The sequence below is a fragment of the Acetobacter sp. P1H12_c genome (assembly GCF_018811975.1).
Lineage (GTDB): Bacteria > Pseudomonadota > Alphaproteobacteria > Acetobacterales > Acetobacteraceae > Acetobacter > Acetobacter persici.
In genome coordinates this window covers 57,672-114,644 of record NZ_JACRVR010000004.1, presented here as the reverse complement: position 1 = coordinate 114,644, position 56,973 = coordinate 57,672, and the positions used below count along the sequence as shown (strand labels likewise).

The window sequence follows — 56,973 nt, the reverse complement described above, 5'->3', positions numbered from 1 at the left end:
TGCGCTCAAAAACAACCGCAAGACGGTGACCATTGTTCACAAAGCCAACATCCTCAAACTGCTGACTGGCCTGTTCCTTGAAGAAGGGCGCAAGGTTGCTGAGGAATATAAAGGCCGCGTTGCCTTTAATGAGCGGATTGTCGATGCCTGCGCCATGCAGCTTGTCATCAATCCCTGGCAGTTTGACGTGATTGTCACCACCAACCTGTTTGGTGATATCCTGTCTGACCTTACGGCTGGCCTTGTTGGCGGTCTGGGCATGGCTCCGGGCGCAAACATTGGTGAAAAAGCCGCTGTGTTTGAAGCCGTGCACGGCTCCGCACCGGATATCGCGGGACAGGGCATCGCCAACCCGCTGGCCCTGCTGCTGGCTGCCGTCATGATGCTCCAGCATGTGGGTCGTCAGGATCTGGCAGACCGGATTGACCTTGCGATCAAAAAGGTCATCACGGATGGCGGCCTCCGCACCAAGGATCTGGGCGGCAACGCAACGACGAAAGATCTCACCGCCGCTCTCAAACAGCAGCTGGTCTGAGTTCTTTCAGAAAACGGGAGTGCGGTTTGCGCCGCCTCCCGCTTTTTTGAGACATTTCTGCGTTTTCTCTCGTCGTTTCTTTACACAGGCCCCGCTGCGGCGCGTATCATAACGCTATGATACCAAGCTTTTCCGGCCAGTGGCCCCTGCTCCGGCTTTCTCCGTCCTGCATCATCTCGGTCACAGACCATGCGCCGCGTTACACGGCGGACGCAGAGGCTGAGATCACCCGCATCTGGGCAGCCGCCTGCCTGAAAACCCCGGCTCTTTTCAACGGCTGCGTTTTTTCCGCAGACCGCGTGACCCGTACAGAAATTTCCGGCCACTGGACTGAATACCGCGCTGTTCTAGCCCAGATGAAAAATCCGGCCTTATTCCCGCACCTGCGCCTGCAACCGCTTGCCGTAATCGGCCTGCTGGAAACACCGGAAGGCTTTGTGCTGGGCCGCCGCCATCCCTCCTCCTTATATCAGGGCAATTTCTGGCAGAGCCCGCCTGCTGGCAGTATTGAACGCCGGGGCGACAGCACAGACGTGCATCTGCGTGAGCAACTTCTGGCAGAAGCTGAGGAAGAGCTGGGCCTGCCCACCGAGAGCCTGAGCGCTGGGCCACCCTGCCTCATTGCCCGCCATCCCGGCACGCGCATTCTGGATATTGGCATCCCCATGCGCACGCCTCTGTCTTTCAGCGCGGTCGAGGCGCGGTGGAAACAGTCAGCCAATCAGGAATATGACCAGCTGACGCTCGTACCGCACCAGACTGTCAGAAAATGGCTTGACCGACCCGACCTGCTACCGACCTCCCGCGCGCTGCTGGCGGCAACCTGCTCATGACTTCCCACCAGACCTCTTCACGCTCTCAAAGCTCAGACAGCCCTGACAGCCTTGAAAGCCCTGAGCATATTGCTGGCCCCAGCCCTGCTCTGGTCCGGGTCATTGCCGCGGCCTGCGGGCTGATTGTTGCAAATCTTTATTACGCACAGCCTCTGGCCGGGCCGATCAGCGCCGCTCTTGCCATGCCGGAAAGCCAGTCGGGCCTGATTGTCACTATCACCCAGATTGGCTACTGCCTCGGCCTGCTGCTGATTGTCCCTCTGGCTGACCTGCTGGAAAACCGCAGCCTGATTGTGTGGATGACGCGGTTTGTCATGCTGGCTCTTCTGGCGCTGCCTTTTTCACACCACCCGCTCCCCTTCCTGTTTGCCATTGGTCTGGTGGGCGTTCTGTCCGTCGCGGTGCAGATTCTGGTGCCTCTCGCGGCCAGTCTCGCCCCGCAGGCCATAAGAGGCCGCGTGGTTGGCAATGTCATGAGCGGGCTGATGCTCGGCATCATGCTGGCCCGGCCGGTTTCCAGTTTCGTGACGGAATTTTCCTCATGGCACACTATTTTCCTGATCTCAGCCGGGATCATGCTGGTACTGTCCATTCTGCTCCAGCGTGTGTTGCCTGAGCGCAAACCGGCCACACAAAGCCATTACGGCACGTTGCTCAGTTCCATGCTTGCGCTGCTGCTCACCACAAAAGCCCTGCAACGGCGCGCCTTTTATCATGCCTGTCTGTTTGGGTCCTTCAGCCTTTTCTGGACAGTTACTCCTCTACTGCTGGCCAGCCCGCCTTTCCAGTTTTCTCAGGGGCAGATTGCGCTGTTTGCGTTTGTGGGTGTTGCGGGCGCTATTGCTGCCCCCATCGCGGGGCGCATTGCCGATAAAGGCTGGACATGGCCCGCAAGCCTTGCCGCCATGGCGCTGGTGTCGGTCGCCTTTCTGGCAAGCCTTGCGGTACCGCATGGTCTTTTTATCGGCGTGCTGACACTGGCGGGAATTCTGATCGACTTTGGGGCCACCGCCAATCTGGTGCTGGGGCAGCGTGTGCTGTTTGTGCTCCCCGCAGAAAACCGCGCCCGCCTGAACGGGCTTTATATGGCGATTTTCTTTATGGGCGGTGCCGCAGGTTCAGCCCTTGGTAGCTGGGCTTATGCGCACGGGGGCTGGCCACTGGCGGCAGCACTTGGGGCTGCTTTTCCCGCACTCGCTTTTATCGTCTGCCTGACGGAAAAGCGCTGAGAAAACCCGGCACCGGTCGCCCGGTGCCGTCATTCAACCCGGTTATTTAATCTCAAGCCCGATCTGCTTGATATCATGGAAGGTAATATCCGGATTCTGCTCCTGTGTACGGCGCATCATGAAGGCAGATGTTGCAAGGAACACCGGATCATCATCCAGATCATCCGCCATGGCTGAGCGGTTTGCCATAGCAAAGGCCTCAATCTTCTCACGCGGGCCGGTCACCCAGCGCGCCAGAGAAAACTGCACGGCATCAAACCCGATTTCCACGCCATATTCCGCCTTCAGGCGCGCCTGAAGCACGTCAAGCTGGAGCGTACCCACCACACCGACAATCGGCTGTGCGCCATCCTGCGGTTTGAAGAGCTGCACGACCCCTTCCTCCGCAAGCTGCGTCAGCGCCTGTTTCAGCTTCTTGGCCTTCATGGCGTCATTCAGCCGGACGCGACGCAGAATTTCCGGGGCAAAATGCGGCACGCCGGTAAATTTAAGATCTTCGTTTTCGGTCAGCGTGTCACCAATACGCAGCGTGCCGTGGTTGGGAATACCCACTACATCACCCGCAAAGGCTTCTTCCGCCAGTTGACGGTCCCGCGCAAAAAAGAACTGCGGCGTATGCACGGCAAAATTCTTGCCCGTGCGGCTATGGCGCAGGCGCATGCCGCGCGTCAGCTTACCCGAACAGATGCGGGCAAAGGCAATACGGTCCCGGTGGTTGGGGTCCATATTAGCCTGAATTTTGAAGACAAGCGCCGTCATCTCTTCTTCATCAGCCTTGACGGTGCGGCTTTCCGCCACCTGATCCCGCGGGGATGGCCCAAAGGCCACCAGCGCGTTCAGAAGGTCGGTCACGCCAATTTCCTTCATCGCACTCCCGAAGAAAACCGGCGTCAGATGCCCTGCATCAAAAGATTCCCTGTCAAACGACGGCAGGGCGGCTTCCGCCAGTTCCAGCTCTTCCGCAAGCTGCATCATACGAGGGTCGGACTGCGCCAGCTTTTCCTGCGTATGGACTTCCTTGGTCCGCAGGTCATACGTCCCCACAAATCCGGCGGCACGACCAATCGGCCATGTCGCGGGGGATGTATCCAGCGCAAGGGCAGACGCAATTTCATCCAGCAGGGCAAACGGATCCTGCGCTTCACGGTCCATCTTGTTGATGAAGGTGACAATGGGGATATCGCGCAGACGGCAGATTTCAAACAGCTTGCGCGTCCGGTCTTCAATCCCCTTTGCGGCGTCAATCACCATCACGGCAGAATCAACTGCCGTCAGGGTGCGATAGGTATCTTCTGAGAAGTCTTCATGGCCCGGAGTATCCAGCAGGTTGAAGATGCACCCGCCATATTCAAAGGTCATGACCGAGCTGACCACGGAAATGCCGCGGTCCCGCTCAATGGACATCCAGTCAGACCGGGTGCGCCGCCGCTCACCCTTGGCCCGCACATTTCCGGCAAGCTGGATGGCCCCGCCTGCCCGCAGAATACGTTCCGTCAGCGTGGTTTTACCAGCATCCGGATGCGAGATGATCGCAAACGTACGGCGGCGGGTAATTTCCGTGCTGAGGTCAGTCGCGAGCGTTTCAGACATAACAGGCAATCCGGCTGGAAAAGAGACAGGTTAAAACGGCAAACGCCGGATGGAGAGGGGAACCCTCCACCCGGCGCTGCACAAATCGGGCCGAAGCGCCGATTAACGAGAGTAGTATTCGACCACCAGGTTCGGTTCCATCTGCACCGGATACGGCACATCAGCGAACTTCGGACCACGGACAAACGTGCCCTTCATCTGGCGGTGATCAACGTCCATGTATTCCGGAACGTCGCGTTCACCCGTCTGGGTGGAGTCCAGAACGATGGCAAGCTGCTTGGACTTTTCACGCACTTCAATCACGTCACCGTCCCGCACCAGGAATGAGGGGATGTTGACTTTACGGCCGTTGACCAGAATGTGGCCGTGGCTGATGAACTGACGTGCTGCGAACGGCGTGATGGCGAATTTCATGCGGTAGATCACCGCATCCAGACGACGCTCAAGCAGGTTGATCAGGTTTTCAGACGTATCGCCCTTACGACGCACGGCTTCCTGATAGTAGCGACGGAACTGCTTTTCGCTGATGTTACCGTAGTAACCTTTCAGCTTCTGCTTTGCCATCAGCTGAATGGAATAGTCAGAGGGCTTGCCTTTACGGCGCTGACCATGCTGACCCGGGCCGTATTCACGACGGTTAACCGGAGACTTCGCACGGCCCCACAGGTTAACGCCAAGGCGGCGGTTAATCTTGTATTTGCTCTCGAGGCGCTTGCTCATAAGGCGCTCTTCTCTTCTCTGTCTGCATGCAGCACAGTCAGCCTGTGCCGCATCATGGCGCCGGTAGTCTCCGTCCCTCGTGGATCAGAGCGGGCGCAGTCCGTATCACCGGCAGGCGGGAGCATCTGTCCACCTGCATCGGCCGTCCTGTCCACATTCCCGGCAATGGGTGCAGCCATTACGGAAAGAGCCGCTGTCTGTCAACTCAGGCCGGACGCCTGCTAGGGCAGAAAGCGGCAGACAGCCTCCCCCATGCAGGAAAAGAGCGCCTTTACCGATAGTATTTAGGCGTTCTCTGCCTTAGATTATTCCATGATTTTCAGAAACATGGTCAGGAGCAAGGAATAACCACCATGCCATCTTCTAAAAAATGGGCGCTTTTTATCGCTCTGGGCGCTGTGCTGATTGCGCTGGGCTTTATTGCCTGCGTGGATGCCATTTCCGTCACGCTGGCCAGCATAATTTTTATCGGAATCCTTCTGGTTATTGCAGGCGCCCTTCAGGTGGCCCACGCCTTTGCCGTGCGGGACTGGGGTGGCGTGCTGTTTTCCGTGCTGTTCGGCCTGCTTTATATTGTGGCGGGCGGCATGATTATTGAAGAACCGGCAACCGGCTCCGTCATGATCACCCTGTTTGCCGCAGCCTGCTTTATTGTCGTGGGCGTGATGCGCAGCATTATGGCCATCCAGTACCGCAGCCTGCCGGGCTGGGGTATTGTGCTGGCGGGCGGGCTGATCAGCCTGCTGGTGGGGCTGTGCCTGTATTTCACCCTGCCCTGGTCCGGCCTGTGGCTGATTGGTACCTTTGTCGGTGTGGAACTGATTACCAGCGGCATCGGCTGGCTCCAGTTTGGTCTGGCCCTGCGCCAGAACACGGTCCTGCCGCCTGCCAGCCGGTTATAAGCCCGGCAGGCCGTTCAAAGGCTGAAAAAGGCGCACTGTCTGACGGCAGAGCGCCTTTTTATTGCCCTGTTAATTCAGAGCCCAGCAGCGTGACGTCGGAACATTCTGGTCAGACTGTGTGAAGGGGGCTGTCAGCACACACAGAATGGTTTTCCGGTCTTTTCTGAGAGTAAAAATCTCGCCTTTTGCAACATGGCTGGCCGTTGTGATGGCATATCCGTCCGTCAGAAGGTCGGATAAGGAGCGGCTTTCCGGCGCCAGCTTTGTCGGCACATCCAGAGGGCTATACGGGTTTTTAGAACCGGTTTCCGGCAATCCATCATCCGCAGCCTGCGCATGGGCAACAGCCGGAGCCATCAAAAGTGCCGAGATCGCAGCAAGCCTGCACAGTAGGGTCATCCGTTTACGCTCCCTTCAGTTGGTTGAACTCTGCGCCAGAGTCTGTCCGGCCAGACGGGCTATCCCGGCAAACGCCGCCCGAAACTGGTCTTCCGCCGGATGCCCGCCTCGTGTGTAAACGCAAACAATGAGCGGCGTCCGGGGTGAAGGCCACGCAACAGCACAGTCGCCTGCGGCGTCCTGCCCATTAGTCCCGGTTTTATCACCCACCTCCCAACCAGCAGGAAAACCGGCGCGCAGACGGTTCCTCCCGGTCTGGCACCCTTTCAGCCACTCCGTCAGTAACAGGCGGGAGGACGCCGACAACACCTCCCCGAACAGTAGATGCTCAAGAACGCCCGCCATAGCGGCAGGCGTTGTGGTATTGCGCACACTCCCCAGCGGAACCCTGTTGAGATCCGGCTCCCAGCCATCCAGCCGTGTGGTCTGATCCCCCAGAGACCGCCAGAACCGTGTCAGATTTTCCGGCCCACCCACGCGGGCCAGAAGCAGATTGGCGCAGGCATTATCACTCTGCTCAATCGCAGCCTGACAGAGCGCGCGGACGGACATTTTACCGGCTTCAAGGCTGGCCTGAGCCACGGGAGCGTAAACCGCCCGCTCAATGTCGGCCCTGGTATAAGACACCGCCTCATCCAGCCTGTCTTTTCCCTGATCCACACGCTGAAGAACCACAGCCACGAGGGAGACCTTGAACGTGCTGCACAGAGCAAACCGTTCATTTTCCCGCCACGTCAGGCGCTGCCGTGTTGCCAGGTTGCAGGCATACACGCCGATACGCCCTCCGGTTGCCTTCTCATAGGCCGCAATAACCGACGGGGCTCCAGACGCGGCAAAGGCCGGGAACGCCGTAAACGCAGGCGCACATGCCAGAAATTTCCGCCTGAACATCATGAAAAAACCGTCTTACTCCCCGAAGGCTCTACAACCTCTGTCAGGTCAGGCCAGCCCCGCAAAGTATATTCCAGCCCCTGCTATTGCCCCTGCCCGCCGTGAACCTCGCGCTAAGGCAACGCCTAGCCTGAGGAAGAGGGCTGCTCCTGATCCACCGGCTTTTCATTTTCCTGAGGCTCAGCCGCAATGCTTTTTGGCATCTTGCTTTCAAGCTTCAGTAAGGCGGAGGCCGCCACACCGGGGCGCTCGCTTTCTTTTTCAGCTGGGGTTGCGCCAGGCACCAGCTTGATGGCCCGTTCTCCGGCTTCACGCTTGCGGCGCAGCTTCTCAATATTTTCCAGCACCAGCGGATATTCTTCCACCAGCCGCCGGAAGCGGGAGGCGCTGATCACCATGAAGTGCCCGAACTGCACGGCGCGGATATTGGCCGGGCACCGTTCATCATTGATCGCGGACAATGCGCCGATCAGGTCCCCGGCTCCATAGAGAATATCCCGCTCCGCCACATGCGATTCCGCCAGCCCCGCACTGATGAAGTAGATATTGCGGATCTTGCGCCCACGGCGGCAGATCAGTTCCTGCGGAGCCACAAACCGCAGGGACGTTGTTGTGGCCAGATCATGCAGTTCCGCATTGGGCAGCCCCCGGAAGACAGCCGCATTTTTCAGGCGGCTTTCAATCCCGCTGCGCAGGTCAAAGCTCAGCGGCTTGTCCAGCCGATGGCGGCGGCGTTCCAGTTCTTTCAGAAGCTCGCGGTTCAGTTCATCACTGATCAGGGATTCCGCCAGCAGAGAGTCATATTCCTCCCCCTCCAGCCGCAGTACAATCTGGCGGAAAATCCGGTTTTCCAGAGCTTCCGAATAGCCGTGATAATGCAGGCGCAGGGTTTCCAGCGCTTCGTCCAGCAGTTTGCGCTGGCGCTGCAACACCTCGGCCACCACGTCCCCAATACGGCTGCCCAGCGTCGGCTCCAGCCGCTCACTCATAAAACGTGTGAGCGAGATCGAGACAAAATGCGCCACCATGAGCATTTCAAACCGCTCCGCCATACACAGCATCAGCGGGCGGTCGATGCGCAGGTTCTTATGAATCCATTGTGCAATTTTGAAGCGCAGGGACGGACTCAGCCGCCGGCGCAGGGCACGCACATACCCCAGACGCCCTTCCAGCCGTGCACCGTCAATCGCGGCCTCGGAGGAGCGCAGCAGCGTTTCCATCACACGGCGGGACAAGCCCTGAATACGGAACAGGTCCAGCAGGACAGAGCGTTCCTGGCTGGCGATGGTAATCAGCGCAAGGTTCACACGCTGCGTATCACCAAGGGCTGTATCAAAGGTATTGGCCCCCTGCTCCTCATGCGCGCGGCGGTCCACCTGCTCAATTACGGTGCCCGTCGCATCCGTGGAAAAGCCGAGTTCATCCGCCAGCTTTTCCGAGCGTTCCTTGACGTTTTCCAGCCCGATGCTCAGCACTTGATGCCGCATGGCTTCATCAATGGGTGAGAGCTTGTCCAGCTTGAGAAACAGCACCAGAGACCGCAGCGTCGTGCCGTTCAGCAGCAGCGTAATCAGCACGAAGCCGGTGGCCAGAATACCGATAAAATGCGCAACGGGCGTGGAAACGCGCTCGTTTTCCGTCACCGCCAGCGCCAGAGCCAGTGTAATCGCGCCGCGCAGACCGCCCCAGACCATTGTGACCTTGAACGGTGTCGGCACAGGGGGCGCCAGCTTTGTCATGGCGAGGAAAGGCAGAAGACCAAACACCACCGCCCCACGCGCCGCCAACCCCGCGACACTGGCAATCAGGATCAGCACGCAGTCCCACCGGGTCATACCCACCAGCAGATGCGGCACCAGCATGGAGGCCAGCACGAACACCAGAGACCCGGCCCAGAACACAAGCTGCTGCCACAACTGGTTAAGGAAGAGCCATGTCTGCGGCCGTACGGTTGACGGCCCGTAGACGGACAAGGTCAGCCCCGCCGCTGCCGTGGCCACCACTCCGGACACCCCCAGAAATTCATCCGAGACGATATAGGCCACGTAAGGAAGGGCGACGGTCAGGGTAATTTCCGCAGCGGCGGACCCGCTGAGAGCCGTGATCATCATCAGCGTTAACTGGCCAAAAACCACGCCGACAATCAGCGCCCCGACAAAGGAAATCACGAACGAGATCACGGCCTCGCCCGGATGAATGGCATGATGCAGGGTGACTGAGGGCAGCAGGATGGAGAAGATGGAAATTGCCGCCGCGTCATTCAGCAGGGCTTCCCCTTCCACCAGACGCGTCAGGCGTGTTGCCGCCCCGATATCCCGGAAAATCCCGGCCACGGCGGACGGGTCCGTCGTCGCGACAATGGAGCCCAGCAGCAGGCAGACAACCAGTGGCATCTGCGCAAAAGGCAGCAACGCCAGTCCGATGGCCCCCGTGGACACCACCACTGCCACCACGGCCAGAAGCAGCACCGTTGCTGCCTCATGCGCCAGACGCCGCACATCAATGGCCAGTGCGCCCTGAAAAACCAGAACGGGGAGGAAGATCAGCAGGAACGCTTCACTGTTGATCGGGAAATCCAGCAGCGTTTCCGCAATGCCATTCAGGGCGGACGTATGCGTGGTCCGCAAGGCAAAGTCTGCCAGACTACCGATAATAATGCCGACAATAGCCAGCAGAACGGTTTCAGACAGTTCCAGCCTGCGGGCAATGGGCTGAACCGTGCTGACAATGACCAGAAGAAGCGCAATGGCAAGCAGTACCGCAGCCAGACCCGTTACCGCCATACCCTCTTTGCTCCTCCAGCCAGATTATTCCGCACTCAGATTCTTCTGTTGCATGACGATAAGGCACCAGAAAGGCAGACGTTCCGGAAAGTGAGCGTCTTTTAACACACTCCCTGCGCGAACAACCACCTCGCCTGTGCGTTTCCTGCTCTGCACCGGGGCGCTTTGCCGGGGCCATGCCTCGCCTGAATGTGACTTTATTCTGACATGCGGCAGCAATGCCACACCCCATATTGAAAAAAGACCATCAGAGCGCCTCAGGCACCGGCACGAGGCGAGCATGACATCACCAGACACAATCGGGATGACTCTCATGACGACATCACCCACCATCACAGACTGTCCAGTTGGCCTGACGGCAACCGGCTTCCGCACAGAGACGGATTCACTGGGCGAAATTCAGGTCCCCGCCGACAAATACTGGGGGGCACAGACCCAGCGCAGCCTCGTGCATTTCTCCATCGGGGAAGACCATATGCCCCTGCCCCTCTGCCATGCCTATGCGGTGGTGAAAAAGGCCGCGGCACTGGTCAACGCAGCCGATGGCCGGATGCCACACTGGAAAGCAGACCTGATTGCCCGCGTGGCGGATGAAATCTGCGCGGGCAAGCTGGACGCGCATTTCCCGCTTTTTGTCTGGCAGACAGGCTCCGGCACGCAGACCAACATGAATCTGAATGAGGTGATCGCCAACCGCGCCATTCAGCTTGCCGGAGGTGAGATCGGCTCCAAAAAGCCGGTGCACCCGAATGATGATGTGAATATGGGGCAGTCGAGCAATGATTCCTTCCCTACCGCCATGCATATCGTCACGCTGCTGGAAATAGAAAACCGGCTGATTCCTGAAGTGGAAGCCCTCAGCGACAGTCTCCACACCAAAGCCGAGCAGTGGATGAATGTTGTCAAAATTGGCCGCACGCATCTTCAGGACGCTGTGCCGCTGACCGTCGGGCAGGAATGGTCCGGCTGGGCCTGCATGCTGGAAGATGCCCTGTCCGCCCTCCGCACGGCGCGGGAAGGGCTTTTTGAACTCGCCGCCGGGGGTACCGCTGTTGGCACCGGGCTGAATGCCCCGGCGGGATTCAGCAAGGCCATCGCCAGCAAAATCGCTGAACTGACGGGCCGCCCGTTTGTCACCGCTCCGAACAAATTCGCGGCCCTCAGCGGGCTGGATGCTATGGCAAGAGCCTCTGCCGGGTTGCGAGGGCTGGCTGTGCCTTTGCTCAAAATTGCCAATGATATGCGCCTTCTGGCCTCCGGCCCGCGCTGCGGACTTGGAGAACTGCACCTGCCAGAGAATGAACCGGGCTCCTCCATCATGCCCGGCAAGGTCAACCCGACCCAGTGTGAAGCGCTGGTGATGATTGCAACGCAGGTTCTGGGCAATGATGCCACTGTTGGCTTTGCCGCCAGTCAGGGCCAGCTCAACCTGAATGTCATGCGCCCGGTCATTCTCGCCAACTGTCTGCACAGCATCCGTATTCTGGCGGATGGATGCCATAATTTCAGAGTTTTCTCCGTGGAGGGAACAGAGCTGAATGAGCCGCGTCTTGCACAATATGTAAACGGCTCCGTCATGCTCGTGACCGCCCTCAGCCCCGCTATCGGGTATGATAAGGCGGCGGCCATCGCGCATCGGGCCACGGAACAGAATCTCAGTCTGCGGGAGGCTGCCGTGCAGTCAGGCTATCTGGACGGTGAGACGTTTGACAGGCTGGTTAACCCGCTGGATATGGTGGGCAACGGCGTGGCCGGTGCCTGATACACATCCCTTTCGCGCCATCTCAAATGCCGGTATGATTGCTTCATGAACCGTTTTTTCCTTTCTGCGCGGCGGGTAATCCCCGGCCTGTCTCTTCTGGGCCTGCTGGGCCTCACATCCTGCGCGGATGACCACGCACACCATTATTATCACCCCAGAACCCACCATGGGGAGCGCGGGCCCAACTGGTATCGCCCGCCCTCCAACATGCCCACTCCGCAACGCTGAAGGACCGCAGACACATGGAAGGCAAACTCTTGCGGCTGGGCATTGTTATTGTCACGCTCATGCTGGGTATTTTTCTGGTCAGTTCCATCTACCGGAATTTCTCACACCTGATGGACCAGCCTCCGGGCACGGCTGACCAGCAGCCCGCAGTTAACGGCGCACCTGCATCGCAGCCCTAAAGGGTAAAGGGAGAGCAATGCGCGCCTTGAGCATGCTGAGGCACCGGGGCGTGCGGCGTTCTGTTTCCTCATTCCTGCTGGCGGGCCTGACGGTGGCAGGTGGTCTGGTCGCGAGCAGCCCGCTGTCTGCCACCGCGCAGACAGCAGTTGACCCCACACCAGAAACTCTGGCCGCGCATCGGGGTGGCACGCTCAGGCTTGTCGCCGCAGCCTCCGGCGGCACACTTGACCCGCAGATCAATTACACCGCCAAATACATCAATCTGTATGCTGTGGTGTATGATGGGCTGACAACCTTCCGCAAAACCACTGGCCCCCGTGGGAACGAGGTTGTGCCGGATCTGGCCGAGACCCTTCCCACACCACAGGATGGCGGGCGCACCTACGTTTTTACGCTCAGGCCGGATATCAGCTTTTCCAACGGTCAGCCTTTGACTACAGCGGATGTGGTCGCATCTTTCCGCCGTATTTTCCGTGTCGGCTCACCCACGGCAGGCTCCTTTTATTCCGCGATTGCCGGAGCCGATGCCTGTCTGAACCACCCGGCGGACTGTAGCCTGAAAGACGGGATCTCGGATGATCCGGCGCGCCGCACCATCACCTTTCATCTGGCGCAGCCTGATACAGAATTCCTGCAAAAACTGGCCTTTACCCATGCCGTTATTCTGCCCGCCAGCACCCCGGACCATGACATCGGCAACGAGCCCATTCCCGGCACTGGGCCGTATCGGGTCACGAGTTATGACCCGAACAAAATCCTGCGTCTGGACCGCAACCCCTATTTCCGCGTGTGGGATGCACAGGCCCAGCCTGACGGCTACCCGGACGGCATAGACTATAGCTTCGGCATCCCGGATGAAGCCGCGGTGACGGCTGTTGAAAACGGCCAGTATGACTGGATGGCGGACACTGTTCCCATGGACAGGCTGGGGGAACTGGGCAGCCGTTTTACCGCACAAACGCATGTAACACCGCATCCGGCGATGTATTTCATCCCGATGAACGTCAATCTGCCACCGTTCAACCAGATCAAGGCCCGGCAGGCCGTGAACTATGCGCTCAACCGCAAAGCCATGGTCATTCTCTATGGTGGCCCCGGTATTGCCCGGCCTCTGTGCGGTATGCTGCCCTCTTCATTGCCGGTTACGTCTGACCAGTGCTTCTATACGCGCGGCGCCTCTCCCTCCGCCCCGGCTGCACGCTGGGCTGCGCCGGATCTGGAAAAAGCCCGTGCACTGGTGCGGGAAAGCGGCACCGCCGGGCAACACGTTACGCTGGTCACGGCCAATACCAGTATTGATTATGCCATGGGCACATGGCTGCGCGACATGCTGCAAAGCATTGGCTATGAGGCCACGCTCCGCCCGCTCAGTAGCTCCATGGCGTTCAACTACATGCAGAACTCAGGGAACCATGTACAGATTGCCCTTAAAGACTGGTCAGCAGATTATCCATCCCCATCTAATTTTTTAGATGATCTTTTGGGATGCGAGAATTTTCACCCCAATTCGGATAGCTCCATCAACATCCCCGGCTTTTGTGACAAGCATATTCAGGCGATTATGGATCGCGCTAAAATCGATGTGTCTCTTACGCCGCAACAGACGGATGATCTCTGGCGGCAGGCTGACCGCCTGCTGATGGAACAGGCCCCCATCGCCCCGGTGATTGAGAAAGATGATGTGATCATCACCTCACCACGCCTGAAGAATTTCTTTTACACTCAGGTCAATAAACTGTTTTTCTCACAGGTCTGGCTGCGCTAGTCCGCCAGAACCGCCCCCTGGGTGCTACCCCCTTCGGCCCATAATTTCTCTACCCGCTTCTTTATCCACAGAATCTGTGGATGAAAGTCGGGACAACACCGGGATGAGCGCGGGATGACTGTGTTTTGCCGCCCGAAAATCGTGTCTGTCCTGACACATTCAGCGCCCCCGCCACATGCAGCGTGAATGTTTTGTTAAAAATTAACGCTGCCCCTTTTGCCAGACTATTCCAGAAAATCAGACTTGCTACAGAACGTTCCTCCAGCCAGAGAGGACGCCCTTCATGAGTAGCAACACAGTTACCCTGAATTCTGACCAGACCTATTCAAACACGAAACAAATCAGCACTGCAAAGACTACGGTCTCGGTTGATCTGGATTCCATCTCAACGCTTGATATTGAAAATAGCGGTACGCTTAAATCCACAGGCAAACGCGCGATTGACGCCACCGCCAGCAAAACTGCCGCAACAATTTCCGGCGCCAGTCTGACCATCAACAATACCGGCACTCTCTCTGGCTCGGATGACAGCATCCGGATTGATGCGGATATGCCCTCCGCCACCATTGTACTGACTAATAGCGGGACGATTACATCCACCACCGATGGTCAGGCGATTGATTTCAATGCTTTGGCGACCGCGTCCAGCATCACCATTACCAATGAGAAAGGTGGTGTGATCCAGTCCACCGATGCAGACGCCATCCGTCCGGGAGAAAACGCCGTCATCAACAACGCCGGCACCATTTATGCTGGTGGCGCAAACGGCGCGACCAAAAATGATGGCATCGATTTTCAGGACGATGCCGGCACAGTGAACAATTCGGGCAGCATCTCAGGCGCACGCCACGGTATTACCAGCAGCACCGATGTTGTGGTGGTCAATGAAGAGGGCGGAGAAATTACCGGGCGTGACGGCTCGGGCGTTGGCTCGGATGGCACCGGCAGCGTCACCAATTACGGCACAATTACCGGAGCCTATGACAAGTCCGGCACGGGCGACGGAGACGGTGTGGATATTGATGGCTACGCCACCATAGACAATTACGGTACCATTCAGGGTACCGGCGCCGGAGGAAGCGGGAGCGATGGCTTCACCAACACCAGTGAAGGGCTGGCACTGGGCGGTGGCAGCATTACCAACCATGCGGGAGCAACCATCAGCGGTGCACAAAACGGCATCCTGATTGATAACAGCAGTCAGGGTTACGCACCGTATGCCACCACGCTGGTCAATGACGGCACGATTCAAGGACTGGACGGGTACGGCATCCGTATCAATGATGATAAAGATGACACGCTGACCAACTCCGGCACCATTTCCGGCACCACAGACGCCATTCTGCTGGGGGACGGAAATGACACGCTGAACATCCAGACCGGTTCTGTCATTATCGGGATGGTCGATGGCGGCGGTGGCACCAACACGGTCAATCTCTCCGGTTCAGGCACGTTTGACGGCGCACAGAACTTCCAGACCATGACCGTCGCGGGAGCGTGGACGCTCTCAGGCAACCAGTCTTATCAGAATATTACCATTACCAGTGGAGCCTCACTGGTGCTTGCAGGAACAGCGCCCGCCACAGAGACGATTACATTTAGCGATAATACCGGCAAACTCACCCTTCAGTCTGCCTCGTCATTCTCCGCCACTCTGGCCAACTTCACAACCGGCAACACGCTGACACTCTCGACCCTGACAAATGATGGAAACGCGACACTCAGCATCCTTGGCAACACGGCCACTGTTACCGATAACCAGACCACCTACACTCTGACATTCAGCGCTTCCGACCTCTCCCACCTCACGCTGAGCAAAACGGATGAGGGCGCGGTCATGCTGGAAGCCGTGGTCTGCTTCCTGAACGGTACTCTTATAGAAACCGAATCCGGTCTGACTCCTGTGGAAAATATCTGCATAGACGATCAGGTCATGACCTATGATACAGGCCGGGCAGAATGCCGCGCGGTTATCTGGGCCGGCAAACGCCCGGTCACCGTGCGGGCAGACCTGCCTGCGGATGAAGCCGGTTACCCGGTGCGAATCCTGAAAAATGCACTTGCGGACAATGTTCCGTTTGAGGATCTGCTCGTCACCCCTGAACACTGCCTTTATTTTGACGGGCAGTTCGTGCCGGTGCGCATGCTGGTTAATGGCGCCTCCATTTTTTATGACCGCAGCCTCCCCCAGTATGAATGTTTTCATATTGAAACAGCACAGCATGCCGTGATCCGTGCAAACGGCGCGCTGACAGAAAGCTATCTGGATACCGGAAACCGTCGCAGCTTTTCACAGCCCGGCACACTGGCCCGCCTCCCGTCCACTCCCAAAACGTGGGAGAAGGATAGCGCAGCCCCTCTGACGGTTGCCCGAACCGATGTTGAACGCCTCTTCAACCTCCTGTTCTCCCGTGCGCAGACACTCGGTCTGCTGCCCCGCCAGACCACCCGCAACGTCACGCATGACGCTGACCTGCATTTGCTCACGCCCGCCGGAACACGCCTGCGCGCCCTCCGCAAGGAACATGATCGCAGCTTTTTCCTCCTTCCGCCGGGTATCGCGACGGTTTCTCTGATTTCCCGCTCAGCACGACCGGCTGACAGTATCGGCCCTTTTGTGGATGACCGCCGAACGCTCGGCGTGCTGGTTGGAACAATATGTTGCCGTGAAGGCGGTCAATCACACGACATCACGCCTCATCTGACAGACAGCAGCCTGTCAGGCTGGCATACTCAGGAAAATGAGTACGCTCGCTGGACAGATGGCTGTGCCACGCTGCCTCTCGCTCCCGCATCCGGAGCCGCTGTAGGCCGCATACTCACCATACAAATCCTCTCCGCCGGTCCGTACGTGCTGGACGCGGGGACATCTTCAGGACAGATGGAAACTGTCTTCTCTCCACAAGCAGCCTGTGCCTGAGCACATCAGGCCAATACCGCTCTGCTTCGCCCCGTAGTAGACAGGCTGCCGGACAGGCATCCTCGAACAAAAAAGGCGGCCACTTCACGTGTCCGCCCTTCTTGCGTCGATATGGGAATCTTATGGCTGACAAAAGATGAAATACTCTCTGGCCTCCCGCCGGAAAGTTATTTCCCAGCAGCCTTCTGCCCCTGAAGCTGATCCAGCAGCCCAAGCGCCATGGTTTTTACGCGCGCCGGAACCGGCACATAATCAAGCTTGCGGCTGGCGGCTTCACCGTTGGTCAGCCCCCAACGGAAAAACGTCCGGACAGCCAGACCATGTTCCGTGCCAGCCGAACGGCGGGGCACCAGAACATAGGTGGTGGTCACAATCGGCCATGCGCCGCTACCCTGCGTGTCAGACAGCGCTGCGGTCAGCGTCTTTTCATCCCACACGGCAGACTCAGCCGCCTTAGCAAAACTGTCAGCCGATGCCGTGACAAAATCTCCTGCCTTGTTCTGCAACTGGACCATCGGCAGATGGTTGCGCTCGGCATAGGCATATTCCACATAGCCTATGCTGCCTTCGGTATTCGCCACGTAGGCGGCAATACCGTCATTGCCGCGTGTGCCTGAGCCTGCGGGCCAGTCAACAGACGTGCCACGCCCGACGGATGTACCCCATGTCGGGGAGACCCGGCCCAGATAATCCGTGAAGACAAACGTGGTGCCGGACCCGTCTGCTCTGTGCAGCGGGGCCACAGGCAGATCCGGCAGTTTCAGGTCAGGATTAAGCTCGGCTACGCGCGGATCATTCCATGAACTGATCGTGCCATCATACAACCCCGCCAGCACCGGGCCAGTAAGCCGCAAGGCTCCATCCGGCACACCGGGCACGTTTACAATAACAACAATGCCGCCAATACCCGTCGGGAACTGCATCAGATGCCCGGCATCCAGCTTTTCCGGGGCCATCGGCGCGTCAGACGCCCCGAAATCCACCGTTCCGGCCAGCACCATGTTCTGGCCAGCACCGGAGCCGATGGTCTGATAATTCACGCTCACACCTGTGCTGCTGGAAGAGGCAGCAGACCACGCCTGATAAAGGGGCGCCGCAAAGCTCGACCCCGCGCCGGTAATATCTTCCGCCCGCAGGGTCTGTGTACCGCACGCCATCAGCACGGCAGAAAGCAGCCCCAGTCTCGCTCCGTGTCTGAGGCGTACCATCCGGTGTGTCATTCCCGTTACTCTCCGCTTCCTGTCCTGCTGCCTGCCTAGCGCAGGGTGGCCCCTGTCGCTTTGGCGACTGCGGCAACAATACGCTCGGACACCGCTTCCAGTTCCGCATCCGTCAGACTCTTGTCCACCGGCTGCAACGTCACTTCAACGCCCATGGAGCGGTGGCCTTCCGGCACATGCTCGCCTTCATACAGGTCAAACAGACTGACATCAGAAACAAGAGCGCGGTCTGCGCCCTTCACAGCTTTCAGCAGTTTTTCCCCCGGCACATCGCGTGCCACCACAAAGGCAAAATCACGCCGGACCGGCTGGAAAGCCGAGAGTTTTGGCGCGCTCTTCTTGCGGCGTTTGGGTTCCGGCACGGCGTCCAGCAGGATTTCAAACCCTACCACCGGCACATCAATCCCTTCCGCCTGCAACAGAGACGGATGCAGTTCCCCAAAATAACCCAGCACCATTTTCGGCCCCTGACGCAGCACGCCAGAGCGGCCCGGATGGTACCATGAGGGCGCATCCGGCGTTGCACTCACGCCTTCAATGGCAACACCGAGCTGCGTGAGCAACTCCAGCGCATCAGCTTTGGCCGCCCAGAGAGACACATCCGCGCTGACCTGCCCCGGATAACGCGGCGTATGGCCAGTCCGTACGCCAGCGGCAATCTGCTGCTGCCCGTCTTCCGAGAACCCGGCCCCAATTTCAAACAGGCCCAGATCGGCCCAGCCGCGTGCGGCGTTGCGCTGGCTGGCGGCAACCAGATTAACCATGGGGGTCGGACGCATCTGGTCCAGATCAGACGCAATCGGGTTCAGCAGGCGCAGGCTATCCGGCGCGCCACCAAACCGCAGCGCATCTTCATGCGAGACAAAGGAGAACCCGACCGTTTCCACCAGACCACGCGCCGCCAGCACACGGCGGGCACGGGCTGTACGGATCTGGCGCGGCGTAAGCGCCACACCCGGCACCACGCTCACGGGCGGCAGCGGCACAGGGGGCACCGCATCCAGCCCTTTCAGGCGCAGGATTTCTTCCACCAGATCACTCTCGGCTTCAATCTGCTCAACGCCTTCGGCCGCACGGGCCGCCTGATCGGCTGGCAGATCGCGCCCCTGAGCCAGAACTGGCTTCTGCGCAATATCATTCCGCCAGGACGGCACGCTGGCCAGCACATGGGTTTCCGTTTTGTCCTGAACTTCAAAGCCCAGCTTTTCCAGCAGAGCGACGCTTTCCTCAGCGGGGACATCCAGGCCGCCCAGATCGCGCACGCGGCTGAAGCGCAGCGTCGCCTCACGCTGCCATGCGGGCGGCGCACCGGCAGAGACAACCTCACTGGCCTCACCACCGCACAGATCAACAATCATGCGGGTTGCTGCTTCCATCGCTGCCACGGGCAGCGCCTGATCCACACCGCGCTCAAAGCGGTAGCTGGCGTCAGAAGACAGGCCCAGACGGCGGCAGCTCAGCGCGATATGCACCGGGTCAAACAGCGCACATTCAATAAAGACATCCGTTGTGCCCTCATCCGCACCGGAGGCCTCCCCGCCCATAATCCCCGCAACGGACTGGACGCCATTGGCGTCCGTAATCACGCAATCATCCGGGGAGACAGTGTAATCCTGCCCGTCCAGTGCTTTGAAGGTTTCTCCGGCACCGTGGCAGAGCGTCAGGCGGTTGCCAGAAAGTTTTTTAACATCAAAGACATGCAGCGGGCGGCCAAGATCAAAACAGAAGTAGTTGGTAATATCCACCAGCGTGGAAATAGACCGCAGGCCAATGCTCTCCAGCTTACGCCGCAGCCAGTCCGGGCTGGGACCGTTCTTTACACCGCGCACCGTACGGCCCAGCACCCACGGACAGGCTTCCGGATAAGCGTTTTCCCACACAACCGGGGACTCAAACGTCCCTTCCACCGCTTCAGCCAGCCAGGGCCGCAGCGTGCCCAGACCAGCCGCAGCAAGATCTCGCGCAATGCCGCGCACGCTCAGCGCGTCACCCCGGTTGGGGGTAATGGCAATTTCAATCACCACATCATCCAGACCGGCAAAATCAGCGTAGGACTGGCCGGGGAAGGTCTCCTCCGGCAGTTCAGCAATACCGCCGCTCTCTTCACCCAGACCCAGTTCACGCAGGGAGCACAGCATACCGCCACTCGCTTCACCACGGATCTTGCCTTCCTTGATGGTAATATCCAGCCCCGGCACATACGTCCCCGGCTTTGCAAAAATCACGGCAAGCCCGGCCCGGGCGTTTGGGGCCCCGCACACAACCTGCACATCATTCATGCCCGGCCCGGCATCCACCCGGCAGACCTGAAGGCGGTCGGCGTTCGGATGCTGCGTGGCTTCCAGAATACGGGCGGTCAGGAACGGCTCAAGAGCCGCACCGGGATTTTCCACCCCTTCAACCTCAAGGCCGATCTGGTTCAGTTTGGCGCAGATTTCCTCAACCGTGGCTGAGGTTTCAAGATGGTCATACAGCCATGAAAGCGTAAATTTCATGTCTTACACCCCTTCGTGCAGCAGTGCGGGCGCAAGCGGGTCAGACCCGTAATGACGCAGCCAGCGGATATCACTCTCATAAAACGAACGCAGGTCCGGAATCCCGTTCTTCAGCATGGTCAGGCGCTCCACCCCCATCCCGAAGGCAAAGCCCTGCCATTCCCGCGGGTCCAGACCACAGTTGGCCAGCACACGAGCGTGAATCATGCCGGAGCCCAGCACTTCCAGCCAGTCTTCCCCACCACCAATTTCACCTGTGCGACGAGACCAGCCAATGTCCACTTCCATGGACGGCTCGGTAAACGGAAAATAGGAGGAGCGGAAACGCACCGGCAGATCCGGCTTGTCAAAAAACACGCGCAGAAACTCAATCAGGCAGCCTTTCAGGTGCCCCAGCGTAATGCCCTGCCCGACCACCAGACCTTCGCACTGGTGGAACATGGGGGAATGGGTCGCATCATGGTCCGCACGATAGGTCCGGCCCGGGCAGATCACACGGATCGGCGGCTTCTGGCTCAGCATGGTACGGATCTGCACGCCGGAAGTCTGGGTGCGCAGCACGCGCGCCACATCCAGCCCCGGCACGGGCGGCAGATAGAACGTATCATGGTCGGTGCGGGCCGGGTGATGGTCCGGCGTGTTCAGGGCGGAAAAGTTATGCCAGTCCGTCTCGATATCCGGCCCTTCCGCCACGCTGAAGCCCATGGAGCCAAAAATGGCGGTCATTTCTTCCACAGCGCGGCTGATGGGGTGCAGAGCGCCCTGTGCCGTTCCGGGCGGCGGCAGGCTGATATCCACACGTTCCGCCACAAGACGCGCTTCCAGTGCTGCGGCTTCCAGTTCCTGCCCACGGCTTTCAATCGCGCGTGTCAGGTCATCCCGCAGGCGGTTGAGGGCACCGCCCCGGGCCTTGCGTTCATCCGGGGCCATTTTCCCCAGCGCCTTGAGCAGTGCCGTCAGGCGGCCCGATTTACCCAGTGTGCCCACACGCACGGCATCCCATGCCCGCATATCAGCCGCACCGGCCAGTTCCGACAGGACGTCCTGCCGGAGAATCTCAAGATCGTCGCTCATGAAACCTCACACGAGAGGGGAAAATGCTATGAGGCGGATAGCCGCTCAGCCGCGCGGAGAAAACCCCCAAGCCGGAAAAACAGCCACCAGAACAGAAAAAGGCCGCCCTTACGGACGGCCTTTTTCAGAGCAAATCGGCCAGAAGCATCAGGCAGCCAGAGCAGCCTGAGCTTTCTTCACGATTTCCGCAAACGTTGCGGCGTCATCAAAAGCGATGGCGGCCAGAACTTTACGGTCGATTTCAATGCCAGCCTTGTCCAGACCGTTGATGAAACGGCTGTAGGTCAGGCCGTGCTCACGCACAGCAGCATTGATACGCTGGATCCACAGAGCGCGGAATTCGCGCTTTTTGTTCCGGCGGTCACGGTATGCGTACTGGAGAGACTTTTCAAGCCGTTCCAGAGCAATACGGTAGTTTGTAGAAGACCGGCCACGGAAGCCCTTGGACATGTCCAGGACTTTTTTGTGACGGGCGTGGGTTGTTACACCGCGTTTTACACGTGCCATATCTCAGATGCTCCTCAAACCAGCCCGTAGGGTGCCCACTGCTTGACGGTACGGCCGTCCTGCGGTGTCATCACCTGTGCGCCACGGTTGCTGCGCTTCATTTTCTGCGGACGCTTGATCATCCCGTGACGCTTACCGCACGGACCTGAGAGCACCTTGCCGGTCGCGGTGATTTTGAACCGCTTTTTGACCGACGATTTGGTCTTCATCTTGGGCATTTCTTTACTCCTGAAAGCTCGAACCGCGTCCCTCTGTTGCCAGAGCGACAAAACACGGCCGGGCATGCCCCACAAGCCCGGACGCGTGTAACGAAGCCGCTCACATAACGGAAAGCGTTCAGAGTTTCAAGCGGCATCTGAGCGGGATTTTTCAGCAAGGATATGGTAGGCTCACTCATACGTCAGATCTTTCCTGCCCCCGGGCAAAGCCGTGCGGCCCCTGCCGCCCCACTCTGGAAAGACCGCGCGCAAGGCCACGTTTTCTGCATCCCGCAGGCAACCTACCTCCGTCCCGCGCTTTACTCTGACCAACAGGGGCCTGTGTGCAGCACAGCGAGCCAGTGCGCTGTGGTTAAACGATTTTCTTTCTGCACCAGACTGGCCCCACAACAGAATACTGGCCTTACAACAGAATGAGGTATGCCGATTTCCATGATTGCCCTTTCCAGCGCCACACTCCGCCAGCTTCCGCCGCAGGTTCTCACCCCCGCCTATGACCGCAGCAAAACCACACCGGGCATCGCCCATCTGGCGGTCGGCAATTTTCACCGGGCACATCAGGCACTCTATGTTGATCGGGTTCTGGCGCGTCCCGGCCAGCAGGACTGGGCAATTGTCGGGGTCGGACTGCGTGACAACGCACGGGAAACCCGCCGCGCCGCCATCATGGCAGAACAGAACGGCCTTTATACCCTGACGGAATTTGCCCCGGACAACACACACACCATCCGCGTTCTGGGTGGCATTACAGAGTATGTGCAGGCCGCAAAGGACCGCGCCGCCGCCATCCGCCGCCTCGCAGACCCCACCATTAAAATTGTCAGCCTGACCATTACCGAGGGCGGCTATTATGTGGATGCGAGCGGGAAATTCATGCTGGATGACCCAGCCATTGCTGAAGACCTCAAACGCGCCGTGCCTGAAACCGCGTTTGGGCTGGTGACGGAAGCCCTGCGCCTGCGGCGTGATAATGGCACCGGCCCCTTTACCGTCATGACCTGTGACAACCTGCGGGACAACGGCACCGTCGCCCGCACCGCCTTCTGCACCTTTGCAGAAGCGCGGGACCCGGCTCTGGGCGCCTGGATCAGGGAAAACGTCACCTTCCCTTCCACCATGGTGGACCGCATCACGCCGTCAGTCTCTGAGGCCGACGTGGCTCGTCTGGACGCCATGAGCGGCGTGGCCGACCAGATGCCCCTTTTTGCGGAGGACTTCACCCAATGGGTGATTGAAGACAAATTCTGCGCTGGCCGCCCGGAACTGGAAGCCGTCGGGGTAGAGTTTACGGATGATGTCGGACCGTATGAGCAGGTCAAACTGCGGATGCTCAACGCCTCCCACTCCATGCTCGCCCTGCCCGGCCTGCTGATGGATTATGATACCGTCCCGCACGCCATGGCGGATACGGGGCTTGTCACCCTGCTGGAACAGTTTCTGGCGCAGGATGCCTGTCCATCCATCACCCCGCCAAAAGGCGTGTCTCTCAGCGACTATGCGCATCAGGTCCTGCACCGCTTCCGCAATCCGGCGGTTGGGGATCAGCTTCTGCGCATCGCGTCTGACAGCGCATCAAAACTGCCGGTTTTCTGGACTGATACTGTCAAAGGTGCGCTGAAAGCCGGTGCTGACCATCGGCGCATCGCGTTCGGGGTGGCCTGCTTCCTTGAATATCTGCGTGGTCAGACCGAGAGCCAGAAGACTTACAAACTCTCCGAACCCGGCCTGCCGGATGCCGCCAGAGCACTGGCGCTGGAGGATGATCTGGCAACCGGCCTGACCATGCCGGTTTTTGCGGGATGGAATCTGGAGCAGTACCCGGCTTTTGTGGAGGACGTCGTCAAACTGCGCCGTAGCATCCGCACACAGGGCGCGCGCGAGACACTTACGCAACTCGGACTATAATTCTTGTTATAACGGAAAGGGTCTGCTTTACTTTCATAAAGCAGACCCTTCCTGCCTTACCTTGCGCACAGCAAAACAGCCCGCTCACTCTCTCACAGCCGTCTTTTTATTACGCTATAGACGCATGCCTTACATGCAAAACAGACGCTGTCCATATACACGTAAATATAGTCAAGAGAGAAACTGGCCGTTTTCCATAACATTCTCGTGTTTCAAATAAATCTTATTCAGGTTTTACCGCTTCACGCGGAAACCTATGCGTTTATTTGCGGACCAAATCCAGATAAGTTTTGTCCACTATTAAATAACAGACCTTCAGACGGCAGGTTCCCGGACCTCCCGAAGAGGGAGACTGGGCGTTTTCAGTCTTTCAGCTTCGGCTGGCTGTCGTATGCACAGGATTGGGGGTAGAGTGATTAAACGTCTCTTAGCAGGAGCTGTCGGGGCTGGTGTCCTGGGCGGGCTCGGGTTTCTGTATTATGCTTGGTATCCGCCGATTGCCACAATACAGCCGCCGGCTGCCAGCAGCTTTTCCGCCGAGCAGATTGACCGCGGCCGCATTGTCGCGGCTGAAGGCTATTGCGCGGAATGCCACACCCGCACAGATAATGGCGGCGGCCCTGAGCTTGCCGGTGACTACAAGATGGAAACCCCGTTCGGGGCAATCTATTCTTCCAACATCACCCCGGACCCGGAAATGGGGATTGGCGCATGGTCAGAAGAGGCGCTGCGCCGCTCCCTGCGTTACGGCGTCTCCCGTCAGGGTGTGCATCTGATCCCGGCGTTCCCGTATGATCACTTCACCAAAATGACGGATCAGGATATTTCTGATCTGTATGCCTATCTGATGACGCGCCCCGCCGTGCATATGGCCCGCCGCCCGAATGAGCTGCCCTTCCCGCTTAGCCTGCGTATTTTCCAGGCGGGCTGGAAGCTGATGTTCTTCACCCCCGGCGTCTACAAACCCGACCCCAGCCATGATGCACTGTGGAACCGTGGTGCCTATCTGGCAGAAGGCAATGCCCATTGCGGCGCCTGCCATACGCCACGTAACCTGATGGGGGCCGAAAAGAAGGGCTCCATGTATGATGGCGCTGTGGTGGATGCGTGGATTGCCCCCCCGCTGAACGACAAGAACCCGACGCCCACCACATGGACGGAAGACGAGCTGTACCAGTATCTGCGCTTTGGCGTGGCACCGCTGCACGGCCCGGCTGGCGGCCCCATGTCCCCCATCCCGCACCGCTTCCTCTCTCAGGTGCCCGATTATGATGTGCATGCCATTGCACATTACTATGCGGATGTGGACCACGCGGCCGAACGGCAGGGGCATGACAAGGCCGCCCTTGCCCGCGCCATGGAGCAGTCCAAAAAAGATCTGATCGGCCTGAATACGCTGGACCCGGATGCCCGCCTGTATCAGGGCGCCTGTGGGGCCTGCCATTACAACGCGGCACCCATGCCCGTGCTTGGCCGCCCGGATCTCGCGCTGAACAATGCGCTGTGGCTGGATGAGCCGACCAACCTGTATCAGGTCATGCTGCACGGTCTGACCGCGGAAGAAGGTCAGTCCGGCGTTGCCATGCCCAGCTTCTATAACGCTCTGTCCGACGCAGATATGGCCCGTATCGCCGCCTACCTGCGCCGCACCCGCACCACGCTGCCGCCCTGGACAGACCTTGAGAAGAAAGCTGCGGAAATTCGCAAGACCGTTAAAACCCTTCCCGTCAATTCTTCTCACTAAGGCGGCACACGGAGCCACTCATGATTAAGTTCAAACTCAATGGCCGTGACGTTTCCGTCGATGTGCCGGAAGATACCCCCCTGCTCTGGGCCCTGCGTGACGAGCTGGACCAGACAGGCACCAAATTTGGCTGTGGCGTTGGCCAGTGCGGCGCCTGCACGGTGCATGTTGGCGGCCGCGCCACGCGCTCCTGCATCACGCCGGTCAGCTCCGTTGAAGGGGCTGAGATCACCACGATTGAAGGCCTGCACCCCGAGGGTGAACACCCCGTACAGGTGGCATGGCGGGACATTCAGGTTCCGCAGTGCGGTTACTGCCAGTCCGGCCAGATCATGCAGGCCGTCAGCCTGCTGAAGGACTATCCGGACCCGACGGATGAAGAAATTGACGGCGTAATGGGCGGCAGCCTGTGCCGCTGCATGACGTATGTCCGCATCCGCAAGGCCATCAAAAAAGCCGCCGCCGCCATGCGTGAGGAGAAGTCTAATGGGTAAACTGGAACGCATTGCAGCCCGGCAGGACCGTGCGGCCGGACGTGGCCCGACCCGCCGCGGCGTGCTGCTGACAGGCCTTGGCTCGGCGTTCATGTTCGGGTTTGCGCGGGAGGCCTCCGCCGCCCAGACTTTCCCGCAGAACAGCAGCCTGCCCGGCAATGGCGCATTTGAACCCACCGTCTGGTGCTCCATCCGCCCGGATGGTGTCGTCAACGTCAACATCATCCGTGCGGAAATGGGCCAGCATATCGGCACCGCCCTCGCTCGTATCATTGCGGATGAAATGGAAGCCGACTGGGATAAAGTCCGCATTACCTATGTGGATACAGACCCGAAATGGGGCCTGATGGTCACCGGTGGGTCATGGTCCGTGTGGATGACATGGGATGTCTTCCGTCAGGCCGGTGCGGCCGCCCGCACCGTGCTGGTGGAAGAAGGCGCTAAACTGCTCGGCACCTCCGCCGCCAGTTGCGCCGCCCGCAATGGCCGGGTGGTTGCAGGCAACCGCTCCGTCTCCTTTGGGGACATTGTCAGCCATGCGCGCCCCACGCGGTCCTTCACACCGGATGAGATGGCCAAGCTGCCGCTCAAACCGCACTCTGAGCGCCGCCTGATTGGCAAGGAAGTCCGGGCGCTGGACATTCCGGCCAAAACGGATGGCACCGCCATTTACGGGATCGACGCCAAGCTGGACGGCATGGTGTATGCGCGGCCCAAACTGCCGCCTACGCGCTATGGCTCCAAAGTCGTTTCCGTGGATGACAGTGAAGCCAAAAAGATCAAAGGCTATCTCCGCTACATCGTTCTGGAAGACCCGTCCGAAACGGTGCCCGGCTGGGTGGCTGTTATTGCCTCTACCTATCCTGCCGCCATCCGCGCAACCGATGCGCTGAAGGTTACGTGGACACCGGGCAAGACGGCCAATGTCTCGGAAAAAGACATTCTCGAACATGGCCGCAAGCAGATTGCCGAAAAAACCGGTGGCACCTGCGTGTTCAATGATGATGGGGTGGATGCCGCTTTCTCCTCCGCCAAACAGGTTTTTGAACGCACCTATACCTGCGCCTCCGTGCTGCATTACCAGCTTGAGCCGATGAATGCTCTGGCCCGCCTGCAGGATGGCAAATGGGAAATCCATTGCGGTAACCAGTGGCAGTCCCTGTTCCTGCCGGTAATTGCCAAGGCTCTTCAGGTGAAAGAGTCCGACGTTATCATGCGCAGCTATCTGCTGGGCGGTGGCTTTGGCCGACGCCTGAACGGGGATTACGCGGTTCCCGCTGCTCTGATTTCCAAGGCGCTGGACGGCAAGCCGGTCAAGCTGATCCTCACCCGCTCGGATGATATGCAGTTTGACTCCTTCCGCTCCCCGTCCATCCAGACGGTGCGCGTGGCGCTGGACGACCAGAAAAACCTCAAGGGCTGGCAGCATCATGCCTCCGCAGGCTGGCCGACCCGTGTTATGGCAGCCGCCTTCATGGAAAAAGGTGCTGACGGCAAACCGTATGATCAGTTCGCCATTGCAGGTGCTGACCACTGGTATGATGTCGGCCCGATGCGTGTCCGCGCGCTTGATAATGATCTGGCAGACGCCACGTTCCGCCCCGGCTGGCTGCGTTCCGTGAGCTCCGGCTGGACGCCATGGGCGCATGAAGCATTTTTGGATGAACTGGCGCATGACCTCGGCCATGACCCGGTCGAGTTCCGCCTCTCCCTGCTGACAGCCAAAGGCCGCAACGCGGGCAAGGCACCGGATTCCGTTGGTGGCGCGACCCGTCAGGCCAATGTGCTGAAGCGTCTGGTAGAAAAATGCGGCTATGGCAAAGCCCAGTTGCCGCCTGATACCGCCATTGGCATTGCGACCACCTTCGGGCAGGAACGCGCGATGCCGACATGGACGGCGGGGGCTGTGCAGGTCCATGTGGATCGCAAAACCGGTGCTGTCACCTGCCAGAAAATCTGGCTGGTGCTGGACGCCGGAACCATTGTGGACCCGGATGGCGCTATGGCCCAGACGGAAGGTGGCGCTCTGTGGGGCCTGAGCATGGCACTGTTTGAGAACACCGAAATTGAAAACGGCAACGTGCGGGACCGTAACCTGAACACCTACACCCCGCTCCGCATTACCGATATCCCGGAGATGGATATTGAATTTGTGGACAGCACGGAAAAGCCCATGGGTCTGGGCGAACCGGGTGTAACGACCATTGGTGCAGCCATTGCCAACGGTGTGTTTAATGCTGTGGGTGTCCGCCTGCGCCACCAGCCCATCCGCCCCGCGGATGTTCTGAAAGGTCTTTCCGAGAAAAAATCTGCATAACGCAGACTTTTTTCGGAACGAATAAAACGGTTAAAAAAACCGGCGCGCTCTTCTGAGCAGCCGGTTTTTTTGCTCTATCGACAGGGGCGTTGAAATCACCCCCTAAGACAAGCTTGTCATAATATTCTGAGCCTGATTAAGGCGGAGTATGACCCTTGTTAGCGAGGGCCTTTACAGGCTGGAAGCTGCTTGGTCGTCAAACCTTCCACCGCAACACAGCGCCAGATGATCTTGCTCTGGTCAAGCAAGGAAGGAATCAGCCGGATGCTCTTACCGCCAGAATTGATAACAAGCGTCATGTTTTGCTGATTGTAGAGCAGGCGATCTCCGTTGGGCAGGCCAGTCGGCACACCAAGACTTGCAAGGGAAGCTGGGGGTTGGCGGTTATTAAAATAGGCGTTTGTCAGCGCATTGCGTGCGACTGCGGTCTCGTTCACCATCTTAATTGCCTCAAACCTTGCCGTTACATCCTTTAAAAAAGGCAATCCAAACGCAAAGGCGAACAACAAAATATAGATATAAATTATAAGGGCAAACAGACCGCCGCTACGCCCTGCGTAAGGCACGCACAACGCAAGGAGGTAGGAAAATTTTGAGCGTGCAGGAATAAAGGCCTCTCGCGACGTGACACGGGCCACGCGCTTTGTCAGCCACGGATATCCTGCTGTCAGTTCATGCAGAGACATCCAGAAACCTGAAGTTTCACGCACCTGCAGGCAAAACTGTTCAAGATCAAGATCTCTCCAGCGCTTATGCCCGGCAGCCAACGCAGCCAGGGCCCGCCCGGCATTGTCCGGCGATGAGCAACAGGCGAGGCCATATCGGTCACAGGAAGTTTCACGCGCACGAGAATACGCAGCGCCCAGCAGCGGAAGCCACAATGCTGGCCAGCGCAGGAACATTTTACCAAGGTGGCGCATGTGCAGGTGACCAATTTCATGCCCCAGATAAAAACGGACACCGTCCGGGTTAGCTCTCATGGCATCGACAACATCGGAAAGAAGCACTACGTACTGAGCACCCAAAAAACGCGTAGCAAATGCATTCATGGCACCGTTGCCATGCAGAATGTAAACCTCCGGCCACGGCTCCATCTTCAGTGTGGCGCAACATTCCGCAAACTGCTGGTGCAGGTCTGGGAATTGCCGTGATGTTAGCAGAACACCATTGCCCTTGATGTAAGAAATGAGAGCTGACTGTGCAAAAAGATAGAAAATATACCCCACAAGAAGAACAAGCAGGGCAACACCAAATGTACCAACAAGAAGAAGCAACCAGAAAATGATACCCAGAACGAGTGTTATTTTCTCTAATGTTCTTTCTTTAGGATAAATAAGAGACGACATTTTATAATTTTCTCGCTTTAAAAGACCATGGCCTGATCTGAAATTCTCAAAAAAAATACAAAATCTTGAAGGATAGATAAAATCCTTCAAGACAAGAGACGGCCATAACGATTTAAAGGCTACTGCATGAAGAAAATCATGAACAGATATTTTTAAGCTTCTTCATTGTCTTCATATATTTATAAAAACATTGATTAAGAACGCCAATGATTAATATTCTCTAATAAATAAAAATATTAATAAACCGAATTAACCATTACAATAACAAGAAATAATAATAAAATAACGCAGGGCTTATCTATATAATTAAAAATTAAATATTTAATTTCATCAAAGAAATGGAATTTCGAGAAAAAGTCTTCTTGCGGTTTTTTACGCAAGAAGACTTTTTAGACTTAAACTTTTAAAGACGCCGCAGCCGACCGGATTGCCCGCGCCATGGCTTCCACGCCGTTACCCCGGTTGGTGGACAAAGCCTGCACCAGCCCCAGATCCCGTAAAAACTGAGGATCTGTCTCCATAATTTCCTCACGTGACCGCCCGGAATACACCCGCAGCAGAAGCGCTACCAGCCCGCAGACAATCGCAGCATCGGAAAGCCCGGCAAAGTAGAGCTTGCCACCCTCTTCCTGTGCTTCCAGCCAGACCTGACTCTGGCAACCGGGCACCCGGTGATCATCATTGCACCACTCCGGCGGAAAGGGCGGCAGTTTGCGACCCATTTCAATGATGTACTGGTAGCGTTCCATCCAGTCGTCAAAGACGTCGAGTTCATCACGGATAGCGTCAATCGCTTCGGAGGCTGTGTCTTCCTCCGGCAAAACAAAAGGTGCGTTCATTACAGAATAAACCGGCTGAGATCACCCTTGCGGGCCAGAGGAGCAACTTTTTCCTGAACCAGAGAGGCCTCAACATGAATGGCCTCCCCTTTTCTGTCAGACGCCGTGAAGGAGATTTCCTCCAGCAGCTTTTCCAGCACCGTGGCCAGACGGCGTGCACCAATATTTTCCACACGCTCGTTAATGTCCGCAGCCAGTTCAGCCAGCGCATCCACCGCGCCGTCCGAGAATGTCAGCGTCACATCTTCCGTGCTGAGGAGTGCCGTATATTGTTTCAGCAAAGAATGTTCAGGGTCTGTCAGAATACGGCGCAGATCCTCACGGGTCAGCGGCTGAAGTTCCACACGGATAGGCAGACGCCCCTGCAATTCCGGCAGCAGGTCAGACGGTTTGGCAAGATGGAACGCACCGGAGGCAATAAACAGGATATGGTCCGTTTTCACCGGGCCATATTTGGTGGACACCGTCGTGCCTTCAATCAGCGGCAGCAGGTCACGCTGCACACCCTCGCGCGAGACATCGCCACTCCGGCCACCACCATCGGCGGCACGCCCACAGACCTTGTCAATTTCATCCAGAAAGACAATGCCGTTTTCCTGTGCATGGGCCACGGCTTCCCTCGTCAGGGCCTCCGTATCCAGCATCTTGTCCGCTTCTTCACGCTCCAGATACTCCCGCGCCGCCGCCACTTTCAGGCGGCGCTGCTGGGGTGTCTTGCTCATGAAGTTTTTCATCATCTCGCTAAAGTTGATGACCTGACCGGGGACCATCCCCGGCATCTCGCCACCGCCTGCCGGAGCAGCCTCCACAACCGCGATATCGACTTCTTTATCTTCAAGCTGGGCATCCCGCAGCATGGTGCGGAATTTGTTCTTGGTCTCGGCCGAGGCCGTTGCCCCGACCAGCGCTTCAACCAGCCGGTCTTCCGCCGCCTGCGCTGCACGGACCGAGACATCCCTGCGTCTGACGTCCCGCAGCATGGTGATGGAGGCTTCGACCAGATCCCGCACAATGCTTTCCACATCGCGCCCCACATAGCCGACTTCCGTAAACTTGGTGGCCTCAACTTTTAAAAACGGAGCCTGCGCCAGTTTTGCCAGCCTGCGGGCAATCTCGGTTTTCCCGCAGCCTGTCGGGCCGATCATCAGGATGTTTTTGGGCACAACTTCTTCGCGCAGCCCTTCGGCCAGTTGCGCACGCCGCCAGCGGTTGCGCAGCGCAATGGCCACAGCCCGCTTGGCGTCACCCTGCCCGACAATAAAACGATCAAGCTCCGAGACAATTTCCCTCGGAGAAAAGGTCGGTGCATCCATCAGGAAGAAACCTTATCTGTTGAAGGAGAGGCCGTCAGCGTTTCCACCCTGACAGAATGGTTCGTATAAACGCAGATATCCCCGGCCACTTTCATGGACCGCCGCACAATATCCTCCGCATCCAGCCCTTCAACAGTCAGCAGCGCCCGAGCGGCAGAGAGGGCAAAATTCCCCCCGGACCCAATGGCGATAATGCCGTCTTCCGGCTCCAGAACGTCACCATTGCCTGTCAGGGTATAGGAATGTTCAGCATCAGCCACCGCCATCATGGCTTCCAGCCGCCGCAGGTAACGGTCTGTCCGCCAGTCTTTTGCCAGTTCAACACAGGCGCGTTCAAGCTGATTGGGGTAGCGCTCCAGCTTGGCTTCCAGCCGCTCAAGCAGCGTAAAGGCATCCGCCGTGGCACCAGCAAATCCGGCCAGAATGGAACCGGAAGGGCCAATCCGCCGCACCTTACGGGCGTTCCCTTTAATCACGGTCTGACCGAGCGTGACCTGCCCATCTCCGGCCATAGCCACAGTGGGGCCACGCCGGACACAGAGGATTGTTGTCCCGTGCCATCCGACGGGATCATGCGAGGAGGAGGCTGTGTGAAAGCTTTGCATAGTAGCAAGAGATAAGCTTTCCTGCCGCCAGCACAAGAGGCCTGCGGGCAGGAAAGCACCGCTTATGCGGCCAGCATGGCCCTGACATCCCCCAGCAGCGCGTCCCGCGTGTAGGGTTTATGCAGGACCGTGACCCCTTCCGGCAGGGACGCAAGATCTGCATAGCCGGTGACAAACAGCACAGGCAGTTCCGGACGCACGGTATGCAGGCGGCGGGCGACTTCATCCCCGTTCATGCCGGGCATCATCACATCCATCACAACCAGCGCGATATCCGGTTTATCGGCAATCACCCCCAGCGCCTCGGCTCCGCTGGCGGATTCCAGAACCGCATATCCGGCGCGGCGCAGGAAACCGGCTGTTACAGCCCGCACTCCCGGTTCATCATCCACCACAAGAATAGTTTCGCCCTGCTGGACGGGCGGCAGTTTCTGCGGAGAGGCCGCCTGCACCCGTGCGGGCGTAATAGACGGTACCGCCGGGCGTTCTTCCGCCATGGCCGGTAGCCAGAGTTCAATGGACGTGCCGCCACCCGGCACACTTTCCACCCGCACTTCCCCCCCGCAATGATTGATGAAGCCATAGATCATGGACAGGCCAAGCCCGGTGCCCTGCCCGATCCCTTTGGTAGTGAAGAACGGATCAAAAATGCGGGCCTGCATTTCTTCCGTCATGCCCACGCCGCGATCCATCACCTGAACCACAACCCAGGCTTCCCCATTATGCGTATTGCTCACAAGCCCGAGCGGACGTGCCGCCTGCCGGACAGAAACAGTCGTCGCACCGCCTTCCGGCTGCGCATCCAGCGCGTTCACGCACAGATTAAAGACCGCCAGTTCCAGTTGTGTTGCGTCCGTCCAGACCACAGGCAAGGGCGCATCAGGCAGTTCAAACTGCACCGTGCTGATGCGGCTGCTGGAATAGCCGCCCTCCGGCCCCAGCACTGCCTGAATTTCATCCGGAACTTTCCCCTGAGACATAAAACTTTGCAAGGATGCCATCAGTTTTCGCAAATCAACCTGCTGGCAGGCCAGATGGCGGGGACGACTGAAATCCAGAAGCTTTTGCGTCAGTGCACCGCCGCGCCGTGCGGCTTCCAGCGCGTTATGGAACAGCCGGGCCACACCGGGCTCCTTCGGCGGCTCCAGATCCATCACCAGTTCCAGTGAGCCGAGAATAGCCGTCAGAAGATTATTAAAGTCATGGGCAATCCCGCCAGCCAGCGTGCCAATGGCCTGCATTTTTTCAGCCTGACGCAGGCGCTGCTCCATGGCCAGCAGATCTGTCACATCCCGGTCAATCAGGATGGAATAGTTTTTCAGGCCCGCTGCCCCGCCGGACACAGTCACTCCCGGCTCACCGTCCAGCCGCACGCGCGTCAGGTCATGCCAGCGGGCCTGCCCGTCCGGCCCGGCCAGTTGCAAAATCTGCTGATCCCGGCCAGAGGAATCCAGAACCCTCTGCGCTTCTTTCAGGCTATCCAGACGGGTAGCGTCCACCAGCTCTTCTTCCGTCTGGCCAACGCAGGCCTCTATGCTCCGGCCGAACCGGTCCGCCATCTGGCGGTTGAGACGAATAAAGCGCCCGGTCTCTTCCTTGAACGCCAGACCAAACGGCAGGTTATCCAGCAGCCCACGCAGCAAAAGCTGTTCGCATTGCAGCTCTTTTTCCAGACGATAGCGGGACGCCGCCTGCCCCACCATGGAGAGCAGGGTTTCATCATCCCAAGGCTTATAGGCAAAAAAGGAAATCTGCCCCTGATTCAACGCGGCTTCCACCGCGGTGATATCCGCATAGCCCGTCAGCAGAATAGCCCCGGCGGAAGACAGCAGTCTGGCCCGGGCCAGAAACACATCCCCCGTCATGCCCGGCATCCGCTGGTCGGACACAATCACCGCTACGTCAGACCGTTGCTTCAGCAGCGCAAGCCCCTGCTCCCCCGAGGATGCGGAAAGCACGTCATACGCGTCTTCCAGCAGGTCTGTCAGAGCAATCAGTATTTCCGGCTCGTCGTCCACAATAAGGACAACGGGCCTTTTGTCAGGTTCAGGCAGCATGGGTGCGCCTTTCCTCTTCAGCCCGATAGGGCACACGCAACGTAAAGCAGGCTCCGCCGTTCTCCCGAGCATCGGTCACAACAATACTCCCGTCATGGGCCTGCACAACGCCATACGCGGTCGCCAGCCCGAGCCCTGTTCCTGAGCCTACAGGTTTTGTTGTGAAAAACGGTTCAAAAACGCGTTCCTGAAGATCTTTCGGCACACCCGGTCCGGTATCACTAATCCGGATAACGTAATCTTGTCCCGTATGGGTGGTGGCAGGCTCCAGAGAGGACGTAATTTCAATCCTATCCTCCTCGCCCGCGGCAAGGCCCGCAGCCTCCTGCTCACGCTGCTTTTCCGTAATGGCGTCGGCAGCGTTGCTGACAATATTCATGACCACCTGATTGACCAGCGCGGCCTGACAGAACAGGTCCGGCGGGGCGTCCAGCGCACAGATCACACGAATATTCTGGCCCAGCTTGGGAGCCAGCAGCGTCAGAACCATATCAATGGCTTCCGGCACATCCAGACGGCTGAACTCCCCCTCCTCCAGCCGTGAGAACCGCCGCAGGCTCACCACCAGATCCCGCATCCGGGAGAGGCCGATGAGGGAGGCCGCCAGACGCTCACTGCTTTTTGCCAGCGCCTGCTCCGCCGCCAGCGTATCGCCTTCCCGCACGGCGCTGAGGGCGCGGGAAATACTGCGATTCACGGTATTTTCATGCGCCAGAACAAAAGCGAGCGGGTTGTTGAATTCATGCGCAATCCCGGCAGCCAGTTCTCCAAGGGACGCCATTTTAGCGGACTGCACCAGCTTGGCCTGCGCCTCAATCAGCTTGCGGTTGGCTGAGGCCAGATCCGCATTCACGCGCCGCAGCGCATCCGCCAGTGCCATACGGGCGCGGGCACTTTCAATATGTGCTTCTTCCCGGCGGGTTTCATCCTGCACCATTTTACGCCGCACAAGGCTGCTGATGCGCGCTACCAGCAGGTCCGGCGCGATATCCGCATCCACCAGATCATCCACGCCGGCGCTAAAGGCCATGCTGGCCATCTGGCCGGAAAGCTGGCCGCCTTCCACCATGCCCAGCACGCGCATGCACTGCCGGGTCCGGCGGCGCATAGCCACAACCGTATGGGCAAAGGCCAGACCATCAAAGGACGGACAGGCCAGATCCACGACAAGACAATCCGGCTGGTCCTTGCCCACAGGGCAGTTTGCCAGATTAAAATCAGCCGGATCGTCAATCAGAGAGACCGTGGCTCCGTGCCGCCGCAGCAAATCCTGCAACACAGGCGGGGCATCCCGCCCGCCGCCCCGCCAGGACCACAACAACCCTCCCGGCGCCGTCGCAATAGCAACGCTGGGCTGGCGGAATGTTCCCCCGGCGCGGGAGAGCGGATCTTCATCATTTTCCCGCAGCAGACCACAGACGCGGAACATCAGAAAAGCCGGATCAGCCTGACGGCTCAGGCAGGCATCCGCCCCCTGTTCCAGCACCAGCCGTTCCTGCTCGGCATCCGGCGCCTCAAGCAGAACCAGAACAGGAATACTGCGGGTCACGGCATTCACGCGCAGCCGCTGGCACAGCCGCGCCACGGACATATCCGGCAGGGTGCCGGCCACCACCAGCAGATCCGGCAACTGGCTTTCAAACCCCGCAAAGGCCTGACATCCCGTGGAGACAGACTGAACCTGCAAGCCGCGCTGGGTCAGCAGCGCGGAAAAAGCGCCCTCACCCACGGGGTCCAGCCCCACCAGCAAAACGGTACCCGAACCAACTGTCATCTCAATCCCGCATCCCGCACCTGTTGTTCCGGAGCGCACATCACGTTGTTCAGGTGTCCTGCTTTCTTCCGCTATTTTTTCTACATCATGCCCTTGCCTGACGGCCACAGAGGCCGCGCATTCATGAGCGTGAATCGCTCTATCTAACCAAATCCCGACGGTCCCGTCTGTTCGCGAATGCGTTACCAGAGGGAGAATTCAGCCTATCACCCAGACGCCCCTTACGGCCTGTTATAGCAGGAAAGCCACAGCAACCACCTTTTAGGTCATGCATCTGTGCCCTCCTGCCTGTCTTGTGTATAATCGCGGCAATTCTGTGCGCGCCTGCCGGTTTCTTGAGCGCGGCACACCCTGCTTTTACTGGCCGAGGAAACACCAGACCCATGGACCCCACCCCCAACCGTGCTGATGCTCATCGGCCGTTTTCTTTTGTCTCAGACGCATCAGGCAGCAGCTCTCCCGCCCTCAGGCTGGCGCGCGCCGGGCTCTGGGCCGTCTGCTATTTTTTCTTCTATTTCATTCAGCAACTGGCTGAACTGTTTGCCCCGCTGCTGCTGATTGCCGGTGTTGCGTGGAAAGCCCTGCCGGTGCTGATTGGCGCCGTCTCACACGTCAGCGCCTCTGCGGACCCTCAGGCGCGGGATGCCATTGCCAACGTCGCCTCCGCCATTCCGGCACAGATCACGGTCGCAGGCCACACGCTGACAGCCAGCAGCATGGTCTGGGATGGCATTTTGCTCATGGGTCTGGCAGCAGCCGGTGCCACTCTGGCCACGCTGGCTGGCCGCAATATGTAATCTGGCTGACTGTCATCTAACGGGCCACGCCGCTACAACCTTCCCCCACCCTGCACCGGGTGGGGTGAGACCTCATCCCGGCAGATACAGACGGGCGGCAGCGGGCCAGACCCGCACAATATCCTCCCACCACTCATAACAGGCCACGCCTGCCAGCATGGCCACAATAAGGCTGACGCACCACGCCCATCGCCAGAAAGCGTCCGTCAGCATCCAATCCCGCACACTCTGCACCTGCCCCTCCGACTCTGCTCCCTTATTCTGCGCATAAGCCGTGAACTGAAAAGGGCGACTGTGCATACTCCGCTCTTCCGGTGCCGCAGGACGCGCCTGAGGGAACCTACCTACAGCCGCACCCCGTAACGGCCTCCAAACGTGCTGCACGCCCTGTCCCGGCCGTTGTGCTTCAGACGCTGAGGGAACTGCAGCCCTGAACGGACCTGCACCAGAAATCGAATCGACAGCACCGCCTTCCCTCCGTTACACTGGCTCCATGCGTAACCCCCGCCCTTCCTGCCTGCCACTGGCTGGCAGACCCGTGCTTTCACCATGATTCGTCTCAGCAACGTCTCGTGGCGCAGGGAGCGTAAAGCAAGCACACCGGTGCTCTCCAACCTGTCCTTCTCGGTGCCTCAGGGGGGCTTTCGCTGGCTGCTCGGGCCGTCCGGTGCGGGCAAGACAAGTCTGCTCAGCCTGCTGCATGTAGAAAACCTGCCCTCCGACGGCACACTCTGCCTGCTGGATAAGGATGTTACCGCACACACGCCCCGCGCTGTTCTGGTCCGCCTGCGGCAAAGAATCGGCATGGTACATCAGGATTTCCGGCTGATGCCGGACCTTTCCGTGGCCGATAACGTCGCTCTTCCCTTACGTCTGCAACACAGGCCGGAAGACGAGATTACGGACGAGGTGCACGCCATCCTGAAATGGGTAGGGCTTGGGAACCAGCTGAACGTCCGCGCCTCCCGCCTGTCTGGCGGGGAACAGCAGAGGACGGCCATTGCGCGCGCCATTGTACACCGCCCCGGCCTGATTCTGGCCGATGAACCCACCAATGCGCTGGAAGAACCTCAGGCCCATAAATTGCTGGATATGTTCAGTGAACTCAGCAGCATGGGCACCACAGTTATTGTCGCCACCCATAATGAGGCACTGGTCCGCCGCCTGCCCCGCCCGGCGCTGACACTGGAACGCGGCCACCTTGTGCAGGATGGAGCCTGAGCCATGGCCCTTCCCTTTTCCGGCCGGAAAGACGGCCTCTCCCTTTCAGAAGCGCTGCCGGACAGAAGCCTGTTCATTCTGGTCGCGATGATGAGTTTTCTCGCCGCCCTGACGCTGACGGGTGCCACCGGCGCCCGCACCCTCTCCACCCGATGGGCTGGCGGTGCCGCGCAATTGCTTACCATTCAGGTCTCAGAACCTGATCAACCTCTGAGTGGAGCCAGCAAGACCGACAAAACCGCCCCCCAGAGCCGGGCCGAGACCGTGCTGGCGGACCTCGCCACCCTTCCGGCAGGCACGCAGGTCCATCGGCTGACGCAGGAGGAACTGGCCCGTCTGCTCACCCCATGGCTCGGCGATGCGGGTAAAACCGCCCTGCCGCTCCCGGCCGTGATTGAGGTACGTCTGGCTGAAGGGCATGAAGCCCCGGCGGATCTGGAACAGACGCTCAATGCGCATGTGCCCGGCACCGTAGTGGAACATAATGCTGAATGGAGCAGCCGCCTGCGCGCACTGGCCGAGAGCCTGATGGCCTGCGCGGCTCTCGCGCTCGTCACCGTGGGCGGCATTGCAACCATGATTACCGCGCTGGCCACAAGAGCAGGCCTGTCAACCCGGCGCGATATTATTGAAATCCTGCACGGGCTTGGAGCAACTGATAGCTATATTGCCGGGCGCTTTGCCAGTCGCACCGGCGGGCTCGCCCTTGGCGGCGGCGTGCTGGGCACGCTGCTGGCGATGGCCCCGCTCCTGCTGCTTTTCCGCATGGCCGCCCCGTTTGCCGCCTCCACACTTCAGGCGGCCACGCCTGCCATGCCGGACTGGCGCACCCTGCCTGACCTTCTGCCGGGTGATATGCTGGCGGGCCTTGCCGCTCTGCCATTTGTAGCTGCTTTTATTGGCTGGACGACCACGCAGATCATGGTCCGCATTTGGCTGCGACGGATGCCATGAGGCGCGAGGCCAGCCGCCACCGCCCCTCCCGCCTGTCCCGCTTTATCCTGTGGTGGCTTAAAATGGGGCTGCTTGTCTGTCTGGCACTTTGCGGCGCCTTTGGGTGGTTTGTGTATGACGCGCTCCGCCCAGCCCCGGACAACATGCCGCACACCGATGGCATTGTCGCCCTCACTGGCGGGCAAGGCCGGGTAGACACATCCCTGCGCCTGCTGATGCAAAACCGGGGAGATAAACTGCTAATTTCCGGAGTGGACCCGCAGGCCACCCAGCAGGACCTTCTGCCGCCCCACCTGCCGGACAGCGTGAAAGACCGGGTAACGCTGGGTTATCTGGCCCGCTCCACCATTGAAAACGCCAGTGAGACCGCCGCATGGGTGGTGGATAACCATATCCATACCCTGACCGTTGTGACCGCAGGCTACCACATGCGCCGGGCGCTGGTGGAACTACGCCGCACCCTGCCGGGTGTGACGCTCTACCCTTACCCCGTCATCCCGCCTGCGCTGGAACACCCTTTTGAACGCTCAACCCAGCACCTCCTCCTGCGGGAATTTGCAAAATGGCTTGGTGCGCTTGCGGGTTTTGTGCATCCACCAGCGGGCGTCGCGGGTTAGGTGAAAGATCGCAGGAACGGTGTTCGTTAAGGGGGGGGAAGTGGAATGTCCGGTTTCGGAAACAGCCTTCAGGAAGCTGACATTATATAAGGCAGTGTCACCTAAATCACGAACCCTTCCGCGCACGACGGATTTTTTGATCCCACGTCCGCAGTATAAGTACTCGTCTCTACCAGTCCGGTTCAGAGTGATGGCAGGTGGCTAGGAAGTCGCGTTATCCGCCTCTCCACTCCTTCCTGATCAGTTGCAGACCCCCTTCATATGTCGTGACGGAAAACTCAGGGAAATGACGTTTGAATTTCGTTGAGTCGAAGAAATTGTCTTGCTCGTAGCGTGGCAGAAGTTCCTTTATCTCCCGCACCCTTTTTGAGAGAATGCCTGCGATGATCAGTGACCATTTACCAATAACCGAATAGGAAGGTGTGCGGTCGAAAGCTCGGCTGGCCATAGTGACAAATGTCTTATAGGTCGGTCGATCATCACAGCATGGCAGATGCCAGCTCTGGCCATAAGCATCCGGCGTATTACCCAGAGTTGCAAGAGCACGGCTCGCATCAGGCGTCCAAATTAGGGTCCGACGTGTGTCGTCACGGACAGGGACCAGTGGCCTTCTGCCTGCTTTCAGCCTGTCAATGATCAGAGCGTTGGTGAAGCTCTGTGTTTTCCCTGGACCATAGAATTCCGGCGCACGGGCGATGAGCACCGGAATGTCTCCCCGTGCCATTTCTTCCAGCACCATGGACGCCATTGCGGCGCGCACCCGTCCTTTCCGACCAACCGGGGCGAAGCGCGTTTCCTCAGTCTGGATCTGGCTGTTCTGAGGATACATGTACGTATTGTCGAAATAGGCAAAATTGGCCCTAGCCGCCCGGCACGCTTGCAAGGCGTTCTTCAGCATGACCAGAAACTGCTCTTCCCAGAGCGTGCTGTCAGGGGGAAGGCCGGCTGTGAAATAGACAATCCGGCTGCCTTTCACCGCCTGTGCCGTCTGCCCTGCATCAAGCAGGTTCGCCGCCATGAGCGTGTCGTCGTCATTGACCTTGCGGGGATTGCGGCTCACGAGCCGCAGGTCCCCTGTGTGATGCTGATGCAATGTCCGCGCCAGTTCCGTAGCGATCTGGCCATTTGCGCCAAGAATTGTCTGCATGTGGGGCTGCCTCCGTTGTGCAGGTAGATTTGCCCTTACACTGTTAACGTTGAAGTTAGATTTAATGTCAAACGACAGATTGACCTTCAACCGGCCTTGAACGTTATAGAATGGCCGTCCGAGGACCTTGCCGCATGAAAGGGACAAGCCATGAGCCGCCGTATCCTGCACGTCGCCACCAATATCTCGCATTTTGACAATCCCGCACATCCGACCGGATTGTGGCTGTCGGAACTTACGCATGCCTGGGACGTGTTTGCCGCCAGAGGTTATGAGCAGCGCATTGTCAGCCCCAGGGGGGGCAAGGTTCCACTTGACCCGCGTGCGTTGAAATGGCCGATGCGCGATACCTCCTCCAGAGCCTGGCTGGCCGATCCGGCTAAGATGGCCCTCTTATCTGCAACGGCCTGTCCCGCAGACATCAATCCGCAGGATTATGATGCGATCTACTTTACCGGCGGGCATGGCGTGATGTGGGATTTTCCGAACAGTGAAGGCCTTCAGGCCATCACACGCGTAGTGTGGGAAAAGGGGGGTATTGTTTCCGCTGTCTGCCATGGATATTGCGGGCTTCTGAATACCCGGCTTGAAGACGGTTCTTTTCTGGTGTCCGGGCGCAAAATCACCGGATTTTCGTGGACTGAGGAGAGGCTGGCGGGCGTCTCCGGGGAAATACCCTACAACGCGGAAGCTGAAGTGAAGGCGCGAAAAGCACTTTACGAAAAAGCCCTTCTGCCGTTCATGTCCCATGTCGTGGTGGATGGAAAACTGGTGACAGGCCAGAATCCTTTTTCAGCCAGAGCGACCGCAGGAAAAGTCGCGTCCTTTCTGGGAGGGATTTAAGGCGGAACAGCTTTTTTGCTGCGTCCTCTGCTCACGGACTGACGACGATCTGTCCTGTCCAGAAGACGCACATCGTCCGGTGTGATGTCCAGATTGTCGGAAGGTCTTGCAAGCACATTCGTCAGGACACGATGGGCGTTAGCCGCGCAGTCCATGTCTTCGGGGCGCGCCTGAATATCTTCCACCAAACGAAGGAGATGCGCCTTGCTCTGGGTCAGACGTGCCTGCAGCGCCTCAATATCCGCAATCTTGCGTGTCAGTGCGTCCATGAGCGCATCATGATCCCAGTGTTGCAGATCAGAGGGCAGCAGGGTGCGGATTTCATCCAGCGTAAATCCGGCCCGTTGCGCCGTTGTGATGAGTCCCAGAAGCAGCACGGCCTGTGGTGGGTAGGTACGGTATCCGTTGGAACGACGATCAACCGTTGTCAGCAATCCGATGCGCTCATAAAACCGGATTTTTGACGTCGTAAGATCGGTTTTCTGGGCCAGTTCTCCAATCTTCATCATCAGTCTTCTGTTACAAATTCATCTTGACGTTGAACTTATGTTCAACGTTAGCGTCTGAGCATTATCAGTTTTGAATGCTCAGGAGAAGTATCATGTCATTTGTCACGACACTCGACGGTGTAGAGATTTTTTATAAAGACTGGGGACCGAAGGATGCACAGCCTATCGTTTTCCATCATGGCTGGCCACTCAGCGCCGATGACTGGGACACGCAGATGCTGTTCTTCCTGAGCAAGGGCTTTCGCGTCATTGCGCATGACCGCCGTGGTCACGGACGATCTGCGCAGGTGAGCGACGGTCATGACATGGACCATTACGCGGCCGACGCATCGGCAGTTGTGGAACATCTCGACCTGAAAAACGCCATTCATGTCGGGCATTCGACAGGGGGCGGACAGGTTGCCCGCTATGTCGCACAATACGGTCAGCCGCAGGGACGGGTTACCAAAGTCGTGCTCGTCAGTTCCGTGCCGCCTTTGATGGTCCAAACGGATCGCAGCCCCGAAGGCGCACCGATCGAAGTGCTGGACGGACTGCGTGCCGGGCTGGCAGCCAACCGTGCGCAATTCTTTCTGGATGTAGCGAGCGGCCCATTCTACGGTTTCAACCGCCCTGAAGTTGACGCTTCAGAAGGGGTGATCCGCAATTGGTGGCGTCAGGGCATGATGGGCAGTGCAAAAGCCCATTATGAAGGGATCAGGGCCTTCTCCGAAACGGACCAGACAGAAGATTTGAAGGCAATCATGGTGCCAACCCTCGTCCTGCAGGGGGATGATGATCAGGTGGTTCCTTACAAAAATGCAGCAATTCTTCAGGACAGGCTACTTCAGAACAGCACGCTGAAAATCTATCCTGGTTATCCGCACGGCATGCACACAACCCATGCTGATATCATCAATGCTGATATTCTGGCATTTATTACTGGCTGAAGAGCGAAGTATACCGATGTGGCGTTTTAATGTGGGCAGGGGGCTGTTTCGTCTCTTCGCCTGCCCACGTGAAATTAATCTCGCAATATCGTCAGGCTGAAATCGGGCAGTAATGTCGGCTTTACGACAATATCTCGGATAGACACAATGTCTGATATGAGGCGAAAACCGACTAAGGCCGTCTCTTTTAGAAGCCTGTTAAAAGCAGATCAATAGCCTGAGTGATTTCATCCTGATAAAGAGACAACGAAGTCACGACTTTCTTCAGATCACGTTCAGGCACGGCAGCCATAAACTGTGTCATCATAACGAATGACTGGTCATTGATTACGAAAATCGGATTGAGTCTCTTTGCCGGTCGTGGTGCCACTTTCTGCGATAGAAACGGCACCACGATGCGGGTACCCAACTCGCCCAGCAGATCTGCCTGCACATCTAAAACGAAACGTGCTTCACCTTGCCCGGCCATACAATACACATCAAAACAGGCCATTCAGAAGTTCCGATAATCCGCCAGAGGAAGACCATTTTCTTCGACATACTGTCGAGATGCCTCAAGGGAGGAGCGATTTTCTGCCAGCCATTGTTGAGCGCGGACCGAAGCAATCGCTAACTTCAACCCCTGTTCACAGGCCTGCGATATGTTGAGATCAAGCGATTTGGCTTCTTCGAGTAACTGAGCCGGTAACGTCACATTCGTGGGACGACGTGACGGGCCGTTGGAATGCGCGCGAACCATAGCTTTACTTCCTGTCCTGAGAACCAGAGATTAGCACAGATGCATGCGCATTTCCATGCGCATATTATCGTCCGATATATGGCTGTTTTCCGAAAATTCCAGCAACTCCTCTTACGTCTGGCATGCAGGCGATTACGACCTATCTGCTGCGTTCACTCAGCGAAAGGGCAGCGAGTGAGCAAAAACCGCCAGAGACACTTCGCTTTCAAAGCCATTGAGTAATAATTTGCCAACAACATTTATGTTGCTCAGACAATAACCGAACTGCATCATTACAAGATGAACTGGTCACAGATAGCTCCACACTTCAGATACGACGGTGCCCTCCGTGATATATACATACATAATACATCAAAAGATGACTGGGCACATGTCTGGAATTTCCTTCTGATAAATCGTTCCAGATTTTCATTCAGCATAGACGGCGCCGTGACCTCACCCCCTTTAACGGTTGGACAAGTCTTCGATACGCAACGCGCTCATGCTGTAACTGCCTCGTATATTCTAGGCAAACAGCGCTTAAACTGTCATTTCTTCGCCGAGCATAAAGTGGAATTCGACTTGAATCCATGCGACGTCACAGGCCCCGACGAAGCAGAACAACTGGAGGAGTTTCTCAGAGTTCTGGGGCGTGTAACGGGGAAACAAGTAAGCCTTACGCATGAAAACGCGCCTTATGACGTCATCGCACGATTTGATCCAACCACTGGAAAGCTCTTCTGGTCCCCCAGCACCGCCGCGTGATGCCGAATGTGGTCTGCGGCAAAGCTCTGCACAAACCAGTAGGAGTGGTCATATCCGGCGTGTCTGCGGATGCGCAGGGCCTGTCCGGCTTTTTGCGCGGCCTCTTCCAGCTGGTCCGGCTTCAGTTCGCGTTCCAGAAACTGATCGGCCTCACCCTGATCAATCAGAATATCCGTCGGGTGGCGGTATCCGTCTTCCAGCAGGCAGACCGCATCCTGCGCGCGCCATGTCTGGCGGTCTGGTCCTAAATAGCCAGTAAAGGCCTTCTCGCCCCACGGCACGACGGAAGGGTGGACAATAGGCGCAAAAGCCGAGACGGATTTCCAGAAGTCTGGCGCGCGCAGAGCATGCACCAGCGCACCATGGCCGCCCATGGAATGGCCCATAATCCCACGCCGTGTGCCATCCAGCGGGAAAAGCTTCTCTGTCAGGGCAGGCAATTCCTGCGCAATGTAACTGCCCATGCGGTAATGGCGGCTCCACGGTTCCTGCGTTGCATCCAGATAGAACCCGGCTCCGGTACCAAAATCCCAGCTGTCTTCCTCACCCGGAACGTGCGCGCCACGGGGCGAGGTATCCGTCGCGACAAGTGCCACGCCCAGCCGCGCCGCTTCCGCCAGCGCATGTGCCTTAATAAAGAAGGTTTCCTCCGTGCAGGTCAGGCCCGCCAGCACATGCACCACCGGCGCAGGCCGCGCCACGGTCGCCCCCGGTGGCACAAACACCGCAAAGCGGGCATCCAGCCCCAGCGCAGCAGAGGCATGGCTGTAAAATCCGACACGCCCTCCGTGGCAGAGATGTTCTGATCTGGTTTGCAACACGTTGCTGGACGTCATCAGCCTGACCTTTCCTGTGGTCCAAAACTCCGGATACCGGGCGTTAAAAAGCCATCAGGCATCCTGCTTGTCACGATAAGCCCCTTTCCCACCGGCAGGCCAGAGTGCAGGCCTCTGCCGGGACAAAAAGCAAATCATAATATTTTTTTTAAAAAGCCCCCCCGGCTCACGTCACATCCCCACAAGAGCGTGCTATCATCGCACTCAACGCATTACAGCATTGCGCGCAAGGAAACTCTGCGGGCCACAGACTGTTAAGCACACTTGTCTTTTACGGTCCGGCGTTAAGCCTGACACCAGAGAAAACGGAGAGTGAATGGATGATCGTTGACCAGCGGATCGGCCTGCGCATCATCAGTAAAGAAATTCTCGGTGTCATCCTGCTGATGACAGCATGGGATTTCGTCGTGGTTATCCTGTTTCAGGTCTTCCATCAGGAATGGATGGAACAGCCAAGCCTGCCAACCTCCCTTATTGGTTCAGCGCTGGCCCTGTTCATGGGCTTCCGCAGCAACAGCGCCTATGCCCGCTGGTGGGAGGCCCGCACATTGTGGGGGGCCATTACCAACAACAGCCGCTCCTTCGGGCGGCAGGTCGGCACTTTGCTCAAGGACCGGCCTGACCTGATGCTGGGCATGGCAGCTTACCCGCACGCTCTGCGTGGCGCGCTGGGAAATGTGGATGTCTCTGCGGATGTCAACCGTCTGCTGCCGCCGGAGATGGCGCGCGCCATTGCGGGCTGGCGCAACCAGCCTAACGCCATTCTCTACCAGCTCGGACTGGGGGTGACGGATGAAGTCACCAAAAAAGGCATTGATGGCGCAGTGCACGGCCAGATTGACCGTATCCTGTCGGACCTTGCCAATGCGCAGGGCGGCCTTGAGCGGATCCGGAACACTCCGCTGCCCATGCAGTTTTCTGCCCTGCCCCGCGCGCTGGTCAATGTCTTCTGTATCGTTCTGCCGCTCTCCATGGTCCAGACGCTGGAATGGATCACGCCGCTCGGCTCCTCGCTGGTGGGTATCCTGTTTCTGGTGCTGGATAAGAGCGCGAGTGACCTCCAGGAACCGTTCTCCGGCACACCGCATGCGCTGCCCATGGCCACCATGGCCCGCACCATTGAGATTGATGTGGTGCAGCCCACAGGCCTGCCGCTGGCGCCGCCCATTACGGCAACAGATGGCATTCAGCCCTGAGATACAGCACTGCCTGCCATACGGGCCAGACTGCCGTTTTGGAAGACAGACCACGGAATTTGTGGTATAAGGTTTGGTTATGAGCACATTCAGAACAACTCCGAAAGGCGGCGTGACAGACGCAATGGCACGCACTGCCGCCGCAACAACCGCAGCGCAGGCCAAAACCAAAATTAAAGATGACGACCCCTTCCAGGAAGGAGACGCTATTGTCTACGCCGCCCACGGTGTGGGCCGTGTGGACCGCATCGGTGTTGACGAAATTGCCGGCACCAAGCTGGAAGTGATTCAGATCTCCTTCCCCGGCAACCAGATGACTCTGCGCATCCCGCTTACCAAGGCCCGCAAGGCTGGCCTCCGCAAAATCGTCTCGCGCGAGATTGTGGATAAAGCCATGGCTATCATCAAGGGCAAGCCGCATGTCAGTAAAGGCATGTGGGCACGCCGGGCTGTGGCGTATCAGGAAAAAATCAACTCGGGTGATCTGGTCCAGATTGCCGAAGTGTTGCGCGACCTGCGCCGCAATGTTGATAGTCTGGACGGCAGCTTTAGTGAACGGAAGCTGTTTGAGGCGGCTCAGGAACGTTTTGTGGCGGAAGTCGCCGTTCTTGAGAAAAAAGACCCTGCGGAAGTTCTGGACTCCCTCACGGCTGTGATGAAAGCAGCCTGAGCCTCCGGCCTCTGATCTGACGCAAAAACCCGGTCTGGCCCTGTGCCGGGCCGGGTTTTTTCATAGGCCACGCTGTTTTCCTTTCCACAGCGGCGGGAGGGCAGTAAATATAACGCCATGACGCGCAAAGCCTCCTCTCCCGCGCCCTCCGTGGCTCCTGACCCTGCCATTCTGCGCCGGGCGCTGAGTGAAATTAAAACCGGGCATTTTGAAAATACCCTCACCGCTCTCTCCCACTCTGCTGACAGCGCGGATAGCGGGGTGGAAATCCTGCGCGCCTTTTGTCTGGCAGGCACCGGCAAGCCGAAACAGGCTGCGGAAATCCTGTGCCGTATCGCACAGGAAAACCCGACAGCCGTGCATCCGTTGCAGGACCTCAGCACCATCATGGCGGAACTGGACCGCAGGCCCGATGCGGCCGCCGCCTGCCGTATGGCCCTGAAAATCACGCCTCAGGATGCCCGCATCCATGACGTTCTGGGCGGCGTGCTGACCCAGATGGGGCTGTTTGAAGAGGCCGTCGAGACGCTGCGCACATCCATCAGTCTGCGCCCCAACGCCACCTATTCCTACAACATGCTGGCAATGGCGCTGACGGAAAGCGGGAAGATGGCCGAAGCCCTGCGCGTGCTGGAAGATGTGCTGGAAGAACACCCGGAACACGCGGGCACGCTGTCCAACATTGGCTGTATTCTGGCGGGAGAAGGCCGGTTTGAAGAGGCGCTGACCGCTTACCGCCGCGCGATTACCCAGCGCCCGGCCGATGCGCAGATCCGCCTGAACCACTCCATTACCCTGCTCAAGGCCGGACGCTATGCGCAGGGCTGGGCCGAGCATGAATGGCGGCTGAAATTACCGGGGCACAGCACCCTGCCGCAGGACCGTCTGCTCCCCTCCCTTGGCCCGGACACGGATCTGACCGGCCAGCGCGTGCTGGTCACGCAGGAGGAAGGTCTGGGCGATACGCTGATGTATCTGCGCTATGTGGAACCTCTGGCCCGCCGGGGCGCGCATGTTCACCTCTGGGTGCCAGATACGCTGGAAGATCTGTGCCATCGGCTTGAGGGCGTTGGCACTGTGCAGGTGGGCGGAGAACTGCAACCTTACGACTGGCATTGCCCCTTTATCAGCCTGCCGCGCGTATTTGCCGCCACACCGGATGCAATGGGCGCGCCCGTCCCTTACCTGAAGGCCGATCCGGAAAAAGTGAAGACTTTTGCCGAACTACTACCTGACAACCATAAGTTGAATGTCGGCCTGATCTGGGGCGGTGCGCCACGCCCGACACTGATTGGCCCGAATATGGTGGACCGCAGGCGCTCCATGAGCCTGCACACACTGGAACCGCTCAGCACCATTCCCGGCATCAATCTTATCAGCCTGCAAAAAGGCCCCTATGCGGACCAGATGCTGGACCCGCCGCGTGACATGATTTTGTATGACCCGACGGATGAACTCCACACCATGGATGATACAGCCTCGCTCATGATGTCACTGGATGTGATTGTCTCGGTCGATACATCGTCCGTGCATCTGGCGGGCGGGCTGGGCAAGCCTGTTATCATGATGGACCGGTATGATAATTGCTGGCGCTGGCTGCACGGGCAGGACACCAGCCCGTGGTACCCGGCCATGCATATTATACGCCAGACCACCCCGCGCAGATGGGATGATGTGGTGCAGAAGGTCGCGCAGCGGCTCCGCACAATGGGGGCTTACCGCGCGTAAGCCGCCTGATGACAGGCTTTACCAGCCGTTCGCGTAATACCCCATTCCCGGGTCCCAGTTGCCCCATGCCGGGTTCCAGCCCGTCCAGCCGGGGCCCATCATGCCCCAGCCGCCCCAGTTCCAGGACGCATCCTGATAATCCTGAGCCGCTTCCTGCTGCTCATCCGCAATGGCCTGTTGCTGCCGGTACTGCTGATACGCGCCATAGGCTTTCTGATCGCCCACATACAGACAATCACAGATTGTCGGGTCTGCGTAGACGTAGAAAACCTGATCCCCATGCACGCGGCGCACAAAGCGATGCGGCGGCAGCTTGTTGAGCATCGCCTGCCGCTGGGCCGTATCCGCCGGACGAAATGCAAACCCCGCGGCCGCCAGATGATCTTCCTTATTCGCAATGCGCTCGGCAGGGCTCACACAACCGCTTAACAGCACAATGGCTGAGAACGCGGCAATTCTGCCTGACCGGCCAGAGAAAATGGGAAACATCGCAGCACACCTTTTCAGCCCTGATTTCAGGAAAAGCTTACAAGGCTGGGGGGCGATGTCAAAACACGCATGGCGGAGTGCCGCGCACATCAGCGCAAGGGCGTCAGCATGCACCCCTTGTCATGCGCGCGCCTGACGCCAGTATACGTCAGGCGAGGCAGGTGCTTCCCATCAGGAAAGACGCTGCCTCGCGGTGGCGTTTAGCCAGAAACAGAGGTTTTGGTTGTGGCGGGCACCAGCAGCTTTGCGCCGCCCCCATTCCCCAGAACTTCAAATACGCCCAGCGCACGGCGGGTGCGGCCATCCGGCAGCAGCGTAAACTGACCATCCACCCCGGCAAACCCTTCCTGACGGGTGAGCGCGCTGACCGGATACCCCCGGGATGTCGTCCGGGCCACCGTGGTAGCAACGGTCGCGGCATCATAGGACAGATCAGCCAGCGGGCGGGGCATATGGTGGTTCCGCGCCATAAAGCGCGTCACAAAGCTCTGGCGGGAAGACGGGTCAGGTGCGGCATACCATGCGCCCTTGAGCGCCCCCAGCTTGCTGGCAAATGCGGCCCACAGGCCCGGCCCCATAATCCGCACGGAGGAGGACGAGACCTGACTATCCGCCAGCGCACCAATCACGTTTTTCAGGCCAAGCCCAGTATCCCCCAGCAACAGAGCATCAAACGGCGGGGGGGCGAGTTTGGGGGCGGCAGGCTGCGCCGTGCCATCCGTGGACGGGGAGGCTGAGCCGGACCCGCCGTTAAGAGCCGCCGCCAGATCAGACGGGAGTGTCTTGTCCGGTGCGGTGGCGTCCGTCGTCTGGGCTGGCGCGCTGCCGTCCGGCTGCGCATCCGCCTTGCGGGTATCGTAAGCTGAGAGTTCCCGCATCATTTGCGTGATGCTGGCTGCAGAGCCGGTGTGATAGACGATGGTCGGCGTCGTCAGCCCCTGATCCCGGCAGGAGGCCAGCAGACCGTTGCCGAGGGCGTGCCCCAGCGGGTTATCCGGCAGGAAGGCCGCAAAATGCTGCCGCCCTTCCTTCCGGGCTGTCGCAACAAGCCGTTCAACCTGATCTTCCGGCGTGATGCCCATCACCCAGACGCCATCGCGCGCCTGATTGACGTCACTGGTAAAGGCCAGAACCGGCAGGCTGGCAGACTGCGCGGCAGGCGCGGCCGCAGCGGTATCCACCGCCGTCAGCGGGCCGAGAATAATGCCATCCCCGGCCTCAACAGCGGCTGTCACGGCAGCGGAGGCACCGCCTGCGGCAGCCGTATCATGCACGTCCATTTGCAGGGCGCCGCTGCGCCCCTGTGCCTGCGCTTGTGCCTGTGATGGACCCTGCGCCGTGGCTGCGCCGCTTTCCGCAAGGGCAAGCTGTGCCCCGGCCAGCAGTTCATGCCCCAGTGCCGCGTTCGGCCCCGTTAACGGCAGAAGGACGCCAATTTTGTGGCTGGTGGCCGCTTTGGGTTCCTGCGGAGCGGGAAGCGTGCCCGTGCCGGACTGGTCCGCACATCCGGCCATTGCAAGCCCGACTGCACCTAAAACCACCATTCCGGTCTTGCGTCCTGCGCCATTTCCAGCCAGACCTCGCGTGGAGGCCTTTGACAGGAAAGAATATGTGCGCGTCATCATCCAGATCGTCCTCCGCAAACAACCGGCCTGATGAAGCTTATGACCGGACGTCCACACTCCATAGCGAAGGAAAGACGTCACGTCATGCCTTCTCTTCCGGGGACGCATCCTTCGCTGCCTCTTCCAGCAGCGCATCTGGCCTCACTCTGGTGGCCACACCCATAGGGAATCTGGGGGATTTCAGCCTGCGGGGCGCGCAGGCGCTTGCCGAAGCCGACCTGATTCTGTGTGAAGATACCCGCATGACGGCGCGCCTGCTATCAGACCGCAACATCTCCACCCGCACGGAAGCCCTGCACGAGCACAATGAACGCCAGCGCGTTCCGGCCCTGATTGAGCGGATGCAGAATGGCACCCGCATGGCTCTGGTGTCCGACGCTGGGATGCCCCTGATGTCCGACCCCGGATTCCGGCTGGTGCAGGCCGTGATTGAGGCAGACCTCCCCCTGACAGTCGTCCCCGGCCCCAATGCCGCGCTGACGGCTCTGGTGCTGTCCGGCCTGCCGCCGCACCCGTTCATGTTTATCGGCTTTCCCCCTCCGCGCTCTGCGGCCCGCAAGGAGGCTTTTGCCAGACTGCGCGCTGCGGAACGGGCGGGCCTGAGTGCCACCCTGATCTGGCATGAAGCCCCACACCGTCTGGCTGAAACACTGGCCGACATGACGGAAGTTTTTGGTGCGGAGCGCGCCTGCGCCGTCGCGCGGGAACTCACAAAGCGGTTTGAGGAAGTCAGGCGCGGGTCCGTCGGCACGCTCGCCGCGTTCTATGCCGAAACACCGCCACGGGGAGAAATCACCCTCCTGCTCGGGCCACCGGACGCAGAAGAAAGCAGCGAGGATGATCTGGACACCACCCTCCGCAGCCTGCTCAGCACCCATTCCGTCAAAGATGCCGCAGCCCTCGCCGCGACCGCCATCGGCCTGCCCCGCCGCACGGTGTATGCCCGCGCGCTGGAACTGGCAGCAGAACTGAAAAACAGCGCAGATTAAGCAGGTTTTCAGAAAAACACAGACCGGGAAGCAACGGCTGGAGGTCTCTGCCAGCCAGCAAACACCATGCCGGGCCGGAAGTCCGCAACCGGATTTTACGGACGATAAGAATCCGCCCCGCACCCAAAACCTGTCAGGCGGCGGCGCTCTCTGCCAGTGCTGTGCCTGCCGCATAGCCGCTGGCCCATGCCCAGTGGAAGTTATAGCCCCCCAGCCAGCCGGTTACGTCCACAGCCTCACCAATCACATACAGGTTTGGCACTGTCTGCGCTTCCATGGTTTTGGAAGACAGTTTGCGCGTATCCACCCCGCCGCGCGTGACTTCCGCTTTGGCAAAGCCTTCCGTGCCGGTGGGGTGCAGGTCCAGCCGGTGGATACGGTCCGCCAGTGCGCGCAATGTGCGGTCGGGCCATTCCACCACCGGGCGTTCTTCAGGCGCACTCTGCCGGGCCAGTTCCTGCGCAAGCCGGTGCGGCAGCCAGCGGCTTAATGCGGCAGGGCCTTTCATCTGACTTTTAGCTTTTTTCAGTCCGGCCAGCAGCGCGTTCATATCCTGCCCCGGCAGCAGATCAATCCGCACTGGCTCCCCTGCGTCCCAGTACGATGAAATCTGCAACAAAGCGGGGCCAGACAGGCCGCGATGCGTAAACAGCAGCGATTCCTCAAACCCGGTCTTGCCACAGGATGCCCGCACGGGGAGAGAAACCCCGGCCAGAGACTGCACCCAGCTTTCCTCAAGCTGCCCGAACACCAGCGGCACCAGAGCAGGCTCTGGCGAGATAACCGGCAGGCCAAAAGAGCGGGCAATATTATAGCTGAAGCTGGTTGCACCCAGTTTGGGAATGGAGAGCCCGCCCGTGGCCAGCACCAGCGCCTTGCTGGTGAAGGTTCCGGCAGACGTCTGCACCCGGAAATCCTGTGGTTTTGTGACGTCCGTAATCCGCACATCCGTCAGGATCGTCACATGGGCTGCGGCACATTCCGCCAGCAGCATCTGCACAATATCCCGCGCGGAGTTATCACAAAATAACTGGCCCAGCTTTTTCTCGTGCCAGGGGATTTTGTGGGCTGCCAGAAGTTCCAGAAACTGTGCAGGCGTATACCGGCTAAGGGCCGAGCGGGCAAAATGCCTGTTCTGGGAAATAAAGCGTTCCGCCCGCATATCCGTATTGGTAAAATTGCAGCGTCCACCGCCGGAAATCAGGATTTTCCGACCCACTTCCGGCGCGTGGTCCAGCACCACAACGCGCCGACCGCGCCGGGCTGCCGTAAACGCTGCCATCAGCCCGGCAGCACCTGCACCAATAATCAGCACATCGGGCGCGTGGCGGGATGCGCCCCCATTATGAAAGGTCACGCGCTTCAGAAATCCAGATTAGCGTAGTAATCCGGCGGGGTAATACCGGACACACGGTCACCCAGCAGCGGGCGGAAGCAGGGGCGAGACTTCATGCGGGCGTACCAGTCCCGCACAGCCGGAGCCTTGGACCAGTCGATATCCCCGATAAAATCAAGGCTGGAGAGATGCGCTGCTGCCGTAAAATCCGCCAGAGACAGGAAATTACCGGCCAGCCAGTTCCGATTTTCCGCCAGAAAATTGATGTATTTCAGATGCGGCTTCATGGCCGCATAGCCTTCCCGCAGCACGGTGCCGTCCGGGTTGCCCCGGCCACTGATGCGCTTCATCACGCGCTCACCAATAAAGCGGCGGGACACATCGCGCGCAAAACGCTGGTCAAACCATGCCACCAGACGGCGCACTTCCACGCGCTCGGCCAGTGTGCGGCCCAGCAGCGGCGTATCGGAATAGGCTTCTTCCAGATACTCGCAGATAACGGAGGAATCCGGCACCACCAGCCCGTTATCTTCCACCAGCACGGGCACTTCACCTGCCGGGTTCATGGCGTAGAATTCCGGGCGTTCTTCCCACACCCGTTCCACAACAGATTCAAACGGCAGACGTTTTTCACCCAGCACAAGCCGGATTTTCCGGCAGTAGGGGGAAAGGGGGAGGTGATACAGGGTACGCATGCAAAATATTTATGACATTGTTTGCCAACACGCCAGAGGGTAATCGGGCCGGGATGCATCTAAATCTCGCACACATCCCCTGCGGGGTCTGCACAGATGCTCGACAGACAACCCTTCCAGCGTGTACCAGTGCTGGTCTTTCCAGTTCCGATCCTACGTTAGCGAGATCTCACGTCCTTGTCCGCCACGACATCCCCTCCGACATCCCCCCTGCCCCGCATCCGGATTTCAGGCAGGTCCTTTCTGGCGCTCACACTCACGCCGGAAGCCCCGCTGGAAGACTGGCTGAGCGCGCTGGACCACCAGATTGCCCGCTCCGCCGGTTTTTTTGCCGGTAAGCCCATCATTCTGGATCTGGGTATGCTGGATGCAGAGGCCGAGCATCTGTCCGGTCTTCTGCCTGCCCTGAAGGAGCGCGGCATCCGCGTGATCGGGATTGAAGGCGGAGACCGCGCGTGGCCTGCTCTGGCAGACTGGGACTGGCCGGAAAACTTTGCCGGGGGCCGCGCCTCAGCCGAAATCGCGATCCCGGAAGACAGCGCGCCTGAATCACCTGCCCCCCGCACCCTGATTCTGGAAACCCCCGTCCGCTCAGGCCAGCAGGTTGTCTGGCCGGACGGGGATGTGGTGATCCTCGGCTCCGTGGCGTCCGGGGCGGAAGTCTCGGCTGGCGGGTCCATCCATGTCTATGGCCCCCTGCGCGGCCGGGCCATTGCGGGCATTGGCGGCAATAGTGACGCCCGCATTTTCACCCGTGCGCTGGAAGCCGAACTGGTGGCGATTGACGGGTTTTACGCAACAGCGGAAGAAATGGACCCCGAGCAGACAAGTAAACCCGCTCAGGTTACGCTTTCCGGGGAAACACTCACGTTTTTTCCTCTCACGTAAGACTTTTGCGCAAAAGAATTCGTTCTGAGCGAATATTCTGCGTTCCATTTTTGATGACAGATTGTAAGGTTGTTTGCATACAGAGCTGTCAAACATACGCTGACGGCAAAGCAGCCTTTAAGACCAAAGAGGAATAACACGGATGTCAAAGGTTCTGGTCGTCACGTCCGGCAAGGGTGGCGTGGGCAAGACCACCACCACCGCGGCCTTAGGCGCAGCACTGGCCCAGAATGGCCAGAGCGTTGTGCTGGTTGATTTCGATGTCGGCCTGCGGAACCTCGATCTGGTGATGGGTGCGGAACGCCGTGTGGTGTTTGACCTGATCAACGTCATTCAGGGCGATGCCAATCTGGCGCAGGCGCTTATCAAGGATAAGCGCGTCCCCTCCCTCTCCCTGCTGCCCGCCTCCCAGACGCGGGATAAGGATGCCCTCACCGCCGAAGGCGTTGCCAAGGTCATTGAGGAACTGCGCAAGAAGTTTGACTGGGTCATCTGTGACAGCCCGGCCGGGATTGAGCGCGGCGCACAGATGGCCATGTACCACGCCGATATGGCCGTGATTGTCACCAACCCGGAAGTTTCTTCCGTGCGTGACAGTGACCGCATTATCGGCATGCTCGACAGCACGACCGAGAAAGCCAAAAAAGGTGAGAAAATGGAGAAGCATCTCCTCCTCACCCGTTACGACCCGCAGCGCGCCTCCCGCGGGGACATGCTGGGGACGGACGACGTGCTGGAAATTCTCTCCATTCCGCTTCTGGGCATCATCCCGGAAAGCGGCGACGTACTGCGGGCCTCAAACGTGGGAGCCCCGGTTACGATAGCTGAGCCTGAAAGTGCCGCGGCACGAGCCTATAATGACGCAGCACGGCGTCTGGCTGGCGAGAAGCTGGAAGTCACCATTCCCACGGAACGTAAAGGCCTGTTTGACTGGCTGTTTAAACGGAGAGTCTCATGACCTTCCTCTCCAACATCTTCAAGCGCCGCTCCTCCGCACCTGTCGCGCGCGACCGTTTGCAGATTCTGCTTGCCCACGAACGGATTTCCGGCGGAGATGGCAAGGATGATCTGCTGGCACAACTGCATCGTGAGATCATGGAAGTGATCAAACGGCACGTTGTGGTGGATCAGGACAAGGTGCAGATCAAACTGGATCGCGGGGCGCATTGCTCCACGCTGGAAATTGACGTGGAAGTACCGGGTCTGACGGATGTCAAACCGGGTGAAAAACCCACCATTCAGGCGGCTGCCGCACCTGCGGATGCCAAAAAGGCCTGACGCCTGAGCGCATTATAAATAATCCGGCATAAAAAACCCGGTCCGCCATCCGTGCGGGCCGGGTTTTTCTTTAGCCTGACTGTCAGGCCGGTTCAGGC

General features: G+C 58.8%; 53 protein-coding genes (2 of these 53 running past the window's edge). 26 read left to right on the top strand and 27 right to left on the bottom strand.

Going from position 1 to position 56,973, the window contains the following annotated elements:
- The 3 genes from KP699_RS04860 to KP699_RS04850 all read left to right on the top strand — a co-directional run.
- A protein-coding gene (locus KP699_RS04860; RefSeq protein WP_077930053.1) for an isocitrate/isopropylmalate dehydrogenase family protein crosses the window boundary here: on the top strand, window positions 1-535 show its 3' portion. 497 nt of this gene lie to the left of the window's left edge; only the last 535 of its 1,032 coding nucleotides appear in the window; its start codon lies off the left edge, out of view; the stop codon is at window positions 533-535.
- 116 nt (window positions 536-651) lie between these two features.
- Complete coding sequence (locus KP699_RS04855; protein WP_215761808.1) at window positions 652-1,368, top strand: NUDIX hydrolase; 717 nt, start codon at window positions 652-654, stop codon at window positions 1,366-1,368.
- Window positions 1,365-2,597, top strand: a complete 1,233-nt coding sequence (locus KP699_RS04850) for an MFS transporter (RefSeq protein WP_215761807.1) — start codon at window positions 1,365-1,367, stop codon at window positions 2,595-2,597. The genes KP699_RS04855 and KP699_RS04850 overlap by 4 nt, the downstream gene beginning before the upstream one ends.
- Before the next feature lie 42 nt (window positions 2,598-2,639).
- Here the strand turns inward: KP699_RS04850 and KP699_RS04845 are convergent, their stop codons facing one another.
- Together KP699_RS04845 and rpsD are read right to left on the bottom strand one after the other, a co-directional pair.
- Window positions 2,640-4,187, bottom strand: coding sequence for a peptide chain release factor 3 (locus KP699_RS04845; RefSeq protein WP_215761806.1), 1,548 nt, complete (start codon window positions 4,185-4,187; stop codon window positions 2,640-2,642).
- A 102-nt stretch (window positions 4,188-4,289) separates the two neighbouring features.
- The gene (rpsD, locus tag KP699_RS04840) at window positions 4,290-4,907 is read right to left on the bottom strand and encodes a 30S ribosomal protein S4 (RefSeq protein ID WP_025825471.1); all 618 of its coding nucleotides are present in this window, start codon (window positions 4,905-4,907) and stop codon (window positions 4,290-4,292) included.
- Between the two features lie 353 nt (window positions 4,908-5,260).
- On the opposite strand from rpsD, the gene KP699_RS04835 reads away from it, so the two are divergent.
- Entirely contained in the window at window positions 5,261-5,809 is a 549-nt protein-coding gene (locus KP699_RS04835; RefSeq protein ID WP_215761805.1) for an HdeD family acid-resistance protein, read from the top strand.
- 69 nt (window positions 5,810-5,878) lie between these two features.
- Here KP699_RS04835 and KP699_RS04830 read toward each other — a convergent pair whose 3' ends face one another.
- From KP699_RS04830 to KP699_RS04820, 3 genes are all read right to left on the bottom strand, one after another.
- Window positions 5,879-6,208 carry a hypothetical protein gene (locus tag KP699_RS04830; protein WP_212353705.1) on the bottom strand — a complete coding sequence of 110 codons (330 nt, stop codon included), beginning with the start codon at window positions 6,206-6,208 and terminating at the stop codon, window positions 5,879-5,881.
- A 15-nt stretch (window positions 6,209-6,223) separates the two neighbouring features.
- Window positions 6,224-7,102 (bottom strand): class A beta-lactamase, encoded by an 879-nt coding sequence (gene bla, locus KP699_RS04825; RefSeq protein ID WP_252346800.1) that lies wholly within the window; start codon window positions 7,100-7,102, stop codon window positions 6,224-6,226.
- A gap of 122 nt (window positions 7,103-7,224) precedes the next feature.
- Complete coding sequence (locus tag KP699_RS04820) at window positions 7,225-9,882, bottom strand: cation:proton antiporter (protein ID WP_215761804.1); 2,658 nt, start codon at window positions 9,880-9,882, stop codon at window positions 7,225-7,227.
- A gap of 313 nt (window positions 9,883-10,195) precedes the next feature.
- On the opposite strand from KP699_RS04820, the gene fumC reads away from it, so the two are divergent.
- The 5 genes from fumC to KP699_RS04795 all read left to right on the top strand — a co-directional run bounded on the left by fumC (window position 10,196) and on the right by KP699_RS04795 (window position 16,737).
- Window positions 10,196-11,644, top strand: coding sequence for a class II fumarate hydratase (gene fumC / locus KP699_RS04815; protein WP_215761803.1), 1,449 nt, complete (start codon window positions 10,196-10,198; stop codon window positions 11,642-11,644).
- A 45-nt stretch (window positions 11,645-11,689) separates the two neighbouring features.
- Window positions 11,690-11,872, top strand: coding sequence for a hypothetical protein (locus KP699_RS04810; RefSeq protein WP_215761802.1), 183 nt, complete (start codon window positions 11,690-11,692; stop codon window positions 11,870-11,872).
- Window positions 11,873-11,886: 14 nt separating this feature from the next.
- Window positions 11,887-12,051, top strand: coding sequence for a hypothetical protein (locus tag KP699_RS04805; protein ID WP_179194553.1), 165 nt, complete (start codon window positions 11,887-11,889; stop codon window positions 12,049-12,051).
- Window positions 12,052-12,068: 17 nt separating this feature from the next.
- On the top strand, window positions 12,069-13,817 hold the full coding sequence (locus KP699_RS04800) for an ABC transporter substrate-binding protein (protein ID WP_252346799.1): 1,749 nt from the start codon (window positions 12,069-12,071) through the stop codon (window positions 13,815-13,817).
- 283 nt (window positions 13,818-14,100) lie between these two features.
- On the top strand, window positions 14,101-16,737 hold the full coding sequence (locus KP699_RS04795; RefSeq protein WP_215761801.1) for a Hint domain-containing protein: 2,637 nt from the start codon (window positions 14,101-14,103) through the stop codon (window positions 16,735-16,737).
- Window positions 16,738-16,904: 167 nt separating this feature from the next.
- Here the strand turns inward: KP699_RS04795 and pstS are convergent, their stop codons facing one another.
- The 5 genes from pstS to rpmI all read right to left on the bottom strand — a co-directional run bounded on the left by pstS (window position 16,905) and on the right by rpmI (window position 22,251).
- Complete coding sequence (gene pstS, locus KP699_RS04790) at window positions 16,905-17,894, bottom strand: phosphate ABC transporter substrate-binding protein PstS (RefSeq protein ID WP_252346803.1); 990 nt, start codon at window positions 17,892-17,894, stop codon at window positions 16,905-16,907.
- 98 nt (window positions 17,895-17,992) lie between these two features.
- Entirely contained in the window at window positions 17,993-20,452 is a 2,460-nt protein-coding gene (gene pheT, locus KP699_RS04785) for a phenylalanine--tRNA ligase subunit beta (protein ID WP_215761799.1), read from the bottom strand.
- A 3-nt stretch (window positions 20,453-20,455) separates the two neighbouring features.
- Window positions 20,456-21,526 (bottom strand): phenylalanine--tRNA ligase subunit alpha, encoded by a 1,071-nt coding sequence (gene pheS, locus KP699_RS04780; RefSeq protein ID WP_086655328.1) that lies wholly within the window; start codon window positions 21,524-21,526, stop codon window positions 20,456-20,458.
- Window positions 21,527-21,673: 147 nt separating this feature from the next.
- Complete coding sequence (rplT, locus tag KP699_RS04775; RefSeq protein WP_025825489.1) at window positions 21,674-22,033, bottom strand: 50S ribosomal protein L20; 360 nt, start codon at window positions 22,031-22,033, stop codon at window positions 21,674-21,676.
- Between the two features lie 14 nt (window positions 22,034-22,047).
- A complete protein-coding gene (rpmI, locus tag KP699_RS04770; RefSeq protein ID WP_077930063.1) occupies window positions 22,048-22,251 on the bottom strand; it encodes a 50S ribosomal protein L35 in 204 nt (67 codons plus the stop codon).
- Between the two features lie 432 nt (window positions 22,252-22,683).
- On the opposite strand from rpmI, the gene KP699_RS04765 reads away from it, so the two are divergent.
- The 4 genes from KP699_RS04765 (at window position 22,684) to KP699_RS04750 (ending at window position 28,711) form a co-directional block, all read left to right on the top strand.
- On the top strand, window positions 22,684-24,156 hold the full coding sequence (locus KP699_RS04765) for a mannitol dehydrogenase family protein (protein ID WP_215761837.1): 1,473 nt from the start codon (window positions 22,684-22,686) through the stop codon (window positions 24,154-24,156).
- A 412-nt stretch (window positions 24,157-24,568) separates the two neighbouring features.
- A complete protein-coding gene (locus KP699_RS04760) occupies window positions 24,569-25,900 on the top strand; it encodes a cytochrome c (RefSeq protein WP_215761798.1) in 1,332 nt (443 codons plus the stop codon).
- Between the two features lie 20 nt (window positions 25,901-25,920).
- Window positions 25,921-26,394, top strand: a complete 474-nt coding sequence (locus tag KP699_RS04755) for a (2Fe-2S)-binding protein (RefSeq protein ID WP_025825495.1) — start codon at window positions 25,921-25,923, stop codon at window positions 26,392-26,394.
- On the top strand, window positions 26,387-28,711 hold the full coding sequence (locus KP699_RS04750) for a molybdopterin cofactor-binding domain-containing protein (protein ID WP_215761797.1): 2,325 nt from the start codon (window positions 26,387-26,389) through the stop codon (window positions 28,709-28,711). The genes KP699_RS04755 and KP699_RS04750 overlap by 8 nt, the downstream gene beginning before the upstream one ends.
- Before the next feature lie 158 nt (window positions 28,712-28,869).
- Here the strand turns inward: KP699_RS04750 and KP699_RS04745 are convergent, their stop codons facing one another.
- The 6 genes from KP699_RS04745 to KP699_RS04720 form a co-directional block, all read right to left on the bottom strand.
- Window positions 28,870-30,147 carry a M48 family metallopeptidase gene (locus tag KP699_RS04745; RefSeq protein WP_215761796.1) on the bottom strand — a complete coding sequence of 426 codons (1,278 nt, stop codon included), beginning with the start codon at window positions 30,145-30,147 and terminating at the stop codon, window positions 28,870-28,872.
- Between the two features lie 305 nt (window positions 30,148-30,452).
- The gene (locus KP699_RS04740) at window positions 30,453-30,896 is read right to left on the bottom strand and encodes a SufE family protein (protein WP_212359053.1); all 444 of its coding nucleotides are present in this window, start codon (window positions 30,894-30,896) and stop codon (window positions 30,453-30,455) included.
- Complete coding sequence (hslU, locus tag KP699_RS04735) at window positions 30,896-32,209, bottom strand: ATP-dependent protease ATPase subunit HslU (protein ID WP_215761795.1); 1,314 nt, start codon at window positions 32,207-32,209, stop codon at window positions 30,896-30,898. Before hslU ends, KP699_RS04740 begins: the two co-directional genes overlap by 1 nt.
- Window positions 32,209-32,814, bottom strand: coding sequence for an ATP-dependent protease subunit HslV (gene hslV / locus KP699_RS04730; RefSeq protein WP_025825502.1), 606 nt, complete (start codon window positions 32,812-32,814; stop codon window positions 32,209-32,211). Before hslV ends, hslU begins: the two co-directional genes overlap by 1 nt.
- A gap of 62 nt (window positions 32,815-32,876) precedes the next feature.
- Window positions 32,877-34,871: a response regulator gene (locus KP699_RS04725; RefSeq protein WP_215761794.1), complete on the bottom strand. Its 1,995-nt coding sequence runs from the start codon at window positions 34,869-34,871 to the stop codon at window positions 32,877-32,879.
- Window positions 34,861-36,645, bottom strand: a complete 1,785-nt coding sequence (locus KP699_RS04720) for an ATP-binding protein (protein ID WP_215761793.1) — start codon at window positions 36,643-36,645, stop codon at window positions 34,861-34,863. The genes KP699_RS04725 and KP699_RS04720 overlap by 11 nt, the downstream gene beginning before the upstream one ends.
- Window positions 36,646-37,028: 383 nt before the next feature.
- Between KP699_RS04720 and KP699_RS04715 the strand changes: the two genes are divergently transcribed.
- Complete coding sequence (locus KP699_RS04715) at window positions 37,029-37,442, top strand: hypothetical protein (protein WP_215761792.1); 414 nt, start codon at window positions 37,029-37,031, stop codon at window positions 37,440-37,442.
- A gap of 72 nt (window positions 37,443-37,514) precedes the next feature.
- On the opposite strand, the gene KP699_RS04710 is transcribed toward KP699_RS04715, so the two are convergent.
- Window positions 37,515-37,742, bottom strand: a complete 228-nt coding sequence (locus tag KP699_RS04710; protein ID WP_215761791.1) for a hypothetical protein — start codon at window positions 37,740-37,742, stop codon at window positions 37,515-37,517.
- Between the two features lie 249 nt (window positions 37,743-37,991).
- Between KP699_RS04710 and KP699_RS04705 the strand changes: the two genes are divergently transcribed.
- Genes KP699_RS04705 through KP699_RS04695 form a run of 3 tightly spaced genes read left to right on the top strand, consistent with a single transcriptional unit; the run spans window position 37,992 to window position 40,234 of the window.
- Window positions 37,992-38,663: a cell division ATP-binding protein FtsE gene (locus tag KP699_RS04705; RefSeq protein ID WP_215761790.1), complete on the top strand. Its 672-nt coding sequence runs from the start codon at window positions 37,992-37,994 to the stop codon at window positions 38,661-38,663.
- Between the two features lie 3 nt (window positions 38,664-38,666).
- Window positions 38,667-39,617, top strand: a complete 951-nt coding sequence (locus KP699_RS04700) for an ABC transporter permease (RefSeq protein ID WP_086655336.1) — start codon at window positions 38,667-38,669, stop codon at window positions 39,615-39,617.
- Window positions 39,614-40,234 (top strand): YdcF family protein, encoded by a 621-nt coding sequence (locus KP699_RS04695; RefSeq protein ID WP_215761789.1) that lies wholly within the window; start codon window positions 39,614-39,616, stop codon window positions 40,232-40,234. The genes KP699_RS04700 and KP699_RS04695 overlap by 4 nt, the downstream gene beginning before the upstream one ends.
- A 214-nt stretch (window positions 40,235-40,448) precedes the next feature.
- Here the strand turns inward: KP699_RS04695 and KP699_RS04690 are convergent, their stop codons facing one another.
- A complete protein-coding gene (locus tag KP699_RS04690) occupies window positions 40,449-41,381 on the bottom strand; it encodes an SDR family oxidoreductase (protein ID WP_215761788.1) in 933 nt (310 codons plus the stop codon).
- 150 nt (window positions 41,382-41,531) lie between these two features.
- Here KP699_RS04690 and KP699_RS04685 point away from each other — a divergent pair, with 150 nt between their 5' ends.
- Window positions 41,532-42,224 (top strand): type 1 glutamine amidotransferase domain-containing protein, encoded by a 693-nt coding sequence (locus tag KP699_RS04685; protein WP_089179604.1) that lies wholly within the window; start codon window positions 41,532-41,534, stop codon window positions 42,222-42,224.
- On the opposite strand, the gene KP699_RS04680 is transcribed toward KP699_RS04685, so the two are convergent.
- Window positions 42,221-42,733 carry a MerR family transcriptional regulator gene (locus KP699_RS04680; RefSeq protein WP_252346797.1) on the bottom strand — a complete coding sequence of 171 codons (513 nt, stop codon included), beginning with the start codon at window positions 42,731-42,733 and terminating at the stop codon, window positions 42,221-42,223. The genes KP699_RS04685 and KP699_RS04680 overlap by 4 nt on opposite strands.
- 92 nt (window positions 42,734-42,825) lie before the next feature.
- Here KP699_RS04680 and KP699_RS04675 point away from each other — a divergent pair, with 92 nt between their 5' ends.
- The gene (locus KP699_RS04675) at window positions 42,826-43,662 is read left to right on the top strand and encodes an alpha/beta fold hydrolase (protein WP_075632385.1); all 837 of its coding nucleotides are present in this window, start codon (window positions 42,826-42,828) and stop codon (window positions 43,660-43,662) included.
- A 187-nt stretch (window positions 43,663-43,849) separates the two neighbouring features.
- Here KP699_RS04675 and KP699_RS04670 read toward each other — a convergent pair whose 3' ends face one another.
- From KP699_RS04670 to fghA, 3 genes are all read right to left on the bottom strand, one after another.
- Window positions 43,850-44,155, bottom strand: coding sequence for a CcdB family protein (locus KP699_RS04670; protein ID WP_215761787.1), 306 nt, complete (start codon window positions 44,153-44,155; stop codon window positions 43,850-43,852).
- Window positions 44,156-44,401, bottom strand: a complete 246-nt coding sequence (locus KP699_RS04665; RefSeq protein ID WP_252346796.1) for a type II toxin-antitoxin system CcdA family antitoxin — start codon at window positions 44,399-44,401, stop codon at window positions 44,156-44,158.
- A gap of 674 nt (window positions 44,402-45,075) precedes the next feature.
- Window positions 45,076-45,981: an S-formylglutathione hydrolase gene (fghA, locus tag KP699_RS04660; RefSeq protein ID WP_215761786.1), complete on the bottom strand. Its 906-nt coding sequence runs from the start codon at window positions 45,979-45,981 to the stop codon at window positions 45,076-45,078.
- A 320-nt stretch (window positions 45,982-46,301) separates the two neighbouring features.
- On the opposite strand from fghA, the gene KP699_RS04655 reads away from it, so the two are divergent.
- The 3 genes from KP699_RS04655 to KP699_RS04645 all read left to right on the top strand — a co-directional run bounded on the left by KP699_RS04655 (window position 46,302) and on the right by KP699_RS04645 (window position 49,575).
- Window positions 46,302-47,177 (top strand): bestrophin family protein, encoded by an 876-nt coding sequence (locus KP699_RS04655; protein WP_077930078.1) that lies wholly within the window; start codon window positions 46,302-46,304, stop codon window positions 47,175-47,177.
- A 79-nt stretch (window positions 47,178-47,256) separates the two neighbouring features.
- The gene (locus KP699_RS04650) at window positions 47,257-47,847 is read left to right on the top strand and encodes a CarD family transcriptional regulator (protein WP_025825521.1); all 591 of its coding nucleotides are present in this window, start codon (window positions 47,257-47,259) and stop codon (window positions 47,845-47,847) included.
- Between the two features lie 117 nt (window positions 47,848-47,964).
- Entirely contained in the window at window positions 47,965-49,575 is a 1,611-nt protein-coding gene (locus tag KP699_RS04645) for a tetratricopeptide repeat protein (protein WP_215761785.1), read from the top strand.
- 18 nt (window positions 49,576-49,593) lie between these two features.
- Here KP699_RS04645 and KP699_RS04640 read toward each other — a convergent pair whose 3' ends face one another.
- Entirely contained in the window at window positions 49,594-50,064 is a 471-nt protein-coding gene (locus KP699_RS04640) for a hypothetical protein (protein WP_215761784.1), read from the bottom strand.
- 200 nt (window positions 50,065-50,264) lie between these two features.
- Window positions 50,265-51,686, bottom strand: coding sequence for an ABC transporter substrate-binding protein (locus tag KP699_RS04635; protein ID WP_215761834.1), 1,422 nt, complete (start codon window positions 51,684-51,686; stop codon window positions 50,265-50,267).
- Between KP699_RS04635 and rsmI the strand changes: the two genes are divergently transcribed.
- Window positions 51,674-52,678, top strand: coding sequence for a 16S rRNA (cytidine(1402)-2'-O)-methyltransferase (rsmI, locus tag KP699_RS04630; RefSeq protein ID WP_215761783.1), 1,005 nt, complete (start codon window positions 51,674-51,676; stop codon window positions 52,676-52,678). The genes KP699_RS04635 and rsmI overlap by 13 nt on opposite strands.
- Window positions 52,679-52,811: 133 nt before the next feature.
- Here rsmI and KP699_RS04625 read toward each other — a convergent pair whose 3' ends face one another.
- Both KP699_RS04625 and KP699_RS04620 read right to left on the bottom strand, forming a co-directional pair.
- On the bottom strand, window positions 52,812-54,035 hold the full coding sequence (locus KP699_RS04625) for an NAD(P)/FAD-dependent oxidoreductase (protein WP_308164847.1): 1,224 nt from the start codon (window positions 54,033-54,035) through the stop codon (window positions 52,812-52,814).
- A 5-nt stretch (window positions 54,036-54,040) separates the two neighbouring features.
- On the bottom strand, window positions 54,041-54,709 hold the full coding sequence (locus KP699_RS04620; protein WP_077930082.1) for a glutathione S-transferase family protein: 669 nt from the start codon (window positions 54,707-54,709) through the stop codon (window positions 54,041-54,043).
- A gap of 177 nt (window positions 54,710-54,886) precedes the next feature.
- On the opposite strand from KP699_RS04620, the gene minC reads away from it, so the two are divergent.
- The 3 genes from minC to minE all read left to right on the top strand — a co-directional run bounded on the left by minC (window position 54,887) and on the right by minE (window position 56,875).
- A complete protein-coding gene (minC, locus tag KP699_RS04615; RefSeq protein ID WP_252346794.1) occupies window positions 54,887-55,597 on the top strand; it encodes a septum site-determining protein MinC in 711 nt (236 codons plus the stop codon).
- Between the two features lie 142 nt (window positions 55,598-55,739).
- Entirely contained in the window at window positions 55,740-56,555 is an 816-nt protein-coding gene (gene minD / locus KP699_RS04610; RefSeq protein WP_025825533.1) for a septum site-determining protein MinD, read from the top strand.
- A complete protein-coding gene (gene minE / locus KP699_RS04605; RefSeq protein WP_086655343.1) occupies window positions 56,552-56,875 on the top strand; it encodes a cell division topological specificity factor MinE in 324 nt (107 codons plus the stop codon). Before minD ends, minE begins: the two co-directional genes overlap by 4 nt.
- A gap of 92 nt (window positions 56,876-56,967) precedes the next feature.
- Here the strand turns inward: minE and KP699_RS04600 are convergent, their stop codons facing one another.
- Window positions 56,968-56,973: the 3' end of a GntR family transcriptional regulator gene (locus tag KP699_RS04600; protein WP_099050331.1), read on the bottom strand. It continues 687 nt past the right edge of the window; only the last 6 of its 693 coding nucleotides appear in the window; its start codon lies off the right edge, out of view — the gene reads right to left on this strand; its stop codon occupies window positions 56,968-56,970.

What these genes read in the sequence shown, in the direction of transcription:
- KP699_RS04620 (WP_077930082.1), bottom strand. Translation starts at nt 54,709, where the DNA reads ATGCGTACCCTGTATCACCTCCCCCTTTCCCCCTACTGCCGGAAAATC.
- KP699_RS04650 (WP_025825521.1), top strand. Translation starts at nt 47,257, where the DNA reads ATGAGCACATTCAGAACAACTCCGAAAGGCGGCGTGACAGACGCAATG.
- KP699_RS04810 (WP_215761802.1), top strand. Translation starts at nt 11,690, where the DNA reads ATGAACCGTTTTTTCCTTTCTGCGCGGCGGGTAATCCCCGGCCTGTCT.
- fghA (WP_215761786.1), bottom strand. Translation starts at nt 45,981, where the DNA reads ATGACGTCCAGCAACGTGTTGCAAACCAGATCAGAACATCTCTGCCAC.
- KP699_RS04670 (WP_215761787.1), bottom strand. Translation starts at nt 44,155, where the DNA reads ATGGCCTGTTTTGATGTGTATTGTATGGCCGGGCAAGGTGAAGCACGT.
- fumC (WP_215761803.1), top strand. Translation starts at nt 10,196, where the DNA reads ATGACGACATCACCCACCATCACAGACTGTCCAGTTGGCCTGACGGCA.
- KP699_RS04655 (WP_077930078.1), top strand. Translation starts at nt 46,302, where the DNA reads ATGATCGTTGACCAGCGGATCGGCCTGCGCATCATCAGTAAAGAAATT.
- KP699_RS04680 (WP_252346797.1), bottom strand. Translation starts at nt 42,733, where the DNA reads ATGATGAAGATTGGAGAACTGGCCCAGAAAACCGATCTTACGACGTCA.
- pstS (WP_252346803.1), bottom strand. Translation starts at nt 17,894, where the DNA reads ATGGCGTGCGGTACACAGACCCTGCGGGCGGAAGATATTACCGGCGCG.
- minE (WP_086655343.1), top strand. Translation starts at nt 56,552, where the DNA reads ATGACCTTCCTCTCCAACATCTTCAAGCGCCGCTCCTCCGCACCTGTC.
- KP699_RS04640 (WP_215761784.1), bottom strand. Translation starts at nt 50,064, where the DNA reads ATGTTTCCCATTTTCTCTGGCCGGTCAGGCAGAATTGCCGCGTTCTCA.
- KP699_RS04740 (WP_212359053.1), bottom strand. Translation starts at nt 30,896, where the DNA reads ATGAACGCACCTTTTGTTTTGCCGGAGGAAGACACAGCCTCCGAAGCG.
- pheS (WP_086655328.1), bottom strand. Translation starts at nt 21,526, where the DNA reads ATGAGCGACGATCTTGAGATTCTCCGGCAGGACGTCCTGTCGGAACTG.
- KP699_RS04750 (WP_215761797.1), top strand. Translation starts at nt 26,387, where the DNA reads ATGGGTAAACTGGAACGCATTGCAGCCCGGCAGGACCGTGCGGCCGGA.
- KP699_RS04695 (WP_215761789.1), top strand. Translation starts at nt 39,614, where the DNA reads ATGAGGCGCGAGGCCAGCCGCCACCGCCCCTCCCGCCTGTCCCGCTTT.
- KP699_RS04820 (WP_215761804.1), bottom strand. Translation starts at nt 9,882, where the DNA reads ATGGCGGTAACGGGTCTGGCTGCGGTACTGCTTGCCATTGCGCTTCTT.
- KP699_RS04755 (WP_025825495.1), top strand. Translation starts at nt 25,921, where the DNA reads ATGATTAAGTTCAAACTCAATGGCCGTGACGTTTCCGTCGATGTGCCG.
- minD (WP_025825533.1), top strand. Translation starts at nt 55,740, where the DNA reads ATGTCAAAGGTTCTGGTCGTCACGTCCGGCAAGGGTGGCGTGGGCAAG.
- KP699_RS04845 (WP_215761806.1), bottom strand. Translation starts at nt 4,187, where the DNA reads ATGTCTGAAACGCTCGCGACTGACCTCAGCACGGAAATTACCCGCCGC.
- rpsD (WP_025825471.1), bottom strand. Translation starts at nt 4,907, where the DNA reads ATGAGCAAGCGCCTCGAGAGCAAATACAAGATTAACCGCCGCCTTGGC.
- KP699_RS04805 (WP_179194553.1), top strand. Translation starts at nt 11,887, where the DNA reads ATGGAAGGCAAACTCTTGCGGCTGGGCATTGTTATTGTCACGCTCATG.
- KP699_RS04705 (WP_215761790.1), top strand. Translation starts at nt 37,992, where the DNA reads ATGATTCGTCTCAGCAACGTCTCGTGGCGCAGGGAGCGTAAAGCAAGC.
- KP699_RS04800 (WP_252346799.1), top strand. Translation starts at nt 12,069, where the DNA reads ATGCGCGCCTTGAGCATGCTGAGGCACCGGGGCGTGCGGCGTTCTGTT.
- KP699_RS04850 (WP_215761807.1), top strand. Translation starts at nt 1,365, where the DNA reads ATGACTTCCCACCAGACCTCTTCACGCTCTCAAAGCTCAGACAGCCCT.
- rsmI (WP_215761783.1), top strand. Translation starts at nt 51,674, where the DNA reads ATGTGCGCGTCATCATCCAGATCGTCCTCCGCAAACAACCGGCCTGAT.
- bla (WP_252346800.1), bottom strand. Translation starts at nt 7,102, where the DNA reads ATGATGTTCAGGCGGAAATTTCTGGCATGTGCGCCTGCGTTTACGGCG.
- KP699_RS04715 (WP_215761792.1), top strand. Translation starts at nt 37,029, where the DNA reads ATGGACCCCACCCCCAACCGTGCTGATGCTCATCGGCCGTTTTCTTTT.
- KP699_RS04795 (WP_215761801.1), top strand. Translation starts at nt 14,101, where the DNA reads ATGAGTAGCAACACAGTTACCCTGAATTCTGACCAGACCTATTCAAAC.
- KP699_RS04725 (WP_215761794.1), bottom strand. Translation starts at nt 34,871, where the DNA reads ATGCTGCCTGAACCTGACAAAAGGCCCGTTGTCCTTATTGTGGACGAC.
- hslU (WP_215761795.1), bottom strand. Translation starts at nt 32,209, where the DNA reads ATGGATGCACCGACCTTTTCTCCGAGGGAAATTGTCTCGGAGCTTGAT.
- KP699_RS04765 (WP_215761837.1), top strand. Translation starts at nt 22,684, where the DNA reads ATGATTGCCCTTTCCAGCGCCACACTCCGCCAGCTTCCGCCGCAGGTT.
- KP699_RS04635 (WP_215761834.1), bottom strand. Translation starts at nt 51,686, where the DNA reads ATGACGCGCACATATTCTTTCCTGTCAAAGGCCTCCACGCGAGGTCTG.
- KP699_RS04675 (WP_075632385.1), top strand. Translation starts at nt 42,826, where the DNA reads ATGTCATTTGTCACGACACTCGACGGTGTAGAGATTTTTTATAAAGAC.
- KP699_RS04700 (WP_086655336.1), top strand. Translation starts at nt 38,667, where the DNA reads ATGGCCCTTCCCTTTTCCGGCCGGAAAGACGGCCTCTCCCTTTCAGAA.
- pheT (WP_215761799.1), bottom strand. Translation starts at nt 20,452, where the DNA reads ATGAAATTTACGCTTTCATGGCTGTATGACCATCTTGAAACCTCAGCC.
- rplT (WP_025825489.1), bottom strand. Translation starts at nt 22,033, where the DNA reads ATGGCACGTGTAAAACGCGGTGTAACAACCCACGCCCGTCACAAAAAA.
- KP699_RS04690 (WP_215761788.1), bottom strand. Translation starts at nt 41,381, where the DNA reads ATGCAGACAATTCTTGGCGCAAATGGCCAGATCGCTACGGAACTGGCG.
- rpmI (WP_077930063.1), bottom strand. Translation starts at nt 22,251, where the DNA reads ATGCCCAAGATGAAGACCAAATCGTCGGTCAAAAAGCGGTTCAAAATC.
- KP699_RS04720 (WP_215761793.1), bottom strand. Translation starts at nt 36,645, where the DNA reads ATGACAGTTGGTTCGGGTACCGTTTTGCTGGTGGGGCTGGACCCCGTG.
- hslV (WP_025825502.1), bottom strand. Translation starts at nt 32,814, where the DNA reads ATGCAAAGCTTTCACACAGCCTCCTCCTCGCATGATCCCGTCGGATGG.
- KP699_RS04830 (WP_212353705.1), bottom strand. Translation starts at nt 6,208, where the DNA reads ATGACCCTACTGTGCAGGCTTGCTGCGATCTCGGCACTTTTGATGGCT.
- KP699_RS04665 (WP_252346796.1), bottom strand. Translation starts at nt 44,401, where the DNA reads ATGGTTCGCGCGCATTCCAACGGCCCGTCACGTCGTCCCACGAATGTG.
- KP699_RS04710 (WP_215761791.1), bottom strand. Translation starts at nt 37,742, where the DNA reads ATGCACAGTCGCCCTTTTCAGTTCACGGCTTATGCGCAGAATAAGGGA.
- KP699_RS04835 (WP_215761805.1), top strand. Translation starts at nt 5,261, where the DNA reads ATGCCATCTTCTAAAAAATGGGCGCTTTTTATCGCTCTGGGCGCTGTG.
- KP699_RS04685 (WP_089179604.1), top strand. Translation starts at nt 41,532, where the DNA reads ATGAGCCGCCGTATCCTGCACGTCGCCACCAATATCTCGCATTTTGAC.
- KP699_RS04645 (WP_215761785.1), top strand. Translation starts at nt 47,965, where the DNA reads ATGACGCGCAAAGCCTCCTCTCCCGCGCCCTCCGTGGCTCCTGACCCT.
- KP699_RS04855 (WP_215761808.1), top strand. Translation starts at nt 652, where the DNA reads ATGATACCAAGCTTTTCCGGCCAGTGGCCCCTGCTCCGGCTTTCTCCG.